Origin of the sequence: Pantoea sp. XY16 (genome assembly GCF_025153065.1) — a bacterium.
GTDB lineage: Bacteria > Pseudomonadota > Gammaproteobacteria > Enterobacterales > Enterobacteriaceae > Pantoea > Pantoea alfalfae.
Window position 1 is genome coordinate 1 of the sequence record NZ_JANZNP010000018.1, and the last position, 57,671, is coordinate 57,671.

48 protein-coding genes and 2 pseudogenes (1 of these 50 running past the window's edge) are annotated in these 57,671 nt (G+C 50.8%); 20 read left to right on the plus strand and 30 right to left on the minus strand.

The features are described from left to right. Positions 1–398: 398 nt before the first annotated feature. From N1689_RS20655 to N1689_RS20665, 3 genes are all read right to left on the minus strand, one after another. Entirely contained in the window at positions 399–1,646 is a 1,248-nt protein-coding gene (locus N1689_RS20655) for a HEPN/Toprim-associated domain-containing protein (protein ID WP_260060058.1), read from the minus strand. A 69-nt stretch (positions 1,647–1,715) separates the two neighbouring features. Beyond that, on the minus strand, positions 1,716–2,762 hold the full coding sequence (locus N1689_RS20660; protein WP_260060059.1) for a hsdR: 1,047 nt from the start codon (positions 2,760–2,762) through the stop codon (positions 1,716–1,718). A gap of 17 nt (positions 2,763–2,779) precedes the next feature. Next, positions 2,780–3,532 (minus strand): site-specific integrase, encoded by a 753-nt coding sequence (locus tag N1689_RS20665; protein ID WP_260060060.1) that lies wholly within the window; start codon positions 3,530–3,532, stop codon positions 2,780–2,782. A 1,274-nt stretch (positions 3,533–4,806) separates the two neighbouring features. On the opposite strand from N1689_RS20665, the gene N1689_RS20670 reads away from it, so the two are divergent. The 5 genes from N1689_RS20670 (at position 4,807) to N1689_RS20690 (ending at position 10,419) form a co-directional block, all read left to right on the plus strand. Continuing rightward, on the plus strand, positions 4,807–5,127 hold the full coding sequence (locus N1689_RS20670) for a hypothetical protein (RefSeq protein ID WP_260060061.1): 321 nt from the start codon (positions 4,807–4,809) through the stop codon (positions 5,125–5,127). A 229-nt stretch (positions 5,128–5,356) separates the two neighbouring features. Next, positions 5,357–5,635 (plus strand): chromosome segregation protein ParM, encoded by a 279-nt coding sequence (locus N1689_RS20675; RefSeq protein WP_260060062.1) that lies wholly within the window; start codon positions 5,357–5,359, stop codon positions 5,633–5,635. Positions 5,636–5,663: 28 nt separating this feature from the next. Then, the gene (locus tag N1689_RS20680) at positions 5,664–6,539 is read left to right on the plus strand and encodes a DUF2971 domain-containing protein (RefSeq protein WP_260060063.1); all 876 of its coding nucleotides are present in this window, start codon (positions 5,664–5,666) and stop codon (positions 6,537–6,539) included. 48 nt (positions 6,540–6,587) lie between these two features. After that, complete coding sequence (locus N1689_RS20685; RefSeq protein WP_260060064.1) at positions 6,588–7,916, plus strand: hypothetical protein; 1,329 nt, start codon at positions 6,588–6,590, stop codon at positions 7,914–7,916. Between the two features lie 478 nt (positions 7,917–8,394). After that, a complete protein-coding gene (locus N1689_RS20690) occupies positions 8,395–10,419 on the plus strand; it encodes an acyltransferase family protein (RefSeq protein WP_260060065.1) in 2,025 nt (674 codons plus the stop codon). A 31-nt stretch (positions 10,420–10,450) separates the two neighbouring features. Here N1689_RS20690 and N1689_RS20695 read toward each other — a convergent pair whose 3' ends face one another. The 3 genes from N1689_RS20695 to umuD form a co-directional block, all read right to left on the minus strand. After that, a complete protein-coding gene (locus N1689_RS20695; RefSeq protein WP_260060066.1) occupies positions 10,451–11,392 on the minus strand; it encodes a hypothetical protein in 942 nt (313 codons plus the stop codon). 64 nt (positions 11,393–11,456) lie between these two features. After that, positions 11,457–12,494, minus strand: a complete 1,038-nt coding sequence (gene umuC, locus N1689_RS20700) for a translesion error-prone DNA polymerase V subunit UmuC (protein ID WP_260060138.1) — start codon at positions 12,492–12,494, stop codon at positions 11,457–11,459. A gap of 37 nt (positions 12,495–12,531) precedes the next feature. Continuing rightward, positions 12,532–13,476: a translesion error-prone DNA polymerase V autoproteolytic subunit gene (gene umuD / locus N1689_RS20705; RefSeq protein ID WP_115064871.1), complete on the minus strand. Its 945-nt coding sequence runs from the start codon at positions 13,474–13,476 to the stop codon at positions 12,532–12,534. Between the two features lie 348 nt (positions 13,477–13,824). Here umuD and N1689_RS20710 point away from each other — a divergent pair, with 348 nt between their 5' ends. Both N1689_RS20710 and arsH read left to right on the plus strand, forming a co-directional pair. Beyond that, the gene (locus N1689_RS20710) at positions 13,825–14,160 is read left to right on the plus strand and encodes a helix-turn-helix transcriptional regulator (protein WP_039389876.1); all 336 of its coding nucleotides are present in this window, start codon (positions 13,825–13,827) and stop codon (positions 14,158–14,160) included. Beyond that, positions 14,157–14,879: an arsenical resistance protein ArsH gene (gene arsH / locus N1689_RS20715; protein WP_039389874.1), complete on the plus strand. Its 723-nt coding sequence runs from the start codon at positions 14,157–14,159 to the stop codon at positions 14,877–14,879. Before N1689_RS20710 ends, arsH begins: the two co-directional genes overlap by 4 nt. Before the next feature lie 56 nt (positions 14,880–14,935). Here arsH and arsC read toward each other — a convergent pair whose 3' ends face one another. The 4 genes from arsC to cadR all read right to left on the minus strand — a co-directional run bounded on the left by arsC (position 14,936) and on the right by cadR (position 17,868). Then, complete coding sequence (arsC, locus tag N1689_RS20720; RefSeq protein WP_039389871.1) at positions 14,936–15,364, minus strand: glutaredoxin-dependent arsenate reductase; 429 nt, start codon at positions 15,362–15,364, stop codon at positions 14,936–14,938. A gap of 49 nt (positions 15,365–15,413) precedes the next feature. Then, positions 15,414–16,697, minus strand: coding sequence for an arsenic transporter (locus tag N1689_RS20725; RefSeq protein WP_006785992.1), 1,284 nt, complete (start codon positions 16,695–16,697; stop codon positions 15,414–15,416). A gap of 96 nt (positions 16,698–16,793) precedes the next feature. Beyond that, entirely contained in the window at positions 16,794–17,147 is a 354-nt protein-coding gene (locus N1689_RS20730) for a metalloregulator ArsR/SmtB family transcription factor (RefSeq protein ID WP_006785991.1), read from the minus strand. Positions 17,148–17,409: 262 nt separating this feature from the next. Beyond that, complete coding sequence (gene cadR, locus N1689_RS20735) at positions 17,410–17,868, minus strand: Cd(II)/Pb(II)-responsive transcriptional regulator (protein ID WP_039389869.1); 459 nt, start codon at positions 17,866–17,868, stop codon at positions 17,410–17,412. A 259-nt stretch (positions 17,869–18,127) separates the two neighbouring features. Here cadR and N1689_RS20740 point away from each other — a divergent pair, with 259 nt between their 5' ends. Beyond that, positions 18,128–20,539: a heavy metal translocating P-type ATPase gene (locus N1689_RS20740; RefSeq protein ID WP_039389867.1), complete on the plus strand. Its 2,412-nt coding sequence runs from the start codon at positions 18,128–18,130 to the stop codon at positions 20,537–20,539. A 199-nt stretch (positions 20,540–20,738) separates the two neighbouring features. Here the strand turns inward: N1689_RS20740 and silA are convergent, their stop codons facing one another. The 4 genes from silA to silC form a co-directional block, all read right to left on the minus strand. Beyond that, on the minus strand, positions 20,739–23,885 hold the full coding sequence (gene silA / locus N1689_RS20745) for a Cu(+)/Ag(+) efflux RND transporter permease subunit SilA (RefSeq protein WP_039389865.1): 3,147 nt from the start codon (positions 23,883–23,885) through the stop codon (positions 20,739–20,741). 10 nt (positions 23,886–23,895) lie between these two features. Next, complete coding sequence (locus N1689_RS20750; protein WP_039389862.1) at positions 23,896–25,188, minus strand: efflux RND transporter periplasmic adaptor subunit; 1,293 nt, start codon at positions 25,186–25,188, stop codon at positions 23,896–23,898. A 113-nt stretch (positions 25,189–25,301) separates the two neighbouring features. Then, positions 25,302–25,655, minus strand: coding sequence for a cation efflux system protein CusF (cusF, locus tag N1689_RS20755; protein ID WP_039389861.1), 354 nt, complete (start codon positions 25,653–25,655; stop codon positions 25,302–25,304). Positions 25,656–25,683: 28 nt separating this feature from the next. Next, positions 25,684–27,069, minus strand: coding sequence for a Cu(+)/Ag(+) efflux RND transporter outer membrane channel SilC (gene silC / locus N1689_RS20760; protein WP_260060069.1), 1,386 nt, complete (start codon positions 27,067–27,069; stop codon positions 25,684–25,686). A gap of 194 nt (positions 27,070–27,263) precedes the next feature. Here silC and N1689_RS20765 point away from each other — a divergent pair, with 194 nt between their 5' ends. The 3 genes from N1689_RS20765 (at position 27,264) to N1689_RS20775 (ending at position 30,085) form a co-directional block, all read left to right on the plus strand. After that, positions 27,264–27,947: a copper/silver response regulator transcription factor gene (locus N1689_RS20765; RefSeq protein ID WP_039389857.1), complete on the plus strand. Its 684-nt coding sequence runs from the start codon at positions 27,264–27,266 to the stop codon at positions 27,945–27,947. Then, positions 27,937–29,391, plus strand: coding sequence for a Cu(+)/Ag(+) sensor histidine kinase (locus N1689_RS20770; RefSeq protein ID WP_260060070.1), 1,455 nt, complete (start codon positions 27,937–27,939; stop codon positions 29,389–29,391). Before N1689_RS20765 ends, N1689_RS20770 begins: the two co-directional genes overlap by 11 nt. Before the next feature lie 271 nt (positions 29,392–29,662). Next, positions 29,663–30,085 (plus strand): hypothetical protein, encoded by a 423-nt coding sequence (locus N1689_RS20775; protein ID WP_039389853.1) that lies wholly within the window; start codon positions 29,663–29,665, stop codon positions 30,083–30,085. A gap of 853 nt (positions 30,086–30,938) precedes the next feature. On the opposite strand, the gene N1689_RS20780 is transcribed toward N1689_RS20775, so the two are convergent. Then, positions 30,939–31,169 carry a hypothetical protein gene (locus N1689_RS20780; RefSeq protein ID WP_039389851.1) on the minus strand — a complete coding sequence of 77 codons (231 nt, stop codon included), beginning with the start codon at positions 31,167–31,169 and terminating at the stop codon, positions 30,939–30,941. A 297-nt stretch (positions 31,170–31,466) separates the two neighbouring features. Between N1689_RS20780 and N1689_RS20785 the strand changes: the two genes are divergently transcribed. From N1689_RS20785 to N1689_RS20815, 7 genes are all read left to right on the plus strand, one after another. After that, positions 31,467–33,308, plus strand: a complete 1,842-nt coding sequence (locus N1689_RS20785) for a copper resistance system multicopper oxidase (protein ID WP_115388348.1) — start codon at positions 31,467–31,469, stop codon at positions 33,306–33,308. A 103-nt stretch (positions 33,309–33,411) separates the two neighbouring features. Continuing rightward, positions 33,412–34,272: a copper resistance protein B gene (locus tag N1689_RS20790; RefSeq protein ID WP_405039016.1), complete on the plus strand. Its 861-nt coding sequence runs from the start codon at positions 33,412–33,414 to the stop codon at positions 34,270–34,272. Between the two features lie 31 nt (positions 34,273–34,303). Beyond that, complete coding sequence (gene copC / locus N1689_RS20795) at positions 34,304–34,684, plus strand: copper homeostasis periplasmic binding protein CopC (protein WP_039389843.1); 381 nt, start codon at positions 34,304–34,306, stop codon at positions 34,682–34,684. Between the two features lie 4 nt (positions 34,685–34,688). Beyond that, a complete protein-coding gene (gene copD / locus N1689_RS20800; protein ID WP_061716749.1) occupies positions 34,689–35,621 on the plus strand; it encodes a copper homeostasis membrane protein CopD in 933 nt (310 codons plus the stop codon). A 31-nt stretch (positions 35,622–35,652) separates the two neighbouring features. Continuing rightward, positions 35,653–36,333, plus strand: coding sequence for a heavy metal response regulator transcription factor (locus tag N1689_RS20805; protein WP_039389839.1), 681 nt, complete (start codon positions 35,653–35,655; stop codon positions 36,331–36,333). Next, on the plus strand, positions 36,330–37,739 hold the full coding sequence (locus N1689_RS20810; protein ID WP_039389837.1) for a heavy metal sensor histidine kinase: 1,410 nt from the start codon (positions 36,330–36,332) through the stop codon (positions 37,737–37,739). Before N1689_RS20805 ends, N1689_RS20810 begins: the two co-directional genes overlap by 4 nt. A gap of 128 nt (positions 37,740–37,867) precedes the next feature. Continuing rightward, entirely contained in the window at positions 37,868–38,218 is a 351-nt protein-coding gene (locus N1689_RS20815; RefSeq protein WP_039389835.1) for a DUF305 domain-containing protein, read from the plus strand. Between the two features lie 159 nt (positions 38,219–38,377). Here the strand turns inward: N1689_RS20815 and N1689_RS20820 are convergent, their stop codons facing one another. From N1689_RS20820 to N1689_RS20835, 4 genes and pseudogenes are all read right to left on the minus strand, one after another. Next, positions 38,378–40,483 (minus strand): tyrosine-type recombinase/integrase, encoded by a 2,106-nt coding sequence (locus N1689_RS20820; RefSeq protein WP_260060073.1) that lies wholly within the window; start codon positions 40,481–40,483, stop codon positions 38,378–38,380. Further along, the gene (locus N1689_RS20825; RefSeq protein ID WP_061717563.1) at positions 40,483–41,469 is read right to left on the minus strand and encodes a tyrosine-type recombinase/integrase; all 987 of its coding nucleotides are present in this window, start codon (positions 41,467–41,469) and stop codon (positions 40,483–40,485) included. Before N1689_RS20825 ends, N1689_RS20820 begins: the two co-directional genes overlap by 1 nt. 73 nt (positions 41,470–41,542) lie before the next feature. After that, positions 41,543–41,770: pseudogene (locus N1689_RS20830) on the minus strand (DNA polymerase V subunit UmuC); the annotation flags it as partial. A gap of 2 nt (positions 41,771–41,772) precedes the next feature. Further along, the gene (locus N1689_RS20835) at positions 41,773–42,150 is read right to left on the minus strand and encodes a S24 family peptidase (protein WP_260060074.1); all 378 of its coding nucleotides are present in this window, start codon (positions 42,148–42,150) and stop codon (positions 41,773–41,775) included. A 552-nt stretch (positions 42,151–42,702) separates the two neighbouring features. Here N1689_RS20835 and N1689_RS20840 point away from each other — a divergent pair. Then, on the plus strand, positions 42,703–44,994 hold the full coding sequence (locus N1689_RS20840; protein WP_260060076.1) for an AAA family ATPase: 2,292 nt from the start codon (positions 42,703–42,705) through the stop codon (positions 44,992–44,994). A 44-nt stretch (positions 44,995–45,038) separates the two neighbouring features. Here the strand turns inward: N1689_RS20840 and N1689_RS20845 are convergent, their stop codons facing one another. Both N1689_RS20845 and N1689_RS20850 read right to left on the minus strand, forming a co-directional pair. After that, positions 45,039–46,172: a DUF3800 domain-containing protein gene (locus N1689_RS20845; RefSeq protein ID WP_260060077.1), complete on the minus strand. Its 1,134-nt coding sequence runs from the start codon at positions 46,170–46,172 to the stop codon at positions 45,039–45,041. 65 nt (positions 46,173–46,237) lie between these two features. Next, positions 46,238–47,149, minus strand: coding sequence for a hypothetical protein (locus N1689_RS20850; protein ID WP_260060078.1), 912 nt, complete (start codon positions 47,147–47,149; stop codon positions 46,238–46,240). 442 nt (positions 47,150–47,591) lie between these two features. On the opposite strand from N1689_RS20850, the pseudogene N1689_RS20855 reads away from it, so the two are divergent. Further along, positions 47,592–48,261 (plus strand): annotated as a pseudogene (locus N1689_RS20855) (SOS response-associated peptidase family protein). Positions 48,262–49,390: 1,129 nt separating this feature from the next. Here the strand turns inward: N1689_RS20855 and repA (N1689_RS20860) are convergent. From repA (N1689_RS20860) to excA, 9 genes are all read right to left on the minus strand, one after another. After that, on the minus strand, positions 49,391–50,257 hold the full coding sequence (gene repA / locus N1689_RS20860; protein WP_260060080.1) for a plasmid replication initiator RepA: 867 nt from the start codon (positions 50,255–50,257) through the stop codon (positions 49,391–49,393). Then, a complete protein-coding gene (tap, locus tag N1689_RS22150) occupies positions 50,250–50,321 on the minus strand; it encodes a RepA leader peptide Tap (RefSeq protein WP_107320606.1) in 72 nt (23 codons plus the stop codon). The genes repA (N1689_RS20860) and tap overlap by 8 nt, the downstream gene beginning before the upstream one ends. A gap of 235 nt (positions 50,322–50,556) precedes the next feature. Beyond that, entirely contained in the window at positions 50,557–50,793 is a 237-nt protein-coding gene (gene repA, locus N1689_RS20865; protein WP_260060082.1) for a replication regulatory protein RepA, read from the minus strand. Between the two features lie 139 nt (positions 50,794–50,932). Next, positions 50,933–51,466, minus strand: coding sequence for a phospholipase D family protein (locus N1689_RS20870; protein WP_107320546.1), 534 nt, complete (start codon positions 51,464–51,466; stop codon positions 50,933–50,935). 79 nt (positions 51,467–51,545) lie between these two features. Continuing rightward, positions 51,546–52,193 (minus strand): hypothetical protein, encoded by a 648-nt coding sequence (locus N1689_RS20875; protein ID WP_260060086.1) that lies wholly within the window; start codon positions 52,191–52,193, stop codon positions 51,546–51,548. Between the two features lie 211 nt (positions 52,194–52,404). After that, positions 52,405–54,591, minus strand: coding sequence for an F-type conjugative transfer protein TrbC (gene trbC, locus N1689_RS20880; RefSeq protein WP_260060088.1), 2,187 nt, complete (start codon positions 54,589–54,591; stop codon positions 52,405–52,407). Next, positions 54,578–55,708, minus strand: a complete 1,131-nt coding sequence (locus tag N1689_RS20885) for a thioredoxin fold domain-containing protein (RefSeq protein WP_260060090.1) — start codon at positions 55,706–55,708, stop codon at positions 54,578–54,580. Before N1689_RS20885 ends, trbC begins: the two co-directional genes overlap by 14 nt. A gap of 14 nt (positions 55,709–55,722) precedes the next feature. After that, complete coding sequence (locus N1689_RS20890) at positions 55,723–56,937, minus strand: conjugal transfer protein (RefSeq protein WP_260060092.1); 1,215 nt, start codon at positions 56,935–56,937, stop codon at positions 55,723–55,725. 111 nt (positions 56,938–57,048) lie between these two features. Continuing rightward, positions 57,049–57,671 carry the 3' portion of a plasmid IncI1-type surface exclusion protein ExcA gene (gene excA / locus N1689_RS20895; protein WP_260060094.1) on the minus strand. 43 nt of this gene lie beyond the right edge of the window, so only the last 623 of its 666 coding nucleotides appear in the window; its start codon lies beyond the right edge, outside the window; it ends in the stop codon at positions 57,049–57,051.

The window sequence follows — 57,671 nt, forward strand, 5'->3', positions numbered from 1 at the left end:
ACAAGAGCAAAAAATGATGGCTGGAGGGGTTGTAATTCTTGCGAAATTTCTTAGCCCACGCCTTGTAAGGCCTGGCATCATGTCAACCGGATCACACTTTTTTTTCTTATTATGATCGGGTGCGTGTTTCTTATTCCGAAATAGAGCCTTAAGAGTCATGAACGCGTTATGAGCGATGAATTTTTTAGGGCGATGTGTTTTTTTACATTTCTAGATTTAAATCTTTCATCTGTCGCTACAGTGAATAGAAGCGCAATACCAAGCATTGTGGTTAAAGCTAAGTTAGCATTTGAATCAGACGCTGTAGGTTTTCTACACCGATACCTGGTTTTGACTCCTGCCAGTTCCCTCAAAATTTCGCATGCGAAATAATTTCGTATCCTTAAGCCAGCATCTGATTAATCAATACAGCTCTCTGCAATTAGTCCGTCAAGAATCTGTGCATCTACATTTTGCATAAACTGGAGAACCACATTAGCCAGCGCCTGTACTGATTCATAGTCGATAGATAGCGCCTCTCCTTTAGTATTGCGACCGTTACGATGCACAATGTCGTGACGGATTTGTACTGCAGGACCAATAATCCTGAGTGATTTTTCCGGAAACTTAGTCATAAGCGTGCTATAGAAAAGGCTTTTTGCCGTGCCAATGTTGTGAAGTGAAAGTGTATTAAGGGCTTTCATTATCTCGTCGTCGATTTCCGAAAGTGCTTTGTATAAATTATTAAGTGAGAAGCTTTGCTCTTTAAAAGGCTTATAGCTGGCCACGAATAACTCTTTAACAGCTGGCCTGTCAAAAATCTCACGCTTCAGAATGTCACCCAAGTATGCCTCCATGGACGTGATGATGTTGGAATAACACATCCTTTGCAGGGAAAGGTTTTCAATCTGCGTGGCTGAAAGGCGCATAGTTTCCTCAAGGGAGAGTCGGCTGAATCTGTGCGGCTCCGTTTCCTGACGCTGTATTTCTTCCAGATCGCGAAAGTCATCCTCCCAGCCACTTTGAATCAATGGCACAATGTTGAGCTCGCACGCCACATCATCAGAACAACACGCTAGCAGGGCCACCTGAAAGTAACTGCTGTCATTGCAGGGAAAATTAAACAGATCAGTGTGCGAGTATTCAGTATACAGGGGGATATCACTTAGCATGGCATTCACGAGAGGGGCTGCGCTGGTTTCGCACCAGTAAGGCATCCCGGAAAAATCGCTAAATCGGCTCATGGTTTTGCTCAGAGATACCGCTTCCGGCAAAGCATCAAGCCAGTCCTGCAGTGAGGTGTCCTTCACTGCATCAAGGAACTGGCGGTAAGCATCACCCCTGACGGATAAACTGCCTGACTCTACATGACTACGTTCACCTTCACAGCTCAAAACCCACTCTGCTGCTTCAATAACAGCAGGAAGGTGCTCATTAAAATGTTGCTCACACGCTGCCAGGTCAAAACCCGCTAGCGTCATACGCCGCCTGATAGAAGCGCCAGAGGCCCGGAAACCAATGAAGGCCTCGTCGGTCAACCTGCCGCATTCATCTCTTTCACAATTTTCTCTGACTCGGTCGCTTCGTTTAAAGAACCAGTTACTATGGTGGTTCTGATAGTCTTCAACGATCAGTCCGTCGATTTCAACACCCACCCATGTAGACATAGAGCTTCCTTTTATAATCTGGCTTGAACAGGGCTTCTGCCGGCAGTCTGCTTGAGATATCGCCTCGACTTACCGATAGTCGCAGTGGATGCATCCATGCTCTTTACTGTTGTCCGGAATCCATGAGCTTAAAAAGTTGCACCGTTCGCAGGCTTCGAGCTCTTCATACACCGACAGGCAGGAGGTGCATAAAAATTTATCCCCGTACTCACACACTGTGTCTAAACTGCTGCATCGTTGGCACCCCGACGGAAAGGGATAGCGCGTACCATTCGCAGGAGGGGTATGGAGTAAATTATACCGGCTCCTTGTGAGGCCGCAGTTCCCGCACTTGAAGTCGAGGTCGATGACGGCGGCTTTCATCTGGTGTGGTGCTTTGCAGCCCGGGCAGCATATTTCAGCGATGGGATTTTTCGCGTGGCAGACCATGCAGTCGTGCAGGATAAGGTGCAAGCCGGGTGCAGGAACCGTATGCGCCAGGGACTGCTGATTGCAGACCGGACACTGGCTGACAGTGACGCCGGTCTGCCTGAACGTCTTCAGCGCGTCCTGCACGGGCGGGTATCTGAATCTCGCCTCGGCGTAAAACGAGTTGCCCCGCAGCATAGCCGTTTCATTAACGCCTAAGCGTAATCTCACCCACTCCCCAAACAAGGGCGCCCAGTCGTCGCGCAGCAGACGGTTCAGTGCAAACCAGGCATCCGCCTGTTCGGCCTGAATCTGTCGCAACTCCTCACCGGATTCTGCATTGTGGTAGAAATGCACCACGCGGTTACGGTGCCGGCGTACCTTATCAAAGATAGCCATAGTGGTCTTATCCAGTGGCTTTTCCAGCACGTCGCCAAGCCGGGCGCAGGCGTCGTCGTAGGTGACCGACTGGAAATCCCCCTCCAGATACTTGCGGCGCTCCAGCTTTTTCCCGCTACAGACGAGAGTCCAGTGCTCATGAACCAGCGGAACCTTAAGCAGAATTTCTACCGCCGTCCAGAAGCTGACGATGGAGAACATTACGTGTCCATCCTCAAGCTCCTCGCGCGCCCGGTTCAGAAAGTTCAACCCGTTGCTCAGCAGGGCTTTGGTATCAGACCCCAGCGGGGAATTGTTTAATTCGCTCATACATTCAGCCTCTTCCTTTATACGTTCGCCCGGAGCAGTTGCAGCGCATCGGCTGTATCCATCGAGAAATGCACCTGATGGCTGGCGGCCACGTCCAGCGCAAACACCTTCGTATAGACCTCGGTTGACTCAAACTTCTCATGCCCCAGCAGCGACTGCAGCACCTTCGGCGGCACGTGGTGATAGAGCATGTGCATCGCGAAACTGTGACGGAACGTATGGGGGGAGACCTCAATGCTTAACCGCACGCCGGCGCGGGCAGCTGCATCGATGGCGCGGTTTATCCAGTTCCGTACCGTGCGATCGGAGACGGTCCAGACCGGCAGGGCGCGGCGCTCGCCGGTATCAGCGTCGGTCTCAAATTCTTCCCGGACGCTGGCGAACAGCCGGCGCATCTCGTCAACGTAAGCCGGATCGGAAAGCGGCACAACACGGTTGGGGCTGGTTCCTCTTCTTGGACGTCCGCTGCCGGCACGCCGCTGCTTAGCCGTGCGGATCACCACGTGGGGAATAGCTTCATTCAGGCGAAAGTCACGCCGCCGCAGCGCCAGGACTTCATTGAGACGTCCGCCGGTGTTCCATAAGGTATTGACCAGCGCATGCTGGGTCCAGTCCGGTATATGGTGAAGCAGGCCGGTGATCTCAGGTGCCAGTAAGTAACGGGGCAGCTCGGTGTATGCGGCGGCCATGGACCGCAGCGCGAGCGCACGACCAAAATCGGGCTGTGCAGCTGGCAGCACGACCTGAGTATTAACGGATGGTAGCGACATAAACCCTCTAAAAAAAATGACAGCGCTACGCAAAATCTGGCGGGATTTACCCCTGCTGCTTTCTCAGAATTCACACAGCGACGTCTGCTCCTAATCTGCCCATTTTCCCCTGTCTGGCGGGCGCGGGCCACCGGAAAAATCCGCTGAGCGGTCCCGCATGATTTTCCGACTTCCGGATATATACCATAAAAAGGAACAAAACAGCAGGCGGGTGACGGGGAGGGCAGATCTCAAAAGGATCCGGTTATGCCTGGATAAGGGACTGCAGATGGTGATCGGACACCGTATGTTGTGGTCGCGACCCTGAATCGCCTCCTGACGCCGGGTTTCCGGTTATGACGGAAAACGGAAAGGGCTGACGCCCGGGCAGAGACGTGCCAGTAGGGAAGAGGGAAGGGAAGAGTGGTCGGGGGTCGGGAGCAGAAACCTGAAAAATGTACGTGCTGATCTGCTATCCGGAATCCTATAATGATGTTTATGGAATCACAAATAATCTGAATATTGATTAAGGCGACAGATAATGTCGTGGCGGATATGGGGACTGCACCTTTTTTACTGAACAGGTATATGAAGAAGTACTGCCCTGACGAAGATTTTCATCAGAAAGTTACCTTATTAAGGACAATAAAGTACCTTTAGGCATAAATAAAAAATCCACTCGGATACTTTTAAATTTGTGCGCGGATAGTTTAAAATTTGAGCACCTGAAAATTAATTTAGAAATTGCAACTATTTTCTAATAATTAATTGACTCGCACCCGGGAAATACATATACTCGATTCTATCAGAGTGGAATGCAAAACCTCACGAGGTTACGTAAAGCACTCCCCGTATTGAATAGCACTAAGGTTGAGAAAACGTGAATGAATGAATAAATGACGGAAAGCTAAGTGCTATGACTTAAGCCTGCCCTGCATCTATATCCCTCGCACGACCTCAGCCACCTTATCAGGTGGTTTTTTATTGCCTGTAAATAAGCATTCAGTCCGAACTCTGTAAAACCTGCCGTTTTTCTCCGCCTGCGCGATCAATGATCACTCAGGAGCCGGGGATCCCCTTGCCGGAATCTGGCATACGGAAAATGGCGTAAACATTAACGATGTACGGAATAAGCGGGGTGAAGTATGAGTGGATAGATAAAAGCAATACCGGTAAGTATCACGTCAACGGACAAATGGTCCTGAGACAGAAATAAATTTTTTAAGTGAGATGAAATATGAATATTTCTAACACGGCAGTACTAAAAACAACCAACCTAAATAAGAGAGGTTTCTATGGGTATAAATATCGAAGACACAAAACATGATAGTTTCAATGTACTAAGTACACTCTGGAACTACGCAGGACTTATCTATACAGCAGCAACTGAGAAGAAATGGTGGCGGCTTATTGCCTTAACTGTTTTGACTGCAGTAATGTTGGCTGTAGTAATCTTTGCGAAACCATTACTTATCACATTCTTTACCAAATGGTTTATCGGTACTTGGGGGTTACCACTAACCGTTAGTAAGGTGGCAGCGAGTTGTGCAGGGAAGTTAATCACTACACAACTTGGCAATGTATTGAAATACTGGGTTCTTAAAATCGATAAATAGTACGCAAATGGTTATTAGTACTTGTTCTCCGGCGGCAACCGGGAACAAGTACATATAGTAACCACACTGATTAGCGAAAGCAAGCCCGGTATAGTTACCCAGCGATATATTCATATAGTTGGGTAGCTGAAAAATAAGATACTTTACAGCACTATTCATGTGTAACATGAATAGTGTTTTGTCATGCATGCGTGCATAATTCATGTGACACATGAATAAGGAAGCTCCCATGCGTATCTCCGAACTGCAGAGAAAGGTGCTCCTAGTTCTCTCAGAGCTTGAAGCCCGGGGTCACGATTCCCCTCTGCCGGTCATGCAGCTACTGAAGCTGCTCAACTCCGCATCAAGCAAAGACATTTATGACACAAATCTGCGTACGTCACTGCATACGCTGCACCGTAACGGGTTGCTTCATAAATACCGTAACGCATCACTGAATCTGGCGTTTTCCCTGACTGAAACCGGCCGCCGGAGAGCCGCCGCGATCCGCTACGAACTGGTGTTATAAAACGCTGATAAATCATTTAAGGAAAACTGTGAACCTTTATCACTACACTGATTTGAATGCTGTTCATTCAATACTGGAAACGCATAAAATTCGGATGACAGACATCCGTTTTCTGAACGACAAAACTGAATATTTAAAGGGTCTCGAAATACTCCAGGAAGCCTCGCATGAGGTATTCCTGCAAACTTCAAAGTATAATGATGAGTTTGCGAATGTGACCGATGGATGGTTAGAAAAAGCTTTTAAAGAGCTATCCGATTTTGAAAACGCCAGTGAAATGTTTTATGTGGCATCCTTTAGCCGTTCATCTGACACCCTGAGTCAATGGCGAAGTTATGGTATGTTTGCCATCGAGTTTGATGGAGAAAAGCTGGCAAATAGAGTGAATACATGGGCTTTAAAAAGAACACAATCGACTAAAAAGACAGTAAACATTGAATTTATTGAATGCCACTATGTTTTACATTTACAAGATGCGATAGAAGAAGCGTTAGATCTAATACGGACTAAGGTTATTGATACAATATATGATTGGTGGCTGCCAAATTCCCCAATTGAACAAAACATGCATCTTTATCGTGACTTGAGAGAAATTATAAGTATGCTGGCCACGACATTTAAGCACTCATCTTTTAGTGAAGAAGAGGAAGTAAGACTAGTCATAAGCGACAATATCGTTTCTGGAAACATTAATTTCCGTACCAAAAATACTATTTTGATCCCCTATTATGAGTTAGACGTTTCAGCCGAAGCTATTTCTGGGGTGAAAATCGGCCCGGTAGAGAATCAAAAAATAACTGAACAATCTCTTTACATGTATAACTTACACAGAGCTGCTAAGTTAGGCGGTGATGCATACCTATTAAATATTGAAACGTCCGACATCCCATACAGAACGCTGTAAAAAGGTTAGTTGTCGGTAAAGTCCGTTTCTCAGGAGAAGGAGAACAATATGGCCATGAAGCTCATCAAAAAAAAGGCTCCACGCGGTGCTCTTAGACGGTGGTTATCTGACGATGAAGAGAACGCTATTAAGAACTTCTATGGCCGTAAACAGGTGCGCAGCGCACAGGAACGGGAACTGGCGGAGAACGTGATTCATGAAATGCGCGAGAAAGAACTCTGGCTGCATTGCAGCTGCGTGGGGGGAGATACGCCAGCACTAAACAATGCCAAACTGAGATATGAAACCCAAACGTTGTTTCTGTCCGGGTTTGGCCATAGCCACGATCTATCCTGTCCCATGCACAGGGTCTTTAAGGGTGACGAGGATACTACCGGTTCAGGAACCCGTAAAAACGCTGGGAGCAAGCGATTAAACTATCGTGATTTTTTACCAAAAGATGAGTCAGAGACGACTATTAAGGCGCCAGGCAGCGCAGGATTTACTGGTCAGGATAGAACCAGGCGAAAACGCCGGCCACGAGTTGCACGTTTACTTCTGACGCTGATTGAAGATGCCGGGCTGAATACTTTCAGCCCGATCAGCCCGCTGCCTAATCGGGCACCCAGAACATGGCTTGCCGCTCTCGCAGCCTCGGCAAATGCTCAAGAATTTGTGCGCGGGCGCAGGCTTTCGGAAATCGTACGGTTTCAGCCGACCATGGGCGAGCTTGCCCAGGAAAAATTAATGCTTGAACTGGAACGTACGGATGCCAACTGGCCGGCAGGAAAAGCCCGGGTGTTTTATCAGATATTTATGTCGGAGCTGGTCAGCCGTGAACATGTTACGTTCGCCTGGAAAGATGGGGAACGCAGGTTTTCTCCGGAGAAGGGTGTCAGTATCAATGGGGAATCACAGGAAGGCGTGAGGCCACCTTACTGGGTCATACTGGCCTTCAAACGCTCAGCTGAAGGTAGCGTGATATGCAGCGAAGGGTATGCGCACGCACTATTCAGACGTAACTGCCCTGTCCCGGTAGACAGTGACCTTGAGAGGCAGACGATGGAAGGTATTGCTGAAGTGGCCAGCTGGCTAAAAGGCGGAGCAGACGTACTCACCCTCATAAAACCCCTGTTTGATATTGAGGTAGAGATGGAGGGAGAGAAAGGCTTTGTGCTGCCGGATTTTATTATTCAGGCCAAATTGCCGGATGGCCGGGAACATGCCGTAGTGGTAGAGACGATGGGATATACCGATGATGAGTACTGCGAACGTAAAGCCGAACAGCATAAAGGGATGCGCACACTTGGAACCCTTCAGACGGATCCTCCGCGCTGGCCACATGAAGTCACTAAGCCTTTTACCAACCATTTGTATGGTGTAATCAAAAATCTATAAAGATTACCGGATGCTCTTCTGGCGGCTGTAACAGGCCGCAACTGCCTTATAACGAGATTTGCTTATCGGCAAAAGTGCATGCCCCATACGTACATAGTCCCGCAACATACAGTATGACAATCACTATCACACCTGACGAGAACCCATTAAATCACTATTTTTTATCCAGCCAAAATGGCTGGGAGAAATTACTATAAAAATATCTATTTCAGTTTTCATAGTTTCCCTATCTCATCATTAAACTCGCTGGCATTATCGCGCCCATAAATAAAGACTTCCGATATTACATCTGCATAGGCATTTATAATCACTCTGTTCTTTTTTTATCTTCCCCCCGCCAGACATCCACAAAGAAACAGCTAACTTATTTTTACTTGTTGCGTTTCATTTAACCAATCAAAAATAAAATCATTCGCTTTTATTCTTCCCTTACAAATAATATACTATACGCTTTCTTTTTCATTACATAGTGCGCTTCATGCCAAATAAAATCTTCACAGATAACTATCGTAAAGACATTGATGGACTCAGAGCATTAGCTGTCGTTCTTGTCATTCTTTTCCATGCCGGAATTAGTCAGATAGCTTCCGGATTTATAGGAGTCGATATTTTCTTTGCGATTTCTGGTTTTTTGATAACAGGAATTATCGTAAAACAACGAGAGAAGGGTACATTCAGCCTGGCGAACTTCTTCGTGCACCGACTCTGGCGCATACAGCCAGCTTTTATCGTCATGTCACTTGCGACGCTGATAGCAACATTCTGCTTGTATCTTCCTGATGATTTCCTGGCATTCCTGCACAGTAGTTACTATAACGCTTTACTGCTTTCAAATCAGTTCTTTGCACGTCAGAGTGCCGCGTATGCTTCGCCCGCTGCCGATCTGTTTCCTTTACTACACACCTGGTCTCTGGCAATAGAGTGGCAGTGGTATCTGTTTCTCCCGCTGGGGATTTTACTGACGGGTGCCACCTTACGGCTGAAGTCGATTCAAACGGTGATCACCAGCCCGGCGAATGTTCTTGCCGCGGTATGGTTTGTCCTGACGCCGCTGGCAGCCGCGCTGGCGCTGATTTTGGCCAGCAGAGAGGCAGATGCTGCTTATTATTCTCTACTGACACGTATATTCGAATTCATGGTGGGGGGAGCTGCATTTTTTCTGACGCGCTACGTTCGCTCAGTCCCTTCAGCTCTCTCTAACGGTGCAGGCATTTTATCGCTTGCGGTGTTGCTTTATATCGCTATTCACCCTGACGTCATCGGATTCTATCCAAATCTCTATGCATTGCTGGTCGTCACTGCTTCAGCTTTAATCATGTTTATCGGTACATACGGGAACAGCATTGCATCAAAGTTACTTAGACTGTCACCCGTCGCATTCACGGGCAGGATATCTTATTCGTTATATCTTTGGCACTGGCCCGTTCTGGCCATCGCGCGCTACCTAGGTTACGACCTGGCTGGCTACACGCTTCTTTTATGCATAGCACTGACGGTACTGCTGTCGCTGATTAGCTATTATCTCGTGGAACAGCCGTGCAGACGGTTACGGTGGTCTCTGAAATATACGATTCCCCTGCTTATCATCGTCCCGATAATTATCTTCAACGCTGCGTTCAAATATGCTGAAAACCGTAACGGCATGCCTGGACGATTCGGTAATGAATACGATCGAGTGGCTCACAATATCAGTACTGGATTAGCTCATGCCGGACACCGGCCAGACTGTCTGGATGGATCTCAGAATGCGGACAAATGCATGTTCGGGGATCTCAAAGGTCAGAAAACAGCCCTGCTGATCGGCGATTCTCACTCAAACCACTTCTGGGGGTTCTTCGATGTGCTCGCGCAGGACGCTCATATCCGCATGACTGCGTTAAGTACAGCGCTGTGTTTAGCACTGCCGGATACATACCTCTATGACTGGTGGTCATTCCGAAACCAGACATTTGATAAGTGTCATGAAAACACGGCTAAATATTATGCGCTGATCGCTAAAAATCATTATGACTACGTCGTTCTTGGCCAGGTCTGGGAATGGTACGTAAGTGGTCCTCATGTCATTAACCATCCAGGTGATGAGCGCTCTGATGCACTGACTAAAGAACGTTTCAACGTTGCCATACGGCAGGCATTGAAAGTGATAATCGCATCAGGATCACGACCGGTGATAATAAGAACCGTTGCTCCTATGCCCGTTAAGTATCAGTCATGTATCCGTCACCATGTCATCTTCAGGGAGCCTTATCGTCAGGATGAATGCGATAACCTGAACCCGCAGAGTCCTGAAAAAGATTGGACGCTGCCGCTGTTCGACCAGCTGCAGAAAGAGTTCCCAACACTGATTGTGATAGACCCTAAGAAAGTGCAGTGCGAAAACGGCTATTGCATTACCGCACTGAACGGTACCCCGATTTATCGTGACGTTGGCCACCTTAATGATTTTGCTTCCTATAATTTTGGTCAGGAATACTTGCGGAAATTTGGAAATCCTCTGAAATAAAAGAGGGCCTCTTAGAGGCCCTCTTTTTTGTCTATAAGTGCCAGTTAAGTTTAGCTTCTTCAGATGGAAACGATACAGTTAGTTCTTTAGGTGCAGCCCACTCAATCAAAGAATAATTGCCATAGCCTTTAATTGTAGGTATTTTAAATATATACATTCTTCTTTCGAAATCCAACTCAAGCGAGTCAGGATAAACTTGATATGTGTTATATATAGCAGACATCATCTGGTGAATTAAATCATCTTCGCAAGTGAATGCCATTGCACATTTAAGTGGCAACTTCCAACAATTATCGTCATGTTTAAATTCTACGATTGCCGAATTAGCATGATTAGGAATGAATTTTTTCTTCCCGGATATTTCGTCAATAAAACCAGCAGGTTTTATAAGATTAAAACCCCACCGATGATCAGTGGCATTTTTTTTAAAAAAATTATGATCTAAAAATGTTGAGGAATCACTTTCATCTACATCAAGCTTAAAATGCAATCCCGGCCATTCTTTTTCACAATCTTTAATAAGCTCACCTGGCAGAAAAATATCATGATGATTTCCGTAACGTATAACATAGAGAGAATCATCTTTTACTATTGCATATATTAGATCATCACCTATCCCACCACCTTTAGTTGCGCGTAAGTGGATGTGAAAGATATCGCAAGAAAAGAGAAGATAATCTGAATCATACCATTTTCTCGTTCTTTTGCTAACGTAACCATTAATATCCTCTCCTTTCTCAATGCGAGACTTGAGTAAATTCCACTTTGGATTTTCCGACAATTTCAGTTCAGTTTCTTTTGAAGCTAAAACATTTCTCTGTAAAGGCGGAATACGCCTATGTTTAAGGCAAATATAAACAAGAGGGAATAGGCGTTCAGAAACATCGAGTGAATTAACATAATCAACCCCGAACTCTTGTTCAAGCTTCCTCTGATACAACCTTGTATAGCAATTATAGTTAACTGAAATCATTCTAACTTTCCTTAAAAAAACAGCTGCTTTCTCCACCCAAATTATTTCCGCTTGTCTTTTAAATTTACTTTATTTTTGGAATATCTTTTAGTCTCGTTGTATACCGCGGCGACAACATTTCACGTTTCATCTGCCACAAACTATCGCGATCACCCTGACCGGCGAACCACACCTTTCCTTTTCCTGAGCGATTAATTCCGTCCAGTGCGGCCATTAGCGCATCAGCGTTCGCGCGCGGCTGCTGCTCGCTGAACATGTCGAACTGAGCCACGCCTGACTGGTAGAAATCACCCAGCATGACGCCAGCTTTAGCGTACCGGTAGCCTTCCCGCCAGATAGTACTGAGCCCGCGAAGCGCAGACTCAATAATATCCCGCGTATCATTGGTCGGATAGTCACAGATGCGGGAAGCGATGTTCGAATACTGCGGCTCGTCACCGTGACGACTGGTGGCGATGGAGACGCTTATATGGCGACAGCGCGAATTCTGCTCCCTGAGTTTTTCCGCCGCGCGCGTGGCATACAGCACCACGGCCTGCTGCATTTCCTCCAGCTGTGTAACGCGCTGGCCAAAAGAACGTGAGTTAACTATCTGCTGCTTAGGCGGAGGTGCGTCTTCAAGTGCCAGGCAGGATTCGCCGTTGAGTTCACGCGCGGTGCGCTCGACAATCACGTCAAAGTTCTTGCGTATCATACTGACGTTGCTGTCTGCGAGTTGCAGGGCCGTGGTGATTCCCAGCTGGTTCATGCGCAGGCTGATCCGCCGGCCAATCCCCCAGATATCACTGACGTCAGTCAGATGCAGAAGTTTACGTTGCCTGCTTTTGTCAGACAGATCCACAACACCGTTCGTCTGGGTCCATTTTTTTGCCGCATGGTTGGCCAGTTTGGCCAGCGTTTTAGTTGGCCCGAACCCCACGCCGATTATCAGCCCGGTTTCCTTCCGGATACGTTCGCGCATCTGCTGCCCGAACGTCTCAAGCGGGATAAGCCTGCCAATCCCGGTAACGTCCAGGAAAGACTCATCGATGGAATAGACTTCCTGTCCCGCGGCCATCTCGCCCAGTATGGCCATCATGCGCGCTGACATGTCGCCGTTTATGTGGAATACAGATTCAACAGCTTAATTAATAACCGTCTCAGAGCACACGTGCTTTAGGAATGTCTGACCAGCGCGTGGTCCAGGCAGGGCTAAGCATTTCACGCTTCATTTTCCATTCCATGCTAATCCCCTGTCCGGCAAACCACACATTTCCCAGTCCTGACTGGTTAATGCCGTCCAATACCTTCATCAGCTGTGCGCTGTTAGCCCGTGGCCGATTATCGTCAAACAGATTTAGCTGGCTTACGCCGTTCGGCGTGAAGTTATCAAGCATAATGCCGGCTTTCATGTACCGGCGCCCCTCAAGCCAGATACGATCGAGTGACCGCATCGCAGACTCAATGATGTCCCGCGTGTCCTGTGTTGGTAGTGTCAGCTTCTCACCGGTGCTGTTTCCGTAAAACATCTCACCGCTTGCATGTGGTGACGTCCGGATAAACACGCAGATGTTGCGAGAGTACTGACATTCCCCGCGCAGCTTTTCCGCTGCACGTGCAGCATACTGACACAGTGCCTGCTGCATGGCTGTTTTTGTAGTAATGCGCTCTCCGAAGCTGCGGCTACAGACTATCTGCTGTTTTGCCGGCGGAAGCTCTTCCGGATAGATGGCGGCGTAAGCAGGATTCATTGGCAGCAGTGCCACCCTCGGGATCAGCTGCAGGCGCTTAACTGTGAACTCACCGCCAACCTCGGCAATGACGATGTCGCCATGCGTGGGTGGCTCCGCGCGATCGACCACCATAACATCACCGTCATAAAGCCCCAGCTCCTGCATGCTGTTGCCACTGGCCCGTACGAAGAATGTGGACGCCCGTCTGCGAATACAGAGTTCATTCAGGTCCAGCTCTTTCTCTACATAATCCTGAGCAGGGGAGGGAAAGCCGGCTGAGCAGGGATCTGCGTACAGCGGTACCTTTACCTTTGGGGTAAAAATCGGCGGCCATAACAGTGTCAGACCCTGAGCGTAACAGACCGCTTTCATAACGCGGCGTCCCGGAGGTGCTGCCGTGTACGGATTAGAAAAAAAAATGTAAAGCACATAAAAATCCCCCTTTAAATTATACTGGTTATATGAACAGTATTATTGAGTCAGGAATTTCTGGCAAGAGGAAGCGAAACGGTTATGGCTAAAGCTGTTGTCAGAGCGCTGGAATTTTACCGAAATGCTGAGCTATGGCCGCTTTATATGCTCTGCCACTGCAGCCGGATTAGCAGGGTATAAAAGGCTTTCTTTTTGAGCGCAGCACTTTTATGGCGGGAAGAGGCTTGACCATTCAGTCCGCTTTAAATTATATTTCCATTATTCTGGAAATATAGATTTGGTGATGATGTGGACATACAAAATGCTGCGGCTGCTCTCAGGGAACTGGGACACGTGACGCGACTGGGAATTTACCGTGAACTGGTGAAAGCCGGGCCAGAAGGACTGCCCGTGGGTGACATCCAGAAAAGACTGGCTATTCCTGCCTCCACGCTCAGCCATCATCTTTCAGCGCTGATGTCCGCTGGACTCATAAGCCAGGAACGGCAGAGTCGTACCTTGTTCTGCAGACCTTGCTATGCGCAGCTTGAGCAGCTGATGGCTTTTCTCACTGAAGAGTGCTGCGCCGGTGGCAGTAGCTGCAGCCTGTCTGCCGAGATTTCCCATAAAGAGACTCCATTGTGAATAACGTGAATGATGCCCTGAACAATATCGATCTGACACTCCTGGATACGCCCCTTTCGGAAGAGAAATTAAAGGCCGAAGAGGTGGCGCATCCGCCCCGCATACTGATGCTCTACGGTTCGCTTCGGGAGCGCTCTTACAGCCGACTCACCACGGAAGAGGCCGCACGGCTGCTGACGGCCATGGGCGCGGAGGTGAAGTTATTCTATCCGTCCGGCCTGCCGCTGCCGGATGATGCACCTGAGACGCATCCGAAGGTCGCAGAGCTGCGCGAGCTGGTACTCTGGTCTGAAGGGATGGTCTGGTGCTCTCCTGAGCGTCACGGTGCCATGACCGGCATCATGAAGACGCAGATTGACTGGATACCGCTGACGTCCGGGGCGGTCCGGCCCTCGCAGGGGAAAACCCTTGCTGTCATGCAGGTCAGCGGAGGCTCACAGTCTTTCAACGCCGTAAACCAGATGCGTATTCTTGGGCGCTGGATGCGGATGATCACTATCCCGAACCAGTCATCCGTTGCAAAAGCCTGGGCCGAGTTTGATGAGGACGGCCGCATGAAGCCTTCTCCGTATTATGACCGCATAGTGGACGTCATGGAGGAACTGATGAAGTTCACCCTGCTGACGCGCGGTCGTAATGGTTATCTCACCGACCGCTACAGCGAAAGGAAGGAGAGTGCTGCGCAGCTCTCTGAGCGGGTAAACCAGCGCAGCATATAAAAAAGCCGGCATCTGCCGGCTTTTTCACATTTTTCCTGTCACAGCCAAGGGAAACATCAGTGGCTGACGCGATTCCCTTGCTCATCAATGACTGCTTCGCCGTCCTCTTTGGTAAACGCTCCCTTCTGCGGGTCCGGCAGTATGTCCAGAACCACTTCGGAGGGGCGGCAGAGCTTCGTTCCCAGCGGCGTCACCACCACCGGACGATTAATGAGGATCGGATGAGCCAGCATCGCATCGAGCAGTTCTTCATCGCTGAACCGGTCTTCAGCCAGGCCGAGCTGCTCGTAGGGATCGGTATTTTTACGCAGCAGGGCACGCACGCTAATGCCCATGTCCGTAATCAGCTTTTTCAGCTCGTCGCGCGACGGCGGTGTTTCCAGATACAGAATCACCGTGGGCTCGGTGCCGCTGTTGCGGATAAGCGCCAGGGTATTGCGGGACGTCCCGCAGGCCGGATTGTGATAAATGGTAATGTCAGTCATGAGCGTTACTCCATAAAGGCGCTGCACAGGCACAGCTCCGGGGTTAAGGTTAAACAGACAGGCGCAGGGCCAGCGCAGCCAGCGTCACAAACAGTACCGGCAGGGTCATCACGATGCCCACGCGGAAGTAGTAGCCCCAGCTGACGGTAATGTTTTTCTGTGCCAGGACGTGCAGCCACAGCAGGGTAGCGAGGCTACCGATAGGGGTGATTTTCGGACCGAGGTCGCAGCCGATGATGTTGGCGTAAATCATCGCCTCCTTCACCACGCCCTGAGCGGTGCTGCCGTCAATGGAGAGCGCGCCAACCAGCACGGTAGGCATGTTGTTCATGACTGATGAAAGCGCCGCCGTCAGAAAGCCGGTGCCGAGCGTTGCGCCCCAGACGCCATGCTCTGCAAACCGGTTCAGGGCGGCAGAAAGGTAATCAGTTAGCCCGGCATTGCGTAGTCCGTATACCACCAGGTACATGCCCAGCGAGAAGATAACGATCTGCCAGGGCGCACCTTTCAGTACCTTTCCGGTATCAATCACATTGCCTTTCCGGGCTACCAGCCAGAGAATAAACGCCGCCACCGCGGCCACAAGGCTGACCGGCACGCCGAGTGGTTCGAGGGCAAAGAAGCCGATCAGCAGCAGGATGAGAACAATCCAGCCGGTTTTAAAGGTACGCGCATCGCGAATGGCCTCACGCGGCGCCTTCAGCTTCGCCAGGTCGTAAGTGTCCGGGATGTCCCTGCGGAAAAACAGGTGCAGCATCACCAGCGTGGCGGCCACGGACGCGATATTCACCGGCACCATCACCGAGGCATACTCGCTGAAACCCAGTTTAAAGAAGTCTGCCGTGACGATGTTGACCAGGTTTGACACGATGAGCGGCAGGCTGGAGGTATCGGCGATAAACCCGGCCGCCATCACAAACGCCAGCGTGGCCCCGGGGCTGAAGCCCAGCGCCAGCAGCATGGCGATAACGATCGGCGTCAGAATTAGCGCGGCTCCGTCATTGGCAAACAGCGCCGCCACTGCCGCACCCAGCAGAACGATATACGTGAACAGCAGCCGGCCCCTGCCGCCTCCCCAGCGGGAAACGTGCAGCGCGGCCCATTCAAAAAAGCCGGACTCATCGAGCAGCAGGCTGATAATGATGACCGCAATAAACGTGGCCGTGGCGTTCCAGACAATCTGCCAGACCACCGGAATATCCCCGATTTGTACTACGCCGGTCAGCAACGCCAGCGCGGCGCCGATAACGGCACTCCAGCCAATACTGAGTCCTTTCGGCTGCCAGATAACCAGTACCAGCGTCAGAATAAAAATCGCACCCGCCAGAAACATACCCTCTCCTTCTTAATTATAACTGCCCGTTGAAGCGGGCTGCTAACTGTACCCTGTAAATATATGCGTTTAATCGAATGTGTTTAGATAAAATTTTTACATGCAGACAGCTTTGCCGTTGGTGGTTGCGTTATCACGCTCAGCCTGCTGACTGAGATGAAGAATTTCATCCCGCTGACACAGATATGCCTGCTCAATGACCGCTGCTGCCCACGCAGGCATGTGTGGCGATAACCGGTAATGGATCCACTTGCCGTCGCGCCTGTCGATAAGCAGTCCACTCTCTCTGAGCAGGGCCAGGTGCCGCGATATTTTTGGCTGTGTTTCTTTCAGGATAGATACAAGCTCGCAGACGCAAAGCTCCCCTTTTTCGCGCAACAACAGCACCAGGCTGAGCCGGGTTTCGTCAGAAAGATTCTTAAAAAGTTGCAGGGGCAGAAGTGACGGCATAATTTCTCCTTCGTGGCGGACAGCAACAAGTCTCGTCTGCTGCAGACGAAAGGTCAACTTTATATTTATAAATTCATATATGTTTTGACGTGCTTACAGGCTTTTCAGTACAGCTTAATGAGGGAATAGCGGTTAAACGATATCACACAGATTTTAACGGCAGCACACTTTCAGCTGCCTTAATGGTCGGGCATGACGAAGTAACATCACAAAAAAAGCCTGTTTCTTTAGTGAACCGTTCTACTTATGGCAGAAAGCAGCATCAGTAAGAGTGTCTTCCGGCCAGATGACCTGCAGTGATAACCGGCACGATATCCTCAGGCTCTTCTGCCTGCTCCAGTTCGCGCAGAATACCGCAGTCCCGTGTTGCCCGGTTGGCATTGCAGTGGCTGTGGAGCTCAAATAGTTGTTTTTCCAGCATATTCAGTTCACGAATACGGGCCTGAACGTGGTTCAGATGTTCATTTATCAGGGCATTAACCGTACCGCAGTCTGCGTCTGGCTGGCTGCGCGCCTGCAGCAACACCCGGATTTCTTCATGGGTCATATCGAGCGCCCGGCAGCGCCGGATAAACATAAGCCTTTCGAGATGTGCGCTATCGTAATGGCGGTAGTTATTAGTCTGGTCCCGCAATGCGGCCTGCAGAAGCCCCTCTCGCTCATAATAACGTACCGTCTCTACAGGACATCCCGCCTGGCGGGCCAGTTCACCAATTTTCATATCACACCTCTTCTGAGCTTGACCCTGTAGTTACATCAGGGTCTTTAATGCCAGTATACGTTATGAACGGGATAAAAAAATGAGTGACTGCTGCAGTAATAAAAAATGTGGATCAGCCGCAACCGGAGAGGAGGCGTCTGTTAAAAATACCGCCACTGCCCCGACTGAGGCTTCAGGGAAAATGCCACCAAAAACGACTCAGACCACACCGGCCTGTTGCAGCACCGGGAGCTGCTGCTCAACGGACGGACTGAGCCAGATGTCCGAACCGGTTGCAGAGCTTCCCCGCAACGATGACGTTCAGACGCGTCTGCGCATCATGCAGATGGACTGCCCGACGGAGGAGACGCTCCTCCGAAAAAAACTGGCAAAATTACCTGCCGTCAGCAATCTTGAATTCAATCTGATACAGAGGGTGCTTACCGTGACCCATACACCGCAGGCGCTGGAACCGGTTCTGCAGGCGGTGCGCTCGCTGGGTTTTGACCCGGAACCGATTGATAAAGCAATGCAGCCTGAAGGCAGCTGCTGCTCGCCTGCCCCTGTCACATTCGGTGAGCTGCAGACGCAGCAGGTGACCGCTGACGGGGTGCGTACCAGTATCAGGATCATGCAGATGGACTGCCCGGTTGAAGAGGGCATGATCCGTAAAAAGCTGGACGGCATGTCAGCCGTCAAGGAACTGGATTTCAATCTTATGCAGCGTGTACTGACGGTGGTTCACGCACCGGATACGCTGGAGCCGGTTCTGGCCGCCATTCGTTCTCTGGGCTTTGAACCTGAACTTCCTGACAGTAATGGCCGGCACGCGGTCACTGAGGAAAAGAAAAAACACTGGTGGCCGCTCGCGCTTGCCGGTGTGGCGGCAATCGCCGCCGAAGCCATGCACTGGGCGGGCATGCCGGAATGGCTGGAAGCGGCTCTTGCTCTGGCTGCCGTTGCGGCCTGTGGCCTGTCCACGTACAAAAAAGGCTGGATTGCTCTTCGCAACGGCAACCTGAATATCAACGCCCTGATGAGTATTGCCGTCACCGGGGCGCTGGCGCTCGGACAGTGGCCTGAAGCCGCCATGGTAATGGTGCTGTTCACGATTGCGGAACTGATTGAAGCGAAATCTCTTGATCGCGCCCGCAATGCCATCGGCTCTCTGATGAAGCTGACGCCTGAAACGGCCACGGTTCAGCAACCGGACGGCTCCTGGAAAGAAACTGAGGCCAGGTCTGTATCCCTTAACAGCGTGGTCAGGGTAAAACCGGGCGAGCGTATCGCTCTCGACGGCACGGTGGTCCGGGGCAGGACCGCCATTAATCAGGCACCTATTACCGGCGAAAGTCTGCCGGTGGATAAAGGGGAAGGTGACCCGGTCTTCGCCGGGACGGTCAACGGCTCCGGTGGCTTTGAGTACCGTGTAACGGCCGCTGCCGGAAATACCACGCTGGCGCGTATCATTCATGCCGTGGAGGAAGCGCAGGGGGCAAAAGCCCCTACGCAGCGCTTTGTTGATCGCTTTGCACAAATTTATACCCCTGTGGTGTTTGCTATTGCCGTCGCAGTTGCCGTTCTCCCACCGCTGATTGCAGGTGAAAGCTGGCAGGAGTGGATTTACAAGGCGCTGGTGATGCTGGTTATCGCCTGCCCCTGTGCGCTGGTCATTTCCACGCCAGTGACCATTGTCAGTGGCCTGACGGCAGCAGCCCGCCGGGGGATATTGATCAAGGGCGGCGTTTATCTTGAAGAAGGCCGAAAGCTGAAGTGGCTGGCGCTCGACAAGACCGGCACCCTGACGCACGGTAAGCCGGTACAGACGGATGTGATTATCTATACCGGGGTGGCAGAAGATGAGGGGCGCAGTCTGGCTGTGAGCCTGGCAGGTTACTCCGATCATCCGGTTTCGCAGGCTGTATCGGCGGCATCAGATGGCATTCAGCGTTATGAAGTGGAAAACTTTGAGGCTCTGCCAGGCCGCGGCGTGCGCGGCGTCATCAACGGTCAAACCTACAGTCTGGGCAATCTGAGGCTGGCTGAAGAAACGGTGCGCTGTCCGGAAGCGGTCAGGGCTGCACTAACGGAACTGGAGACTGGGGGTAAAACGGTCATCATGCTCTGTGACACTCATCAGGTGCTAGGGCTGTTTGCGGTGGCTGATACGGTGAAGGAAAGCAGCCGCGAGGCGATAAGTCAGTTGCATAGTCTGGGTGTTAAAACGCTCATGCTGACCGGAGACAATGCGCACACTGCGCAGGCCATTGCCGGTCAGGTTGGTATCGATGAGGCGCGGGGGGATCAACTGCCGGAAGATAAACTGCGTGCTGTAGAAACATTTACGGCGCAGGGCACGACCGGCATGGTGGGCGACGGCATCAATGATGCACCGGCGCTGGCCCGCGCCGATATCGGCTTTGCCATGGGTGCAATGGGCACGGATACCGCCATCGAGACTGCCGATGTGGCCCTCATGGATGATGATTTGCGTAAAATTCCGGCTTTTGTCCGACTCTCCCGGCAGACGTATAACATTCTGGTTCAGAATATCGTTATGGCTATTGGGATCAAGGCAGTGTTCCTGGCCCTGACCATTGCAGGTATGGGGACCATGTGGATGGCGGTATTCGCGGATGTGGGAGCAAGCCTGCTTGTTGTAGCAAACGGCCTGCGCCTGTTGCGTAATTAGCAGGGCTGCTGCCTATCGGATTAGGGCGGGCAGTGACAGGAGACGTAGTTGGCTTATATTGTCTGCGTTATGCTACCAAGGTCGGCTCTGAAAAAGAGAGGGACAGCATCACTGACACCGCTCTTTTCATAATGGCCATAGTGCAGTTTTGATACCTATCCTGATATAAAGGCCCTCTCTGACAGAGGGCCTTTTGATATCATAATATCCTTGCTTTATGCCTACGCAGCCAGATTAATTTGTAGGCAGCAGGAATAATGAACAGTGATAGAAGCGGAGCTGTGATCATCCCCCCAATCATGGGTGCTGCAATCCGACTCATGACTTCTGAGCCTGCTCCCGTTCCCCAGAGAATGGGTAGCAGACCCGCAATGATCACTGCCACGGTCATGGCTTTTGGCCGGACACGCAGAACTGCACCATGGTAGAGGGCTTCATCAAGACTTTCAGATGTGAATGTCTCGCGGTGGGACAATTCCGGGTGTGCTTCAATGGCATGACGCAGATACATCAGCATGACCACTCCAAATTCTGCCGCCACCCCAGCCAGGGCGATAAATCCGGTTCCGGTCGCCACAGACATGTGGAAGTCCTGCCAGTAGAGGAACCATATTCCTCCGACCAGGGCAAACGGAAGACTCATCAGGATCAGCAGGGCTTCATCAGCCCGGCGGAAGGCGAGGTATAACAGAATGAAAATGATCATCACCGTCATCGGTACCATCAGTTTCAGTTTCTTGTTGGCGTGCTCAAGTAACTCAAATTGACCGGAGAATGACACACTGGTACCCGGTCTAAGTTTCACTTTCTTGCTGATGGCCGTCTTAATATCGTTTACCACCGAAACCATATCCCTGCCGCGCGCATCAATATAAATCCAGCTGGCAGGTCGGGCATTTTCCGTTTTCAGCATGGTTGGTCCGGAAACGACCTTAACGTCAGTCACATCCCCCAGCGTGATTTGCTGCTTCATCGGTGTCAGGATCGGCATCTGTTTCAGCGCCTGCGGACTGTTCCGGTAATCCTGCGGGTAGCGGATATTAATCGGATACCGGGCCACGCCCTCAACCGTTTCCCCAACCGTCGCGCCGCCGATAGCTGAGGAGACGAACAGCTGGACATCACCCACCGTCATCCCGTAGCGGGAGGCTTTTTCACGGTTAATATCGATGTCAATGTAGCGCCCGCCCTCCAGTCGCTCAGCCAGAGCAGATACCACACCCGGCACGGTTTTGGCTACCGCCTCAATACTCTGCGCCGTTGCATCGATATCGGACAGAACAGTACCTGACACCTTGATACCTATCGGACTTTTGATCCCGGTAGAGAGCATATCAATACGGTTACGAATGGGGGGCACCCAGAGGTTAGCCAGTCCGGGTAAACGGACCGTTTGATCGAGTTCGTCAATAATCTTGTCAATCGTCATGCCGGGCCGCCACTGATCCTCTGGTTTGAGCTGGATTGTGGTTTCCATCATTTCGAGCGGCGCGGAATCCGTCGCGGTCTCGGCCTTCCCGGTCTTGCCAAAAACAGAAACTACTTCAGGTACGGTTTTGATGAGCTTATCCGTGGTCTGTAAGAGCGCAGCGGCCTCTGCCGGCGATACGCCCGGCAATGTTGAGGGCATATACAACAGGTCGCCCTCATTTATCTTCGGCAAAAACTCGCCGCCCACCTGACTCAGGGGCCAGATAACCGTGAAGATGGATAAGGTCGCAACCAGCAGGGTTGTTTTTGGCCAGTGAAGTACTCGCAGCAGCAAAGGATGATACGCTTTGATCAGCAGCCGGTTCAGGGGATTGCTGGTCTCGGCAGGAATTTTCCCCCGGATCCAGAATCCCATCAGAATCGGGATGACGATGATGGCCAGCGCGGCCGCGCCCGCCATGGAGTAGGTTTTCGTAAAGGCCAGCGGACCAAACAGACGACCTTCCTGTCCTTCAAGGGTAAAAATAGGAATAAAGGACAGGGTAATGATCAGCAGACTGATAAACAGCGCGGGTCCCACTTCAACGGAGGCATCGGTGATAACCTTCCAGCGCGTTGCGTTGTCAATCTGCTCATCCGGATGCTGATGATCCCACTCTTCCAGCCGTTTATGCGCATTTTCAATCATCACGATGGCGGCATCTACCATCGCCCCTACTGCAATGGCGATCCCTCCCAGCGACATTATATTGGCGTTCAGCCCCTGGAAATGCATGACAATAAAGGCGATACACAGACCAAGGGGCAGAGAAATGATCGCCACCAGGGCAGAACGAACATGCCACAGGAACAGGGCGCAGACGATGGCCACCACGATAAACTCTTCCAGGAGTTTGTAGCTGAGGTTGTCAATGGCCCGGTCAATTAACTGGCTGCGATCGTAGGTACTCACAATATCAACGCCCTCAGGCAAACTTGCCTTCAGGGTCTCCAGTTTATCTTTCACTGCCGTGATAACGTCGCGCGCATTTTTACCCGACCGCAGGATCACGACGCCGCCGGCGACTTCTCCCTGACCGTTAAGCTCTGCTATACCACGCCGCATTTCAGGCCCGGTCTGCACGCGGGCCACGTCCCGCAGATAAATCGGTACACCGTTTTCTCCGGTTTTCAGGACGATGTTATTGAAATCGTCTATGGACTGGAGGTAACCGCTGGCCCGGACCATGTACTCCGCTTCGGCGATTTCAACGGATGAGCCACCGGCTTCCTGATTAGATGACTCAAGGGCCTGTTTTACTTCAGGCAGGCTGATACTGTACTGGGTTAGTTTCTCCGGGTTAACCTGGATTTGGTACTGCTTGACCACACCGCCTACTGATGCCACTTCCGCGACGTTAGGGATAGTTTTCAGTTCAAATTTCAGGAACCAGTCCTGCAGGGAGCGCAGTTCGGAAAGGTCGTGTTTGCCGCTGTGATCAACCAGAGCATATTCAAATATCCAGCCTACACCTGTGGCATCAGGCCCGATTTCCGAGCTTACACCGGCAGGCAGTTTCCCCTGAACCTGATTTAGGTATTCCAGCACACGCGAGCGGGCCCAGTACAGATCGGTCCCGTCCTCAAAAATGACATAAACGTAGGAATCGCCAAACTGGGAAAAACCGCGCACGGTCTTGGCACCGGGTACCGACAGCATGGTGGTCGTGAGCGGATACGTAACCTGGTTTTCAACAATCTGCGGAGCCTGACCAGGATAGCTGGTTTTGATAATCACCTGTACATCGGACAGATCGGGTAGCGCATCCACAGGGGTGTTGATGATAGTCCAGGTGCCCCAGACACTGAGAAACAGAGCGGCCATCATAACGAGGAAACGGTTGGCAACCGATCGCCGTATAATCCATTCAATCATCGTCGTCTCCTCAATGACCGGAATGTGTATTTGCAGACGGAGCGGACATTGCCGGCATTGTGCCGTCCGTTGTTTCCGGATGACGCATACGTTCCAGTGCGCCCGTAATGTTGGCTTCGGAGTCAATCAGGAACATGCCGCTGACTACTACCGTATCACCTTCATTGAGACCGGTGCCGATACCGGACTGTTGCTGAGATTCGTGGAGAACATGGACCCTTTTTGGCACAAACCGACCTTCTGCATCGACAGTAATCACGCGCTGTTCTTTACCGGTGTCAATAACGGCCTGGGACGGGATCAGCAACATTTCCTGGCTCCGGGTATTCAGTTTCAGATAAGCATTCATGCCCGGTTTAAGGCGTTCGTCCTTGTTTAATACCTGCAGACGTACCTGAAGGGTCCGGGTGGTTTGATCGACGCTGGGAAGAATGTTCCATTTTTCCACATGGAACGATTTATCCGGATAGGCCGGTACTGAAATTTCAAATTGAGAGGTGTCTTTCAAGAGATAGGCGATGGATTCGGGTACTGCTGCACTGATCCAGACCGGATCCATCCCCTGAATCTGTGCCACCACTTTATCTTTTGAGATATTCATACCAGTGCGCAGGTCAAACGCCGTAATGACACCGTCTATCGGTGCCGTAATGGTAAACCGGGTCTGAATACTTCGGGTTGACCGCAGTCTCTGGATATCCTTTTCCGGCATTCCGGCCAGACGAAGTCGTTCAAGCACACCTTTAATTTGCGTTGGTGTTCCTCCGGTACCAGATAACAGGAGAAACTCACTTTGTGCTTCCACCCATTCCGGAATGGTGATATCGATAAGCGGTGTACCTTTCTTCACATGATCGCCAATCGTCAGGGGATACACTTTTTCGACGAAACCGTCAGAGCGCGCCTGCACAATGACAAACTGATATTCGTTGTAACTAACATTGGCCGGTATTGTCTGTGAATAATTCAGCATTCCGCGCATGACTTTTTGCGTTTTTAATCCCAGGTTCTGAACCTGAGTTGGATCAATACGGATCCCATCGCTGATTTTCTCGCCGCTTTCATCTGCATATTTTGGCACCAGGTCCATGTCCATAAAGGGAGATTTTCCGGGTTTATCAAATTTGGTATCCGGTTTCATCGGGTCATACCAGAAAAGTACCTTTCGCTCGGGTGCCTTTTGTTCCGTTTGTACTGTTTTTTTTCCTGGGTTTATATACTGCAAGGCAGTAACCGATATCAGCCCTCCTGCTATCAGGCTGCTGATAATTATTGCAGCATATTTTATCTTTAAAGAAGCCATACAATTTCTCGCTGAAAAATCAAAACACCTGACATATGCGCCTGATCATTAATTCACAGAAATATCTTTTTAAATGTTCAGGCACACTGGATGTATTCGCTCCGGGCTGACAGTCAGGATTGCGTGACGTTAATGCTTTTGAGTAAGGAGATATTTCCCTGCTGAATAAACGAGAAATCAACGTGGTTACCGGTTTTCAGCGCATTAATGGTGTCGTCTGCATTCATAAAGGTGAAGCGCATGGTCATTGCAGGCCAGCCCACCTCAGGGATAGCTTCGTGCGAAATGGTGATTTTTTTACTGTTCATATCAATGTCTTTAACGACACCGTTGCTATTAATAATTTGCTGTGACGAAGCATCACTGGCAGCATTCATATCGCCATGGTGATGTATTTCAGCATGAAGACCGGCAGAAAACATGACAGAGAAGGCGCCCAATAAAACGGCTTTAAGTGAATTACGCATTTTTTATTTCCTGATTAATTAAATAAATTTACTGTACCCAACCGCCACCCAGTGCGGTGAATAGATTGATTTCGTTAACCTGCCGGGAATATGTAAGATCGAGAATGGTTTGCTGTGTCGTGAACAGGGAGCGTTCTGCGTCCAGCACTTCAATGTAGCTGACAGCACCACTTGAATATAATCCTCTGGCACGCTGGAGGGTTATCTGAAGTGAATCGAGATAACGCTGCTGTGCCTCAAGTTGCTGGTTAAGGCTGTCCCGCAGCGCAAGCGTATAGGATACATCCTTAAAGGCGGACTGAATTTTTTGTTCGTAGTTAACCACCGACTGTTGCTGGCGAATTTCGGCCAATTTCAAATTGGCTTTGTTCCTGCCAGCATTAAAAACAGGAATTTCAATTTTGGGAATAAAATTCCACATTCCGCTTCCTGGCGTAAAGAGGCTGGACAGCTCCGTACTGCTTGCGGAAAGACTACTGGTCAGGGTAATAGATGGGAAAAACGCCGCTCGCGCTGCGCCAATATTGGCATCAGCTGCTTTGAGCTGGTATTCCGCTTCCATGATATCCGGGCGCTGCAGTAAAATTTGTGACGACAGGTTTGGTGGCAGTTTTACTGGTGCGATCTCACCACCTTTCATCGTTTTTTCTGACGGAAGTGCGCGGTAGGTTCCCACCAGCAGTCGCAGGGCATTGTTTGCCTGCGCCAGATCGCCTTCTCGTTTGGCTATCTCAGCGCGGGTACTTTCGATTTGTCCCCTGGCCTGTTCAAGCGCCAGAACGTTCGTACTCCCGGTCACCAGCTGTTGCTCAACGAAAGCATAAGACTGTTGATAATTTTTCAGCGTTTCCCGCGCAATACGGAGTTGTTCGTACGCCAGTTGCTGGCTGAAATAGCTCTGTGAAACGTTGGATACCAGCAGGATGTGTACGGCCCGACGGGCTTCTTCGCTGGCAAAATAGTTCTGGCGGTCAGCTTCACTCATGTTCTTAAGCTTGCCGAAAAAATCGAGTTCATAGCTGAGCTCCAGACCCGCGTCGTACTCCTGTGCGGTCGGCTTGTCATCTTTCAGACCAACGCGGTAGGTGATCCCGGATGAGGCATTCAACTGGGGATAACGGTCTGCATCCGTGACGTTGAACTGGGCCCGGGCCTCTTCAACCTTCAGGGCGGCCATTCTCAAATCACGGTTGTTTGTCAGGGCTTCATCGATCAGCCGGGTAACCTGGGGATCGACAAAAAAAATACGCCAGCCCGTATCCTGATAGCCATTTACCGCTGGCGTCAGGCTGTTGCGTGACAAAGAAAACTGCTGTGGTACTGGCGCTGCCGGCCGCTGATAGTCAGGTGCCAGCGAAACGCAGCCAGCCAGTATAAAAATCATGCTGATGCTTAATAGTTTTAATTTGAACATAACGCTTCTCTTCCAGGCAGGCCTGGTAAATGGTTCAAATGAAGTCCAGAGTATTGATAGGGGGATGTTACAGAATGCTCTCTGTTTGCCAGGTGACTGGATAATGACAATGCTGTCATTTTTAACGTAAGCCGTTGATTACATGCTTAGGCTAAATAGAATGAATGGCACGGGTAGTCAGCCAGGGGAGCAAGATGAAAATACTGATCGTTGAAGATGAAGTAAAAACTGGTGAGTACCTCAGTAAAGGGCTTACTGAAGCGGGATTTGTAGTTGATCACGCCGATAATGGTCTGACCGGATATCATCTCGCCATAACAGCCGAATATGATTTACTGATTCTGGATATCATGCTCCCGGATGTAAACGGCTGGGATATTATTCGTATGCTTCGTGCCGCAGGTAAAGGTATGCCTGTTTTGCTGCTTACGGCTCTCGGCACCATTGAGCACCGGGTTAAAGGACTTGAGCTGGGCGCGGACGATTACCTGATCAAACCATTTGCGTTTGCTGAGCTTCTTGCCCGAGTCAGGACACTTTTACGACGGGGTAACACAGTCATCACGGAAAGCCAGTTTAAGGTGGCTGATCTGATGGTAGACCTTGTTTCAAGAAAGGTTAGCCGCGCAGGGAAACGTATCTTGCTGACGAGTAAGGAGTTCTCTCTACTGGAATTCTTCATTCGTCATCAGGGAGAGGTGCTGCCCCGTTCGCTGATTGCATCGCAGGTCTGGGATATGAACTTTGACAGCGATACTAATGCTATAGACGTGGCAGTAAAACGCCTCAGGGCAAAGATAGACAACGATTATGAGCCTAAGCTGATCCAGACGGTCCGCGGCGTGGGATATATCCTGGAGGTTCCGGATGCGTTTTAATTTCTCAGGGCGCCCTTACTCTCTCGCACTGAGACTAACCTTCTTTATCAGCCTGTCCACCATAATTGCGTTTTTTGCTTTTACCTGGTTTATGCTGCATTCCGTTGAAAAACACTTTGCAGAGCAGGATGTGCGGGATCTGAAACAAATCAGTATCGCGATGAACAGAATACTGCAGACACCTGTAGCTCCGGACCAAAAAAAAATAAGTAAAATCAAAGAATCCATATCAGATTACCGCAACGTCGCTGTTCTTATTTTGACTGATGGGGGTGACGTGTTGTTCAGTTCACCACAAGGAGCGACGTTACGTTCTGTGGTCAATGCATCAAACTTTACAGCGCATAGTCGGGCCAGGGAAATATTCCTCTGGACAGTAAAAGAGCCAACTTTACTTATGCGCAACGGCTCTGACATGAAAATGGAGACTTACAGAATCGTTGCATCTTCAGGCAAAGCAACGCTTAACGGAAAACCACAGACGTATCAGATGATAATTGGGCTCTCGATTGACTTTCATCTTCATTACCTTGAAGCACTAAAAAAGAATTTAATTGCCATTGCCTTCGTAATCAGCCTGTTGATAATTTTCATTATCCGCATAGCGGTTCTCCAGGGGCATCTTCCTCTCCGCAACGTCAGCAAGGCCATTAAAAATATTACCTCGGAGAACCTGGACATGAGACTGGAACCGTCCAAAGTTCCCATCGAACTGGAGCAACTGGTAATATCGTTTAACCATATGATTGCAAAGATTGAGGATGTATTTACGCGACAGGCAAATTTCTCTGCTGATATCGCCCATGAAATCAGAACGCCCATAACCAACCTGGTTACACAGACTGAAATCGCGCTAAGTCAGCACAGGACGCAGAAAGAGCTGGAAGATGTGTTGTATTCCAGCCTGGAAGAGTATAACAGAATGACAAAAATGGTCAGCGACATGCTTTTTCTGGCACAGGCTGATAATAATCAATTGATCCCCGAGCGGATAATGTTTGATCTCCGCACAGAAGTGGTCAAAGTGTTTGATTTTTTCGAAGCCTGGGCAGAAGAACTCAATGTTTCTCTGCAATTAAACGGGTCGGGCTGCCTTATTAAAGGAGACCCACTTATGTACCGAAGGGCATTAAATAATCTTCTGTCTAACGCTCTGCGTTATACGCAGTCAGGGAAGACAGTTACTGTAACCATTGCGGGAAGTGAGAATAGTGTTCAGCTTATAGTTGAAAATCCAGGAAAACTGATACCTGCAGAACACCTGCCACGTTTGTTTGATCGGTTTTATCGCGTCGATCCATCGCGGCAAAGGAAGGGGGAAGGCAGTGGGATTGGTCTGGCGATTGTAAAGTCAATCGTGAACGCACATCACGGAAAAGTGTGGGTCGAATCAGATACAGTTTCGACACGATTCATATTGCTATTACCACGAATGGCTACATAGTTTCCCGAACGCCTCCAGTTTTTTCGATGAATAATAAATATATTACAGAGGTGTCATTAAGCTGTCACGCCTTCAACAGAATGCAGCTGGTAGAATCGTCCTCACTAAGCAGGCGGAACAGTCTTTATGGATCAATATCAGCAGAAATCGCAGGCACTGAGTTACGCATATTATCTTTTTTTAAGATGAAATCAGTCTGGCTTGTAAGTTCTTTAGTTGATGACATCTTTGACAGTCCGTTATTTATTCCATTATCAACGGGAAACTTATTATGAAAAGTTTAATCTTCGCTTCCTCTGTCGGACTTAGCTTAATTCCTTCAGCCTGGGCGGATGGAAATATCAACATTCATGAGCATGTTAATAATGCCCAGGCGGCAGCGCATCAGCAACAGTTTTCATCCGTTCCTGAATCTGTCAGGGGGGAAGTATTACAAATGAAGAGTATGGATCAGCATGAACAGGCCCTTAATGTTCATAATTCCATGAAAAATGGTGCTTCTGATGCCCATCAGAAAATGGCGAAGAACCATCAGAAAATGTCAGATGATATGGCCGGCATGAAATCAAGTACCGCGCCATCTTTTGCAGAAATGGATGAACATGAAAGGGCCGCCGTTGCCCACGAAAATATGAGTAACGGCCAGTCAGAAGCACACCAGTCAATGGCTGCAATACATCGCGGTATGAAGTAAAACTGACGGAAGCGGGTTGCTATATCAGTCCTTAATGTTTTTGCAGATGTAGATATTCTTACCTTAAAGATACGATCCCTTTATTCAAATTAGCCCCTATATGGGGCTTTTTTGCAACGCTTACAAAAAATAAACATCTTTTTTATAAGATTTAATTTTTATTTTCCTGCTGCAATTGAAGATGTTATCGCTTTGAACTAATGGCGAGGAGTTCTGTTGAAGCTGTTTAAATCAGCTTAGTTTTTTTACATGGCTGAGTGTGATGTTTCTCAATAAATAATTTGCTTAATGTCGCTTGTTTTTTGAGTGATGCCAAATCACATTAATCAATTCCTCTGGCAATTATTTTAAATATTCACGGCTGAAGCAAGAGCACACCTTTCTGAACGGTTTAGAGTTTTTCATTATGCATAATAGCGGCGTATACGACATGAAATGTAAAAAACTGACTTACAAAATCTATAGGCTCTGATGATATCCTGTAAGCGGTTGTATATTCATTTTGATGCTTTCTACCGTTTCAACATGAGGCCTTTCAGGCTTAACCTGAAGATAAATCGCAGATTGCAGTGCAGATTAGGGCGATTAGCTGGCAGACAAGACCTGAACCGGGTGAAAAAAGGGAAATACAGTTACACCTTACTGCACGTTGAGTAAACCGGGGGCTGCGGTAAAAAGAATGTTTAAAATATAAAAATGTAGCCCGCCACAGTCAGCGGGCCGGCTGAAATCAGCCTGAAAGAAGATTTACCGGAAAAACATTAATGATGAGGGTAATACACAACACATCCCGGATGCAGTGGCAAGGAAGAACAGAAAACTCCGGGCGAATTTTCTGTCCACATACTATCCGTTATTTCTCTTCCAGCATCATTTTACGGTGCATATCGATAATGCTCTGATGCGCAGCTGAGTTTGCATTATCCATGCTCTCATGCGCAAGAATGGCACGTTCATGCTCATTCATCGCAGAGACAGAAACACGGTTATCAGTGTTATCTAGTGCTGTTTCAGGATGCTGCTGTGCCCATGCGGACGAAGCGGAAATCAGGATCACAAGAGGGATAAGCTTTACTTTTTTCATGGTGGCAGTCCTTAACGTTGAATGTAAAATAAGAATAAACAATTACCGGCCGGGTTTACCTGTGGCCTTAGTGATGTTCATCGTACAGAAGAAAAAACGTTACGGCGAAAAATGACAGAAATGTAATTTATAAACAGTGCGTTCCAACATTACACAATTGTAATCACACAAAGTCTGTAGCTGTGGTAGCTTTCCGGTAACAAAAAATTTTTCATCCTGAACGGTAAGCACGGCTTGTGCTTCCGGAGCGGAGAGAGCCATTCTCCCGGGATAACAGAAAATTGCCGGAGTTCAGTCATGCAGCTTAAAAGTTCACGACGTAATTTCATTAAAGGGATCACTGCCGCTGGCATTGTGGGCGGACTGGGCCTGCGAACATTCGATGCATTCTCGGCGGTAAGCCTGATGCAGTCCCGCACACTTACCGGCACAGACTTTGATCTGTTTATTGGCGAGACGCCGCTAAATATCACCGGTAAAACCCGGTATGCAAAAACCATTAATGCCGGCCTGCCAGGCCCTCTGTTGCGCTGGAAAGAAGGCGATACCGTTACATTAAGAGTTAAAAATCGCCTTTCTGAACCGACATCAATTCACTGGCATGGCATTCTTCTGCCGGCGAATATGGATGGCGTACCGGGACTGAGTTTTCATGGTATTGAGCCGGACGATACCTATGTTTACTCCTTTAAGATAAAGCAGAACGGTACATACTGGTATCACAGCCATTCCGGCCTGCAGGAGCAGGAAGGTGTCTATGGCCCGATTATTATTGATGCAGCTGAACCAGAACCGTTTGTCTGGGACAGCGAACACATAGTCATGCTTACCGACTGGTCTGATGAAAAAGCATCAGACATTCTCGCCAAACTGAAAAAGCAGTCCGATTATTACAACTTTGCGAAACCTACCGTTTCTGACTTTTTCCGTGACGCCAGGGAAAAAGGTCTAGGCAGTACGTTGTCCGATCGGAAAATGTGGGCGGAAATGAAGATGAATCCGACGGATCTGGCTGACGTCAGTGGTGCCACATATACCTATCTCATGAACGGGCAGGGCCCTGGAAAAAACTGGACAGGGCTGTTCCGTAAAGGCGAGAAGGTACGCCTGCGTTTCATTAACGGTTCCGCCATGACCTACTTTGATGTGCGCATTCCGGGGTTGAAAATGACGGTCGTGGCGGCTGATGGCCAGTATGTCACGCCTGTTGCTGTTGACGAGTTCCGCATCGCTGTGGCCGAAACTTACGATGTAATCGTGGAGCCGGCTGAAGATGCCTACACTATTTTCGCGCAGTCTATGGACAGAAGCGGCTACGCTCGCGGCACGCTGGCTGTCCATGAAGGGCTTTATGCTCCGGTACCGGCTCCCGATCCTCGCCCCTGGCTGACTATGGACGATATGGGTATGGGCGGCATGGATCATGGCAGCATGGGCGATATGAATCACAGCCAGATGCAGAGCATGAATAACGACACCATGACGGGCATGGATGGTAATGCTATGCAGGCTATGGATGGCTCTGGTGTCTCCGGAGCAGCAGAAAGTATGCCGGAAATGGACCATAGCGCCATGGCCGGGATGGATCACGGCAGTATGAGTGGCATGGGGGACATGCAGAAACATCCTGCATCTGAAACAGACAATCCTCTGGTTGATATGCAGGCCATGATGCCGGCGCCTAAATTAAGTGACCCGGGCATTGGTCTGCGCAATAACGGCAGAAAAGTCCTTACGTATGCCGATCTGAAAAGCACATTTGACGATCCGGACGGGCGTGAGCCATCGCGTACCATCGAGCTACATCTCACCGGACATATGGAAAAATTCGCCTGGTCATTCAACGGCATTAAATTCTCCGATTCAGAACCGGTTACGTTGCGATATGGCGAACGCGTGCGTGTGGTGCTGGTTAACGACACGATGATGACGCACCCCATTCACCTGCATGGTATGTGGAGCGATCTGGAGGATGAGGACGGTAATTTCCTGGTACGCAAACACACTATCGATATGCCTCCGGGTACCCGCCGAAGCTATCGGGTGACTGCCGATGCACTCGGGCGGTGGGCTTATCACTGTCATCTTCTTTTCCATATGGAAACCGGCATGTTTCGTGAAGTCCGGGTTACAGAGTGAGGTAGCGATAATGTCAGTTTCAGGATGGAATGATATGACAAAGTATTTTTCACGTTCCGCTGCAGGTTTGCTGGCCTGCACTGCGTTTGCCGGAGCGATAGTGATGCCCGCGTTTGCAGCACCTACGGGACCATCTGACAATTTACAACAGCATGATATGTCAGGCATGGACCATTCTGCTATGCAGGGAATGACGCTTGGGACATCCGGTATGGAGGGTATGGAATCCATGCAGCCCGCGGCGCCAGCAGAAAGCCGTACACCCATTCCGCCGGTTACGGAGGCGGACCGTAAGGCAGCATTCCCGGACGTACATGGGCATAAGGTTCATGACAACAGCATAAATTACTTTGTGCTTGCCGATCAGCTTGAATGGCAAAAAAACAACGATCCGGGTGGCTTCAGCTGGGATGTAAGCGGCTGGGCTGGCGGGGATATCAATCGACTCTGGTTACGTAGCGAAGGTGAAACCACCCGAGGTAAAGCCGAATCCGCAGAAGTTCAGGCTTTATGGGGACATGCTCTGACACCCTGGTGGGACGTGGTTGCCGGTGCCCGGCAGGATTTCAGGCCCGGAAAACCGCAAACCTGGCTGGCTGCTGGTTTTCAGGGCATGGCGTTGTACAACTTTGAAAGTGAGCTGACTGCGTTTGCCGGCGAGCAGGGACGGACAGCGCTCAGGCTGGAAGCCGAATACGATGTGCTGCTGACCAATCGCCTGATCCTGCAACCTTCCTTTGAGGCGAATATTTACGGGAAAGATGATGAGGCACGGGAAACCGGTAAAGGCCTTTCCAGTACCGAACTTGCTCTTCGCCTTCGCTATGAAGTGAAAAGAGAATTTGCACCTTACGTGGGGGTTTCGTGGAGCCAGCTCTATGGCAATACTGCTGATATGGCTGCCCGTGAAGGTGAAAAAGATAATGAAGTGCGCTTCCTCCTCGGGGCTCGCATGTGGTTCTGATGCAGTTAATTCAAACAAAACAGGTATTATTATGAAACATTCATCTGCCAAATATTTCTTCGCTTTAATTGCTTCTGGCGCGGCTTTTGCTGCACAGGCTCATCCGGAACTGGCGTCTGCTGTCCCTGCTGATAAGTCTCAGATAACGGCACCGTCTAAACTGGAACTGCATTTCACCGAAAATCTGGTAACGAAATTTTCCGGTGCCCGTCTTGTAATGACCGCCATGCCGGGCATGTCTTCTCATGCGCCAATGCCGGTTGCGGCTAAAGTCTCAGCGGGCAGCGATCCGAAAACGATGATTATCACACCGGCAAAAACTCTGCCTGCAGGAACCTATAAAGTGGAATGGCGGGCGGTATCTTCTGATACTCACCCCCGGACCGGCAACTACAGTTTCAGCGTGAAGTAATACCATGAACGATCAGACTTTTATTATCATCCGTTTTTTTCTTTACCTTGATCTTATGCTTCTTTTTGGCCTGCCTTTATTCGAAATTTATGGGGTAAAGGGAGTATTGAAGAAATCGGTATCGTTGTTCAGCGTCTGGTCGTTCTTTTTTACGCTCATCTCTGCTGGCATGGTTTTGTCCCTTGCAAATATGCTGCTTGTCGCTCAGGCCATGAGTGGCGTCAGTGATCCCGGCGAACTGACTCTCCATATTATGGAGATGGTTGTCGGGGAAACTGCAGTGGGCATGAGCTGGGTTATCCGCTTCGCTGCACTGGTCATGGCGTTTATCGGGCTTGGCCTGCGGCTCAGGCATGTCGGGCTGTCACGTTATGTGCTTACCCTGTCCGGCGGTATAGCACTTGCTACACTGGCATGGGGCGGGCATGCGGCAATGAATGACGGCATCAGCTACTATCTTCATCTTCTGAGCGATATCATTCATCTGACAGCGGCCGGGGCCTGGATCGGTGCACTGGCGGCTTTTACTCTGCTCTTATGCATCAAAAAGGCTGAAAAGGCTGTCTATGCCAGCCAGCTGGCCGCAGCGTTGTCGGGTTTTGCCCGTGCCGGCACGATCATTGTGCTGAGCATTGTCATCACCGCCGTGGTTAACTTCGTATTTATCGTTGAAAAGCCTCTGAGTACCCTGCCGGGCAGTGACTATGGTCTGCTGCTGCTGGTAAAAACTGTTCTGTTTTTTCTGATGCTGCTGCTGGCCGCCGCCAATCGCTTCCGGCTTACACCGCGACTGGAAACGGCCCTGCTTCAGGGCCAATATAAGATGGGTATTTACCTGATGCGTAAAAGCATTATCACGGAATTTACTGTTTCGGTACTGATACTGGCAACCGTCGCCTGGCTGGGCACGCTATCGCCGGGTACCGGTATGGAATAACGACTAACCGTAGCCTGCAGGAAAGCTGCCCATGACCACTATGCTGATCGTTGAGGATGAACTGAAAACCGGTACCTACCTGAAACAGGGGCTTCTGGAAGCGGGATATGATGTAACCCTTGTAAACGACGGGCGTCAGGGACTGGAGCATATCCTGCGACAGCATTATGATCTCATTATTCTGGATGTAATGCTGCCTTCAATGGACGGCTGGGATATTCTTCAGCAGATGCGTATGGCCCGGCACGAAGAGCCCGTGCTGTTTCTGACTGCCCGGGATAACGTCAGTGAAAAGATTAAAGGTCTCGATCTTGGCGCGGATGACTATCTGCTCAAACCCTTTGATTTTGCCGAGCTCCTGGCGCGTATCCGCACCCTGCTCAGACGCAACCGTACGCAAACGTCCGGTACGCACCGCATTGCTGATTTGGTTATGGATGTCACCCGCCGGAGTGTGAGCCGTTCCGGCAAAAAGATACATTTGTCTGCTAAAGAATTTGTGCTGCTTGAGCTACTGTTACAGCGGACCGGAGAGGTGCTGCCAAGGAGCCTGCTTTCATCTCTGGTCTGGAATATCAATTTTGAAAGCGATACCAATGTGATTGATGTGGCCGTCAGACGACTTCGCAGTAAGGTGGATGATGACTTTACACCAAAGCTTATTCACACGGTACGGGGTATCGGATATGTGCTGGAGATACGGGAAGAGTGAAGCGTAACTGGTCCCTGACATCACGACTGAGCATAATCTTTGCCGGCGTGATGATGTCCGTCTGGCTTCTTTCGAGTGTGCTGCTTGTAGCCGCCCTCAGCAGTTATTTTCGTCATCAGGATGCCACATTGCTGACCGGAAAGCTTGAACTTGCCACAGAGCTTCTTGAGGGCGAGGTGCACGCCGGAAAGCTCGACAGCGCATCGCTTGCACGAAAGCTTTCGGATGCCATGGTTGGTCACAGCGGACTTTATCTTTCCGTTAAAACAACTGATAACCAGATGCTGGCCGACTATTCATCACCCGGTTTTTTGGTGCCTTATGAGCGCTTTAGCGGCGAAGCTACCCGTCCGGGTATTATGCAGACGGTAGAGGAAGATAGCTGGCGTTATAACGTTATGGTCAGAAAAATTAATGCGAAGAGCGCAGGAAAACTAAACGATGTACTGATTACGGCCGCCTATGATACCAGCCTTCATGATGAGTTTATCGGTCAGCTTAAAAAATGGCTGGTCTGGTTTAATGTCGCCCTGATATTTATCTCCGTTTTTCTGGGATGGCTCGTCACCCGGATGGGACTCAGGCCTCTGAATGAAATAAACCGGCTTGCCTCAGCAATTACGATTAACAGCCTGAGCAAACGTCTCCCTGGCCATAATCTGCCAGCCGAACTAAAGGTAACAGTAGCTGAATTTAACAGCATGCTTGAACGGCTGGAAGATTCATTCTGTCGTCTGTCTGAGTTCTCTTCGGATATCGCGCATGAACTGCGTACCCCTGTCAGTAATCTGATGATGCAGACTCAGGTTGCGCTGTCCCGTGAACGTGATGCCGAAAGTTACCGTGAGGTACTTTTTTCAAATCTGGAAGAGCTGAGCCGGCTCGCCAGAATGAGCAGTGATATGCTTTTCCTGGCTAAATCTGAAAACGGGCTGATGCCTCTGGAGAAACAGGACGTTTCGTTAAACGCAGAGCTGGAAGAGCTCCTCGATTTTTTTGAACCGCTTGCCGGTGACAGCGGCAAAACGCTTTCTCTGCAGGGGGAGGCAGTTGTCAGAGGCGATCGCCTGATGCTGCGTCGTGCAATGAGTAATCTGATAACTAACGCCATAAAATATTCATTACCGGGATCAGCTATTAATGTGCTGGCTGAACACCACGCCGGCAGGGTTTTTATACATATCTCTAACCCCACAGAAAATATCAACCGGGATAGTCTGAACCGGCTTTTTGACCGCTTTTACCGGGGCGACGCTTCCCGTCAGCATAATACGGACGGTGCCGGGCTGGGGCTGTCCATCACCCGTTCTGTTTTACTGGCTCATGAGGGCGATCTGCAGGTTTCCATGAACGATAATGTAATTACGTTCACGGCCATGATGCCGGCTCCCCGGGAGGTGTTTTAACGTTTTACCGGCAGGTCGGCAATTTTCATGGCCTTGTACTGCCTTAGTATCAGTAATAGGTTTCCCGGCACATTAAAGGATATCGGGAAAATCTGAAGTCTGAATCCAATACATGAAGGAGTGACGTTATGAAAAAAACGCAATTTGTTTTTGCTTCACTGATTTTTGCCCTGCCGGCTGCCGTTATAGCCCAGCAGCCGGACTCAAAGATGTCCCAGGATATGAATATGTCCCCGGCTTCAAAAGAGTACATGTCTGGCATGCAAAAGATGCACAGCGGCATGATGAATGCCATGAAGGAGCAGGATGCTGACAGAGCGTTTGCCAGGGGCATGATTGAGCACCACAAAGGGGCTATTGCCATGGCCGAAACGGAACTGAAATACGGGAAAGATCCGGAAATGAAGAAGATGGCAGAGGACATTATCAAAGCGCAAAAAGGTGAAATTGAGCATATGGAAACGTGGCTGAAAAAATAATCATCTTCCGCTTTGGGGTCTGTTAACGTAAAGCAGGTTTCTGGCGGAGGACCTCTGGGAATCTTTAATGAGAAAGTAATATAACCTGTCTGAACCTTCGCCCCGGGTCCAGCATTCATTTTTCAGGCAAAATGCTTCTCCGGGGCGAAACAGGGTGCCTTACTGTTTTTTCAATGCATAATCCAGTTTTTCCATATCGTTAACGACAATTTCTTGCTCGTCAGCTGTCAGCGGAACTTCCTCCAGATAACGCTTCACTGAAGCCTTACTTTCCAGCAGCAGGCCTCTGGCGCTTTCTTTAGGTAGGTTAAAATCGCACCCGATACAGGCCATACGGTGAGGGCAGCTGCTCCAGAATGGGTTCGTACAGAAAGAATCCCCTAAATCGTAATAGGTTGCCGGTCCGGTCAGGCTGACAGCCTCCGGATCATGATCGATTAGCACGCTCATCATATGCGCCACCCGGTCCGCCTTCACAAAAGACGCAGCCAGCTGGGTAGGACGTATACGAATATAATGCATGGTGGACTGAGGCGTAGAATGACCTGACCACTGCATCAGCTCATACAAAGTCATGCCCTGTGGAACACTGGCCAGGGCTGTAACTGCTGAAGCGCGCCCCCGATGGCTGGTAATTGGCCCCCGGCTGTCTTGCGCAGGCACACCCGCTCTGGCACAGAGAACCGGGATGACAGTCCGGTTTATGACATCCCTGCCGACAGGTTTGCCCCGAAACTGAAACAGGAAGCGGACTTTTTCACCGGTACGCTCATCCGTAAGAGCTGCCTGTTCCTGTGGACGTTCGCTGAGCCAGATATCAACGTACTTTTTCACGACGGCAGAGATAGGTTTTACAAAGGTTTTAGACGTTTTTCCTGCCGATACGCTGAGGTAGCAAAGCGTTCCTGCCGGAATGATGTTGCCATCCTCCCGCCTGATATCATCCGCCTGCAGAGTGATGCAGCCAGCAGTAAGACGCATTAACTCGTTCTGGCGCAGCCCGGCATGTGTCCAGATAACGGCCATCGCCTGCAACATGGACAGAGGATAGTGAATGTCACTCAGGAGATCTTCATGGCGCAGATTGAGGCTTGCCCAGATCAGCTTCAGCCAGACCGGATCATCAATGACGCGGGGATTTACACTCTGACGGAACAGTGGAGTGCCAGGCGTAGAGAGATGTCGTGCCGGACTGAATTTCAGTCGCCCCCAGCCCCAGTTTTCATAATCGATCATGAAACGGCGAACCGCATAAACAAATCCACTACGGGAATTCGGCAGCAAGGGCTCACCTATCCGGGCAGATTGCCGGGCACCTCCTTCGGTGCCCAGTGACAGCTCGCCCACCTTCATTCGTCCAACTGCCGCAATAAAGCTGGCACAGGTTTCCATTGTCCAGTCGGCCGGTTCGTGAATATCCGGATATTCACGGGCAAGCCACAGCCCACAGCGGAGAATAAAACTGTACTGGTTCTCCCGCGATCGGGGGCGAAGCACTGACGTATGCCTCCATTTCCGGCACCACCTGACCCAGTCTGCCGCGATACCTTGCGTGGGTTTTTCATGCCATTCTTTATAATTCCGCATACGCACAGAATTTTTTATGATGCCCATTGCGGCAAGTGCGTGTGAAACCCTGTCAGCTGTTTTTGCTATTCCCCGGTCGTGATAATTCTGCGCCCGCCACAGCAGATCGATCGTAAAGCTTTCAAGTTGAGGATTTTTATTCATCAGCATCAGTACGCCGAGTATGGCTGACAGAGCATTTTTCTGGTTCTGACTTTTATACCCAAGCGAAACCAGAACTTCAGTCAGACGGCTGAGCTCCTGACTGAAAATGTTCTGTCCAAAAATGGCTCGGGCATACAGCGACGGCGCGCCCTGATGCGGCAAACTGAACGGAGAAGAAAATGGGCCAAGATGAAAGGCAAAAGCGGCAAGCAGCGGCCTGCCTGATTCATGCTGCTGTAACAGATAAATCCATTTTTCCTGCGGCCACTGCCAGCAGGGTTTCCCTGTCCGGTGTGTTTCTGCCAGAACGGAAAGAATTATGATTCTGATCAGCCTGTCACTGGTTCCACTGCGAGTGGCAATATCCTGCAAAGGCATCAGTAACAATGACAAAGAATCCGGCTGTTCGAGAGCGGCTGATCTGCGATGGCCTGTACTTAGCGCTGCCCGTTCTTCAGCAGTGAGCACATCATTCAGCTGATAATCTGTACGTTCAAAGGGGCTATAAGTACACATGATTATTTCTTCTTTCATCAGCGAGTCTCCGTCTGAAAAATAAGGCCGGCAACTTTTCGATCAATTTCAGCTACTGCAGCGGCCATCCGACCAGCCAAATCAGAACCTGAAAGATGGATGTAAATCTGGGTAGTACGCGGATCGCGGTGTCCTGCGTATGCGGCTAGTTCATGGAGTTTCCATCCAAAGCGTGCCAGGTGCGTCAGACGAAGATGGCGGAAGGTATGTGTGGTGATTTGTGGAAGGCCGGCATCAAGTGCCCATTTCCGGACAGTTTTACTCCAGTTCCAGAAAGACAGGGGGGCACCGTGGTTACGATCAGAAGCCGAGCGAAACAATGCACCTTCTCGGTAACCCGCGAGCCGTAACTGCCGGAAATGATTTGTCAGCACCGGTGTTACGGCGGAACTGTAGCAGACTATCCTTTCCCGCCTGTTTTTCGTCGTTTCGGCGCGAACACGAATCAGACGATGAGCAGGATCAATATCTTCAAGCATGAGGGAGGCTACTTCTGCGCGACGAAGCGCACCGTAATACGCCAGGGCTAGCATCAGTCTGTCACGCAGGGAGGCGGCAGAGACATGCATCAGGAATCTTAGCCATTGCTCATCATCAGGAATAACGGGCAGACGTGTGATACGGGGAACCAGACCGCGTCCCGTATAAGCGCTCCCCGGCAAACCCGAACGGGGTAACGGGTTGAGACTGCAGATATCCTGATAAACCAGAAAGTCATACCAGAGACGGATCGCAGAAAGGCGCAGCTGGAGCGTGGCGCTGGCCGCGGGAAAAGGCATGCCGGGTAGCTGAGGGCTGATGTAGGCGGCCAGGTCTTCAAACCGGGCCTTTTCAGGTTCAATGCTGTTCTGGCTGCAGAACGCAAAATAATGGCTGAGGGCACTGCGGTAGGCGGAGAGTGTGGCCTGAGCCCTGCCCAGGTCGGACAGCAGTTTCAGCCAGCGCTCCGCCAGTACCAGAACGTCCTGATTTGGTGGAATCATCATTGTGTTTACCTCTGACAGCAGCATTGCTATTCAAAGTTTACCCAGTCAATGTTGCATTCCACTTAACTTACTACAGCTCGTAATTTGAACTGAATACATGCACGCCGTTCTGCCTGAAAAATCGCTCATTCTGAAACAGCGGTGCCGCCATTTTTATCCCTAGCCGCTTTGCTTCGGCCGATCGCGCAATTACGCAGCCGTCATTATTCGAAACGACAACAATTGGTTTGCCGCGCAGATCGGGCCTGAATACGGTTTCACATGAGGCATAAAAGTTGTTGGCATCGGCCAGCGCAAACATTCCTATTCTCCTGCCGGTCCGTTGAATCCCACCCCGGCTACATCGGTGAGGGCATAGGCGACTACTCCCCATACGGGAAGCATCAGGCTCACATCAAGCAGCGTTACAGTCTCGTCAGCATCCAGCGCCTGTAGGGCGGGAACCGGATTAAGCAGCAGGCGCCTTAATGTCAGCTCCCCGTCAAGCTCAGCCACGATAAGCTGACCGTGTGCGGGTATCAGCGCGCGATCGATGGCCAGCACTGAGCCTTTGACAATTCCAGCGCCGACGCAGTCGCTTTCGCTGCGCATCAGATAGCTAGAGTAAGGGGAAAGATGTACCAGATCGCCCAAGTTCAGGCGCGTTTCAGCGTAGTTTTGGGCGGGACTCTGAAAGGCCATTGAAAAGCTCCGTTCTGACTAGCGTTATATAACCCCTGATGTGAGTATACGTTGCTACAGGCGGCAATGCTCAGATGTGAAAGCCAATGTCCGCTATGAACGATCTGCGAACATAGCTAACAGCATTCAGTGAGAATCAACGGGGAGCAGGTCAAAAGCTGGCAATATCTCCAGGTATATGCACAATCATTCATCCGCAGTAATATAGCTAACATCAGTGAATAATATAATTGTTCCGATTTCTGGTGAAAATGATTACGGGCCTGAACATCAGACTCTGATGTGGGGACGCCATTCTCTTTGTAAGACTCTAAACAAAAGCGTTAGACCTGAGCATACAACCAGTAACATAAGCGAATCGGTTCTTGAAGTTGCTAACACAATTTCAGCGCACGTTGAGTCTTTGCCAAAAGCAGGTTTAAAAGTAATTAGCGTGTATGTAAGAATCCTGCATTTGCTCTGAGCAGTAGAACCAAACGCTGACAAACAAGAATGTTATTTAGTCCACTCTTTTAGTCAGAACAGCTTAATACGATTTAAAAGGATATTTGCGTGTTAGAAAGAATAGAGAAAATAACCGGCATCGGTCTATTTGCCGATACGAGACCTGCTGCTTTTCAATTCCGTAGGCTGTCTATGATATATGCAGATAACGGACGGGGTAAATCAACACTGGCGGCGCTGCTCAAATCCTGCGGCGATAATCAGCCGCATCTGCTGCTCAACCGCCGAACGATTGGATTAAGCACGCCTCAGAACGTAGAACTCCGGTTTTCGCATGGAAACAGGTCTACCTTTACTGCCGGGCAATGGAGCGCGCAGTATCATGGCACGCATGTCTACGATCTTAATTTTGTTGAAAGCAGCGTTTATTCAGGCGGAGAGATTAACGCGACGCACAGGAAGCAACTGCTGAGTTTTGCACTGGGCGAGAACGCCGTCGGCGCGATGAAGGCTTTCAATGACGCTAAGGATTTAGCTGCAGAGAAAGCAAGAAGGCTTAAAGTCGCTGAGGAAAAGCTGACCCCGTACCGTGACAAAGCAACGCCTGCAGCTTACATGCGCATGAAAAAGATTGCCGGAGCGGCTGAAGAAATTGTCATCATTGAACAGCAGCTTCGTCAGGCGGATAGCATGGCCTCAATTCATACTCGTAAAGGCTATAATTCCTTTGCCTGCTTCAGGCCCGATTTAGCTGGCCTGCTGGCTATTATGAACGCAACTCATCAAGAGCTAAGCTCACAGGCAGAAGACGCCGTCAGAGCCCATGTAAATAATATTGAGTCGGCGGCTTTCAAAAGCTGGGCGCACAGCGGGCTAAACTTCATTAAAAATGAAACCTGCCCTTTCTGTGCGCAAAGTCTGAACGGAATCGACCTCATTGGCTACTACCGCGAGTGCTTTGATGAGGCATTCAGCAGACTTAATGCCCAGGTTGCTACCTTGGATGACCTGAAAGGGCGAGTCATGGGCACGCTGAACTTACCACTGCTTCAGAGTCACATAGAACAGGCAGACGCGATAACAGCTCTCTGGGCTGGTGAACTCGAATTAAAGGTAGAGTTGCCCAATATGGAGCAGATTAAAGCAAGTTATGAAGAGCTTGACACACAACTCACCAAGCTTATTGCACAGAAAAAAACCTCCCCGCTTACGGCCCCGGATAGAATGTCGGTTGATCGCTGCACTGCACTGCTGGACGCAATTAACGATCCACTGAACAGATATAATGTCAGCGTAACCAACGCTAACGTGCGTATTGCAGAATTTCGTGAACAGCTGGGTCAGCTTCCCGTTGTGCAACTGCGTACCCGGCTGAAAGAGCTCAACGAAAGACAAAAGCGGTTTTCACCTGAGGTTGTCGCTCTGGTCGAATCCTATGAGCAGGCTAAGGCGGCAGAAAAGCTGGCAGTAGATGATAAGGAAGCACGACGGGAGGCTCTAAACTCCATCATGCGCAATACGCTCGGGCAATATGAGCATACTATTAATAAGTTGCTGAGAGATTTTGGCGCGCGATTCAGTATCCGGGAAATCAGCTATAACTACAGCGGCGGCGGCGGCGAGCCCAAATCAGAATATGCCATCGAGCTGCGCGGTGAAAAACTGGCCCTGAGCGGCGAGGCATCCTCCTTCAAAACGTCCCTCAGCGAAGGCGACAAACGCACGCTTGCCTTTGCCTTTTTCATTGCGGTGGTAGTAAGCGATCCCGAGCTGCAGAATAAAATCGTGGTGATTGACGACCCCATGTGCAGCCTGGATAAACACCGCCGCACCCAGACCCTGAGTGTGCTCAAAAAAGTTTATGATGGCAGCCGGCAGCTTATCGTCATGGCACACGATATGTACTTTCTGAAATCTCTGCTCGAAGAATTTGAAAAGAAAAAGGAATTGCAGAACGTTGCCTGCATGCGCATTGTGCATGCTCAGGGAGACCACAGTCATTTTGCAACGCTGGACGTGGATCGCGAATGTGAGTCCGCTTATTACAGCAATCACAGGCTGGTCAGTGGCTACCTGGCTGGAGAGAATTATGTCGCACGCGAAGTAGCAACCGCTATCAGGCCACTACTGGAAGGTTATCTGCACCGGCGTTATCCTGGACATGTAGCACCGGGACTGCTTTTTGGGGAGATTGTAAGAAAAATTGCCGGGGCAGGCTCTGACAGCCCACTCTGCCACGCGGCCACACTGGTTGAAGAACTAAATGAAATCAATACTTATGCCGGCAAGTTTCACCACGACACGAACGCAGCCGCCGGAGCTGAAAATGTCGAACCCGGGGAGCTGCTCGCCTACTCACGCCGTGCGCTGAGTGTCATTTATGGCGGCCACATGGCATAGCTCACCGCTGGAGATCCCCTGGTTATAGAAGTAACCGGTATTTATCACGGGCGTCTTAATCCCGTAATGCGGTGCTTAAGACGCCTGACTTCATCCGGCGCGAAGACCTCGCGGGCTCTGGCCAGCTCCTCCGCCGATGGCTCGGGCAGTGTTTTCATCAATTCCTGAAACTGGGTACTAATCGAGTCTAGCGACAAGCTTGACGTCAATGCGGTATTTCGATTGGTGTAAACGAGGCGCTGCAGAGGCTTTGTCAGCTCTTTATCTTCCATAAGCCGCTTGTAAACCCACAGGTATACATCAACCAGCTCCAGTCCTGCACTACGGGTACCAGATTGAAACACGAGCGGCCGTTCCGGCATGTTAGTCATATCCATAACCGGCAGACCGGGGCCAATAGCGAAGGGCTGTTCGCGGATCTGCCGGTAGAACTCACTCAGCTCGCGCTGCGTAGTATTAAACTGGGACTGCTGGTCAACGATGATTTCTGCCCGCCGGTTGGGTCCTCCCAGGCGTGTGCAGATGCCGTGCAAGACCGACTGAAATCCAATCATGTTAGGCATGATCCGCAGCCTGTCTTTGTTGGTTTTGCAGTTATACCCCAGCAGTGAAAAATTGTTTGCCGCCCAGTTGAGAGCATCGGTGATCAGTTCACGCGCTCGCGCGTCGTGCAGCCGGGCACACCGCTGCAGCAGCGTATTACAGACCTCACAGAGCAGCAGCTCTGAACGTGTATCATGCGCTTCGAGTCTGGCACGCCACGCTTTCTCGGCCATTTCCTCATCAAATAAGTTTGCCAGACTCAGCAGCAGAGGGTAGCGCAAGGGAGTCCAATAAGCCGTCCAACTCACCGCCGGGTTCATACCTTGGTCAAACACCTGGTCAAAAAACGAGATGATGGCATGATCTCTCTTCACAACCTGGTAGATGTCAAAGCGTATACGGTGCTTTTTCTGCAGGACCAGCAGGGTATCGACAACGTCTCCCAACCGGTGCATGCCCAACTGAGCGGCATGAAGGCGTGGCACACGCAGCTCTTTTCTCAGTGCGGCTAGCTTTTTCTCGGCTTCTTTGTCGAGATTATCCGGAGAGGATAATACGCCATAGGACAGAACGGGCTGCGTCTGGTCAAATAAGTTCGGGCCGGTATGACCCGTTTCATCGACATAAAAGTACATTTTAACTTCCTATGTTGGCCCGGTAATTCCGGGACTTTAGTTAGAGGTGGGTTTTGGGAACTCCATCAGCTATCCCCTAAAATCATTTCTCGGTAAGTTTGAGTCAGATAGCGTGCAGCATCAGCCCATCGGCGACATATTATGTGATTGTCGTCAAGGTCGAGAACGGTGAGAACACTTTCAAAGTTTACCGTCCCGCCGATACCATTCTTTTGGATAATATTCTTGAAATCAGTCAGCGACTCAAAGAATTTTTTTCCAGCAGGTAAACATTTATAAATTTTAACTAATCTTTGATTAGTTAAATAACTTTTGTCGTTATGTCGGAAAGCAAAATCGACATCACGATATAATAACCAAAGCGCAAAGAAGGGATCGTAGACAGAGTCTTTTATATAACCAAGATTAAAATCCCAGCTCTCAAGCCGTATAATATCTTCAACAGAAAGAAGTGATGGTATAAAAAATCTTAAGTTTTCTAGCTGAGTGTTATGAAAACTCATCTCGTCCTGTGGAGGATTAATATCAAAGACCTCAGGGAAAAGACGTTTTAAAACGTCTTCAGGTAGAAATTTGACGCTGTGAATGTCATCCCAGTAGATCATATAAATTCTGAACGTTGAACCATCTGGCCGCGTATGTGAAAGATAATTCCGATACCTCTTGTTCTCAATACTTGTATGTTTAGCGGCTGTCGTCAGAAGAAAAAATGCCTCAATACCATAGGGGTATTTATCAGTTTCTTTTAATTCTCTTTCTAACTCTCTGAAAGTGAAAGCCTTAGTGAATTTACACTGTGCAATAATATCCGCATCTTTTCCTTTAGAAACAATATCGAGACCGTATTGTACCTGACCAGGTCCACCATAACGATAAAACTGACGATTTTGATTAAGATAGTCTTTAGCCATAACAGGCATCAGATACACGCAGAGCTCTTCCCATTCGTCATCAGACCTGACCTTAATATTCTTCACTTCAGCAGCCCCCATAAACAAATATGCACGTCCATTACATTAGGTCCTTGATAGCATCACGACAGTAGTTCAGTGGTTTTACATCATCCATTATCATTCCGACCAATCTCCTTAGAATTATCTTCATGGTTTACTACGAAATCAGTCTATTCATCAAATTTTGGCTCTTTCTAATAGAGCGGATCCATCCCACGTGGAAACAGCAGGGCCAGATTTTGGTAAAAATGCAAAAGTTATCCGAAGTATTAGCACTATTCCCTTGGTTGAGGCCTTTTAGCTTCGCTAGAGATAACGGAAAGGTTAAGACGCTATTTGTACGCCATGCCTAAGGCGGCCAAAACTACGTTGACCTTTGCATGTTCCTAGCTTGGTACGGATATAAGTGCCATGTTGAATCTTCCTGACGTCAGTATACCCCGCTATCCTACAGCAGGAGGTGTATATGTGTGGACGATTTGCGCAGTACAACAGCCGTGATGAGTATTAGTATCACTCGGACTTAAACCGGACGAAATCACCTACGACCCAGAGCCCATTGGACGCTTCAACGTGGCACCAGGCACAAAGGTTCTTCTCCTCGGCGAGCGCGAGGAGGTGCTGCACCTCGATCCCTTGTTCTGAGGCAACAGTCCGGAGTGGTGGGATAAGTAGCCGCTCATTAATGCACGCGGCGAAACGGCGGCGAGCGGCCGCATGTTTAAGCCGCAGTAGAACCACGGGCGCGCCATCGTTCCGACCGACGGCGAGTTAGAATGGCAGAAATATATCGGTAAAAAGCAGCCGTTCTTTATTTACCATAGAAAAAACAGCCCCTGTTCTTTGCCGCCATCGGGAAGCAGCCTTATGGACAAAACCACGCTAAGAAAGGGTTTATCATTGTGACATCATCAAGCAATCATGGCATGGTTGACATCCACGATCGCAGGCCGTTAGTGACCACTGCTGACGCCGTCTGTGAATGGTTAAGTACCAATACTACACCGTAACAGGCAGAAGAAATCGCCCGTTATGCTGCAGTTCCAGGGAAGGATTTTACCTGGTATCCGGTGAGCACAAAAGTGGGCAACATCCATAATCAGGGCAAAGATCTCATTAGGCCCGCAGGCGACTGAGCTTCTTCGAGATTTTACCTCTCTCATCCCGGGATGTCTGGTTCCCCACGAAAGATCTCTACAACTCAGAAACGCGTACTATCCAACCCTACATTTTCCAGCCTTAAAACTACTTCGCCCGTCAGGCGGTAAGTTTCAAGGAGCTTACCGTATCTCATCAGTAACCTGCATAGCATTTCCCTCCAGAACAGTACGGACGGGTAAGCAGCGCTTAGCCTATCCACTATATACCGCGTCAGCGGTATGGAGGCGCCAGAAATCGTTAAGGACAGCTCCTATGCCATAGGGCGCCGTTAGCCCGGCAGAGCCGGTTACAGGGTGAATGGTGGCAATCCCCCACCTCTCCCTGCCAGACGCCTTTCAAGCAGCGGCCTATTAGGCGCGAATTAGTTTGATGGTCGAAGACGAAAGATAGAGACCGCGGGCCTTACAATTACAGCAATGCTTTTGGTAGTTACATCATCCATTCTAAAAGCGACTCCATCCCGGCCTTCGGCCGGGGCGGCAGCGCTTTTCAGGGTGGGCACCACTCGATGCTGAAATAAGCACTGCGATTATGACTTCAGCTGATTGTTTGTTGTAACTACGGATAATGCCCGGCGCTTGCGACGGGAGCTATTTCTGACGCGAAGCGTCCTATCCGAACCGGCGTGGACGTTAGTCCGCAGCAAGGGCGGACATTGCTCATCTGTCCACAGGACGGATGCTGAATAGGTTTTATCTTTAAAGGTAAGTAAGAACTGTTGTTTAAAAGAAAGGAGATCGGGTTTTTAAAAGGATCATCGCGGTTTGTAAAAAAGACGGATAGCGGTTAACTCACAGTCCGGTCAGAAGATAAATAACATACCCTCTCGCAGTTAATGTGGATAAGTCAGGGCTACAGATTGCGGGCCTGCACGCAGGTGAATTTTGTGCGTCCGGTCTCGTTTCTGGATTACCGGTAAGAGACTGTTGTGATTAATGTTTGTGCAAATTGCTTTATGCAGGCGTGATCGGGCCTCCGGCGCGAACCGGATAACGTGAAGGGGGGCGGAAAGGCGTAGGTGCCGGCTTCTGAAGCCGGATTACGTGCAGGGGTCATCCGGCGCGGGTGCGCCAGCAGTTTAAGAAGGAAGGCGTCAGAGACGCATCAGGTTGTGACCAGCAGGTCGTCACCGAGTCGCGTGTAGTGTCCGCGTGAAAGCTTCATGCGCTCCGTGACACGGCGCTCTATCTCCGTGCGGACTGCATCGAGGCTGCCAAAAAAGTCGCCATTACGGATTTCTTTCTGCAGCTGCAGTCGTACCAGCTGCTCGATGTCCTTACGGGTGCGCGGTGCGTCTTTGCGTGCACGGTGGCGCTTCATGCCGTGCTCACGCCGTGACTTCTGATACTCACGGAAGCGCTCACGGACAAATGACCAGGCGGCGCCGATGAGCTCACCGGCGTCGGCGCGCGGTAAGCCCTTCTTTTCGCGCTGACGGTTTTCCCACTCTATGCGGCTGCGGCGTGCGGCCGCAACGGCTTCCTCGGAGACGTCCAGCACCTGCCACATCAGCGGAGTAAAGGTGATGTCCGTAGGGATATTGCAGCCAATTTCTTTATCGTATTCGGTGTTGTACGTGATGAGTTTCAGCTGTTCAAGCGTATGACATGCGCCCGTAAAGCGAGTGATCGAGAGGCGTTTCTTCTCGGTGGCAAGTCCGCAGCGGATACTCATCGTAGTGAGTGAGGCGCCTACGCGATTGGCCAGCGGATTGAAATAATGGCATAGAGCCTGCAGTGAGGCTTCCAGTGCACGCATGCGCAGTTCCGGAGGTCGGCGCTTACGCTCCCCCCGGGCTATAGACATGGCAACCAGCGACTGGAACTCCATGCGCTGGGTGAAGCCTGCCGCTTTCTCGCGGATTTTTTCGCAGAACGGCAGGGTTTTCTTTCCGTTCTCTGGAATAAATTCCGGATTAGGATTCTTTACCTGCCGGTAAAATGAGGTGTTTTCAGTAAGTTGCTTATTCACGCCTTCCTGCGCTTATGTTGCACAGAAGGAGTAAGCACCGAGGGTATTGCAGTTTTTCGGGCATGAAACTATACTCCCCGCATAGAGCAACAGCTTCTATGCAGATTCAGTGAGCCCCGTTAGTCTTCTCCGTGTCGCCAAACTCAGGAAGATTATCGGGGTTTTCTTTTTTCTGGCCTTAACTAATCAGTCAGCACCAGACTTCTGCCACCTTTCGGCGTGGCAAACCAGGAACTTAATTGCGAGCTAATGTATCACCACAGGTTTGCACAATCAATTTCCGTGAATAGTCACCTTCATTAATCGCTACTTTTGCTGCCTTCAATTAATCGTTCAATCGCTTCAGCCTGCGTCAACCCGGACTCTCTGCAGATTTCATCAAGCTTTTGCTTGGTGCTGTTATGAATAAACACGTTCAATGGAGAATGTGTTTCGCGCTTACGCGCAACTGAACGCATTTTACGCTCTCTGGGGCTCAGAGGCGCTGGGCGGGAAGGTTTTACCTCAGATTGAGTAGGACTTTCAGTCTGCGGCATACGTGCCTCCAGCATTTCTAAAACGAATTGGCTGAGAATACTACATATCCCCTAAATCAGCGACTTAACTTTAAAACGGCGGGAAGGCTGCGTTGGCGCGCAGCCAGTCGGGAACGGTGATGAATCGTGAGGGCGTGGATCAGTATGAAGAGTGCCAGTCTGTTCCCCCTTCCCAGCGTGACTGCCAGTGCGCCAGATAAGTTTGCGCCAGTGCCGGAACTTCCCGCACGACCAGCGCATTCTCGGAATTTGATTCAGCTGCGCTGCGGGAATAGTTAAATGAGCCAAGCTCCACGTTCTGTCCGTCGGTGATGATCACTTTGTCGTGCATAATCTTGTACTGACCATTGGTGCGCAGAGGAATGCCGGCGTTAACTACCACGTTCATTGCCGCCTGGCTGGCTTTGCTGCGGTTGCCTTTTTCGTCAACAACAACCCTGACGTCCACGCCGCGGCGCTTTGCCGCAACGAGAGATTTCACCACTTCAGGGGAGGTAAAGCTGTAGCCCATCAGGCGGATGCTTTCACGGGCATCGTCCAATGTACGCAGGACCAACTGCTGCGCACTGCCTTCGGGCGAAAATCCGGCGTCAACGGAGGGTGCAGCAACGGCCGCGCCGGTGGAAAAGGTCAGCCATAATGCGGTGGCCACGATTCGCGGGTTCAATTTCATTTCGGTTCCTTGGTTATTAATCCGGATTGACATCCAGATGTGAAAGCCATGATTTAGTGAGTTATGAGGGGTGAAGCTGTCAGTTGGTCAGCCATGCGCTGACGCTGAGGTGAGTGGGGTTTTCTGACGTTTCGCCTATAAGCACATCGCCGTATCCGCCATCAATTGAGACTGCATAACTGGCGACGTGTCTCGCTATATTCATTGCCGGCAGTATTGCCACCTGCCTGCCGGTGCTGAGCTCAGTAATCCTGAAGTGGCCATTTCCAGTAACCTTCTCCGGGACATAAACACATGCATCGATGGAGTCGCTGCGATGTGGTACGAGTTGATACCTGATACCCTCAAAGCAGATGCTGCCGGTGCAAATTTCGTCATCTTCTTCATCCTGCTGCTGCCAGGCACCTGACTCATAGTCCACGGCCCAGGTCCATTCACTCGCATCAATCTGCATGGCCAACTGCTCAACGCTGGCTGCCAACATGCCGTAGCTGATCTGCAGTGCCGGACGGATGCTGTATCCTGCACGGACAAATTCAATGCCGATGAATGCTATTTCATTACGTTCACTGTCTGTAAGATGGCCACGCACTCTCTGAGCCGCCGAAATGACCATCAGGCGCCCCTCCATGTCAGACAGCGCATGAATGTGTCGCCAGCCTCTTATGCGCCTAGCATTTTCATTTAATGCCCGACTTATATCGCCGGAACCGAGTTCAGTTGCCATTTTCTGTGCCTTACAGGATGGTGCGGCATGGGATAAACGCGCGCAGGAGTATTGGGACAAACCCGAACATGAGGTTGTTCTGAGAGGGGAAAAAAGAGGGCCCCTAAGGGGCCCTTCTAAAATATGCCGACTGACATATTTTGTGGGTCGGTTCAGTAAGTACCTTAGCGACTATGTTTTCTGGCATCAGCATGCCCGATTATCTGGCTCCCTATGATGCCCCCCTCACAGGTGCCAGAGTCACGTAGTTCTGTGCGGCTTTTTCAATCGCCTCACGACCCGCGCCCATTAGGCGAGGTTCACGCAGGCGCACCTTATAGCCTCTTCCACGTATAGGCAGGCTTTCATTGACCATCCGCCAGAGTACAGCAGAACGGACCGCCGCTGCAGGCGTACGCTTCCAGCTGTACTCACATTCAAGATCAAACTCACAGACTGCAGCCAGCGCCGGGTCGGTTAGTATAAGATGACCGGTATGCTGCGCGCCTGGTGGCGCGTCCAGTACCTGTAGGATGCGCTGCACCCGCTCGGCACGCACGTAACTGCGACGCCAGCGGTACGGCAGGGCTGCCAGCAGCCTGGCTTCAGAAGGTGGACTGACCTCCATAAAACGGTTGATGCGCACAGCCTCATTCGTGAATTTGTCATTGTCAGAGATATAGAGCGAGCTGCCGCGGACCACCTGGCCCCTGAAAAGAGTAACGTTTTCTCCCTCCTGCAGCGCCTGCACCTCTTCCACATCGACCTTTTTCTTTTCGCTCACCTGCAAGCGCGGATCATCCCTCAAACCGCTACCGAGGATGCTGCCCTGCTGCACAATGGCACTCATGTGCGCACGGTATTCCGTGCCGGCCATCAGCTGCAGGATTTCCAGAGTGTCCTTTGGATCCATAATTTTGCCGGTAATTCGCACACCCATGTTGGCGATCAGCGTCCATACTGCGTCGCCCGCCGCCGTTTTCAGGCGCTGCACCTCTTGCCCGGCCAGCAACAGGCAGTAGCCCAGCGAGCGGATTTGAGTAGCCAGCTCACCCACTTTTTCACTGTAGCCGGCGCCCACCTCGTCGATAATCCAGAGCAGCGGAAAGCGGTCCTTAAATTTCCGCACTTTCATATTGTCTTGTGGCCGCCCTTCGATCTTCTCACCGAGATCCTGACTTAAAATCATGGCCAGCTGAGACTGATAAAGACGGCCCAGAGTACTGCTCTCCGTAGCGGAAAGCTCCAGCGCCGGTACCAGCACAATCAGGATACGATCGTTATGCACCACGTCCCGGAGGTCGATGTCACCCGCGTCGCGAGCAAACACGTGACCATAGGTGTCGTTGAACAGGCTTAGCATGCGAGTGTACTGCTGCATCAGGTAGCCGTGCTGGCGGTTCGCCTCGGGATCCCATTCTGATGGCGTGGCCACTTTATCCAGGTCAAAGCCGGCAAGCGTACTGAGGTAGTTTTCGAGCGCCACACGGATTTCCTCGTGCCACTGTTCCTCAACCGCCTGAACGTAGAGCCCGGCAATTTTTCGCAGCGGCAGGTGTGCCTGTATCGTGCGCTGCGACATCACCGTGCCTTCACGTCGACTCTTGTAGACCAGCGCTGTCACCAGTGCCTGGTTCATGGAGCGCGCCTTCTCCTGCCAGTCGCCGCCGCTGCTGCCGGTTTTAGGCAGCATGGAGTCCATCAGGTTGATGGTGTAGGTTTCCTGTGCAATACCGAACACACTGGTGGTATTGGTCTGCGGTCGCCCCTTCGCGTCTTCAAGTAGCTCCTGCGCACGCGAGCGCCCGCCGGTAATGAAGTTCATCAAGCGCAGGTCGTCTTCACGCCCGAAACGGCGGGCCATAGACATCATGGCGAGCGCCACATCGTTTTGTGCCTTGTGATCAGAAAAAATAACGCCCTTGCCCCAGCACAGTGCGTTGAATACCCAGCCCAACAGCGTCTCCGTTTTACCGGCCCCGGTGGTGCCGAACATCAGCACGTGACGCGTAAGGTCGTCCATGGAAAGCCACAGTTCGCGCCCGGCGTCCCTGCCTCGCAGATAGCCAGCGTACAGTATGCCCGCCGCACGGCTCGTATGAATGCGCACTGTGGCCACAGGCAGAAAGCCCAGCACCTTCGCCGGCACCTTACGATCGGTCGACGGGTCGTCACGGTTCATGTCGGTTGGCATGCGCATTGGCATCTTCCAGCGGCCGGCGGGCACCACGACTAGCGACCAGAACATCAGCACCGGTAGGCTCAGCACCAGCGTGGCCGGCCAGATAAAGCCCGCTCCAACGGCGGCCAACATTCCCCAGGCCAGCGTCCCGGTCTCACTCAGCACATCGATAAGCCATGAGCGGCCTGCGTGCCGGTGGACGCGAGTGCTGTCGAGCACTGAGTTACTGTCCGTCATGGCTGCCTCCGTTCAAAAACTCAGTGAGCGCCGCCGGTGAGCTGAGCACGCTCTGCGGCACGTAACGCCCGTCGTCGGAAATCGTCCACGGGGTGCCCGGCAGTCGGTAGGCGTGATACGCAACCTCATTGACGCCAATAGCGCCGCGGGCAAGTTCAACGACATTTTCTGCAGGCACGGATGCCGCAGGCGCCTTGCCTGGAACACTGACGCCTGCATCGGCGGAGAAAAGCCGTTTCCACGCATCGGCCCGCTGAACTTCAGGGAGTGCCATTACCGGCGTCAGCACCTGAAGTGACGATACCCCACCGCGGATGGTGACGGGGAAAATTACCACGTTGACGACGTCTGAAGCCGCTTCAAGATGGCGCTCCATGCGCTGACACTCCGGGCAATTTGGGTCAGAAAACACATACACCGTACGTGCGTGACCAGCCGAAAGGGGGACGGTAAACAGCCCGCGTGACGCAGCGTTTCTGAGCTTAGACGGCAGCTCAGCTCGCACATTCAGCGGCAGGTCCCAGCCGTCAGCTGGCGCAGCGGCTACTGATTGTTGAGTTTGCTGTTGCGGCGCACCATGGTCGATGTGTTCACCCTTGTCTTGAAGCTGCATCATGGACGGGGCCGCGGGTTCAGCAGGCGTATTGCGGGCAGGCCCCACTTTTGAGAGGAATTCCTGTCGCGAGTCCACTGTAGTAAGCATTGGGGTGTCATGAGCTGAAAGGAATTTGAAGCCGGTGATCGGTATTGCAAGCAAAAATCCTGCTGCAATCAAGGCTGCCGCGACATAACTGTACTTCCGCTGCCGCAGGCTGCGCAGGCGCTTACTCTCTACAGTGGTCATCAGGTCATTAATACAACGTAGAAGTAATGCTGCATCCTCACCTCGGTAAAGAGGTGTCAGCGCGTCGTGCGCGTTCTGTGCGTAGAGCCCGTCACTGTGCACCACAAACCACGGCATCTGACGGAGAGAACAAAAGAACAGCATACTAATGCCATTCCCTGTCAGCGATCCCGACTCCGGGCCCCATTTTTCTTCTGTCTGATAACGTTGGACACTCAGCAAGTCTCCGATAATTTTGGCCACAAACGGGCCTTCTCTGCGAGATAAGTTCATATTGAGATCCTTGTTCAGCGCGCAACGGCGCTTTCAGAAAATTCGTCTTCGCCCGAGCCGGGAAGATAAAGTGCGTCAGGGAACGGAACGTCGCGCTGCGGTTTCGCGCGCTTAGCCCGCACGTCGCGTGGGTAAACGAGAGCCAGCGTCTCGAGCTCAAGCTGCAGCCCGTCTACGGCCTCGCCAGTCATCAGCGGCGGACGCGGAAGCTTCAGACGCGCCGCCATCTGCTCCGCGCGCGCCTGCGCAACAATGCCCGCGCCTTCTACGAATACTTTTGCGGTGTCGGCAGTATGTAGCCCGTACCACAGCGTGCGATCACAGCCCTTAAGCCAGCGAAACCGGGCAGGCGGCAGGCGGAGGTCCCGGCCATAGAGTCCGGCCAGCGCGGACCGTACCGTACCGTGCGTCTCCAGCCACTCCCTCACGCCGGGGTTTGCGAGCACGCGCACCACGTGCTTTTCAGCAACCTGCCAGTCGGGCACGCTCCGGAACTCAGGGGGCCGGAACAGACGGCGGGTCATACACGAACGGTTCAGATCATCCAGCAGCGTGGTGGCAGCCTTACGGTCACCTGCAAACACTTGCAGGCCAAAGACGGCCAGTAGCGCACGTTCGTGCGGCTGCCACTGATCGGGCATGGTCATCGCCGGGCCAGTCTGCGCATCGAATAAGGCTGTTGCCGCGTCGCGGTCGAGCACCCGGCGCTTAATCAGCCCGTGCTGCTCCGCAAACTCCTCGGGCTTTAGTGCCCAGGCATTCTCCGGCGTAGTGTCGTTCATCAGGCCATCACCGCGGTGCCCGGACAGAACAGGAATAACTGAAGGGGCAAAGGTGGCCATCACCCGGGGTAGCGAGTGAATGTCGATCGCGCGCCGGCTGCGAAAGCCCAGCGCAGGGTGACGCGCCAGCGCCCAGCTGGTCACGGCAACAAACGGCACCATGGGAATAAACAGGATGCCTGCTGTATGGTTCATGACGTCACGCCATTCGCTGATACCTACTGACTCCGCCCCGTTACCGGTTGCGGCCAGCAGATTAATGCGTTCTGCGGCGTAACGATGAATGTGCGGGAAGTCAGCAAAGCGCCACATCCAGTAAAGGAACCAGCAGCTCCATCGAACAAAGTCTGCAAAAAAGAGCCAGCAAAGCAGGAGCACCACACAACAGGTGACCATCACCATAGCCGGCTCATTACTGCCGGTGGCGTTCGGGTTATAGGCTTGCATATGAAAGATTCCGGAAGAGGAGACAGGCTCAGACGACCCGCCAGACTGCAGATAAGAAAACACCGGCGCGGGGCCGGTGTCAGAGGAAAAACGTCAGGATGTCAGGATGAATCAGATAACCTGCGGGACCACCACGTTGTGTTCAAACTCAACAAAGCGGCTTTGAATGCCTACATGCAGTGGCCAGGGCTCTTTAGGAAACGATTCAACGTAGCTTTTATGGCTCATCGCACCCAGCGTACTGAACAGCTCTTTGGCCACGAGTGGATGAGCGTTGATGCTCAGCACAGGTACCTCAGGATTCTTCGTATTAATGCGCAGCGTATTGCCTTCCAGCTCGCGCTCAGTCCAGTCATCCATAGTGAGACCGATTACATCAACGAGACCTTTTTTCACCAGATGGATGTACAGAATATTGCCGGATTTTATATCGACACCCAAATACTGACCACGACCTGCATCCATCACCTGATGCTGCCTGAGCGGGCTGAAACGCTCGTTACTCGTGAGCAACTTAACCATTTTTTCAAGCTGGCGACGGCGGGACACTTTCCCATAGCGACGAAAAGCTAAGGGAACGATAAGAGCAATCCAGACTAAAATAAAAAAGCCAGCCATAGCGGGATCATCATGACCGCCCGGTTGTTTACCTAAATAGATCATCAGGCTCGCTGCCGTGAAAAAAAACAGACACGGTAGTGCCATAAAATAATAGATAAACCTCACAATAACCC

Excerpts from the sequence above, each read along its gene's own strand:
- N1689_RS20815 (WP_039389835.1), top strand. The coding sequence starts at position 37,868 with ATGAAAAAAACGCAATTTGTTTTTGCTTCACTGATTTTTGCCCTGCCG.
- N1689_RS20740 (WP_039389867.1), top strand. The coding sequence starts at position 18,128 with ATGTCCGAACCGGTTGCAGAGCTTCCCCGCAACGATGACGTTCAGACG.
- N1689_RS20780 (WP_039389851.1), bottom strand. The coding sequence starts at position 31,169 with ATGAAAAAAGTAAAGCTTATCCCTCTTGTGATCCTGATTTCCGCTTCG.
- arsC (WP_039389871.1), bottom strand. The coding sequence starts at position 15,364 with ATGACTGACATTACCATTTATCACAATCCGGCCTGCGGGACGTCCCGC.
- N1689_RS20825 (WP_061717563.1), bottom strand. The coding sequence starts at position 41,469 with ATGATGATTCCACCAAATCAGGACGTTCTGGTACTGGCGGAGCGCTGG.
- N1689_RS20790 (WP_405039016.1), top strand. The coding sequence starts at position 33,412 with ATGCCCGCGTTTGCAGCACCTACGGGACCATCTGACAATTTACAACAG.
- N1689_RS20685 (WP_260060064.1), top strand. The coding sequence starts at position 6,588 with ATGGCCATGAAGCTCATCAAAAAAAAGGCTCCACGCGGTGCTCTTAGA.
- N1689_RS20835 (WP_260060074.1), bottom strand. The coding sequence starts at position 42,150 with ATGGCCTTTCAGAGTCCCGCCCAAAACTACGCTGAAACGCGCCTGAAC.
- N1689_RS20870 (WP_107320546.1), bottom strand. The coding sequence starts at position 51,466 with ATGAAATTGAACCCGCGAATCGTGGCCACCGCATTATGGCTGACCTTT.
- N1689_RS20845 (WP_260060077.1), bottom strand. The coding sequence starts at position 46,172 with ATGTACTTTTATGTCGATGAAACGGGTCATACCGGCCCGAACTTATTT.
- N1689_RS20890 (WP_260060092.1), bottom strand. The coding sequence starts at position 56,937 with ATGCAAGCCTATAACCCGAACGCCACCGGCAGTAATGAGCCGGCTATG.
- N1689_RS20660 (WP_260060059.1), bottom strand. The coding sequence starts at position 2,762 with ATGAGCGAATTAAACAATTCCCCGCTGGGGTCTGATACCAAAGCCCTG.
- N1689_RS20695 (WP_260060066.1), bottom strand. The coding sequence starts at position 11,392 with ATGATTTCAGTTAACTATAATTGCTATACAAGGTTGTATCAGAGGAAG.
- trbC (WP_260060088.1), bottom strand. The coding sequence starts at position 54,591 with ATGACGGACAGTAACTCAGTGCTCGACAGCACTCGCGTCCACCGGCAC.
- N1689_RS20670 (WP_260060061.1), top strand. The coding sequence starts at position 4,807 with ATGGGTATAAATATCGAAGACACAAAACATGATAGTTTCAATGTACTA.
- repA (WP_260060082.1), bottom strand. The coding sequence starts at position 50,793 with ATGCCGCAGACTGAAAGTCCTACTCAATCTGAGGTAAAACCTTCCCGC.
- N1689_RS20770 (WP_260060070.1), top strand. The coding sequence starts at position 27,937 with ATGCGTTTTAATTTCTCAGGGCGCCCTTACTCTCTCGCACTGAGACTA.
- N1689_RS20765 (WP_039389857.1), top strand. The coding sequence starts at position 27,264 with ATGAAAATACTGATCGTTGAAGATGAAGTAAAAACTGGTGAGTACCTC.
- copD (WP_061716749.1), top strand. The coding sequence starts at position 34,689 with ATGAACGATCAGACTTTTATTATCATCCGTTTTTTTCTTTACCTTGAT.
- N1689_RS20655 (WP_260060058.1), bottom strand. The coding sequence starts at position 1,646 with ATGTCTACATGGGTGGGTGTTGAAATCGACGGACTGATCGTTGAAGAC.
- N1689_RS20785 (WP_115388348.1), top strand. The coding sequence starts at position 31,467 with ATGCAGCTTAAAAGTTCACGACGTAATTTCATTAAAGGGATCACTGCC.
- N1689_RS20665 (WP_260060060.1), bottom strand. The coding sequence starts at position 3,532 with ATGTCGCTACCATCCGTTAATACTCAGGTCGTGCTGCCAGCTGCACAG.
- N1689_RS20875 (WP_260060086.1), bottom strand. The coding sequence starts at position 52,193 with ATGGCAACTGAACTCGGTTCCGGCGATATAAGTCGGGCATTAAATGAA.
- silA (WP_039389865.1), bottom strand. The coding sequence starts at position 23,885 with ATGATTGAATGGATTATACGGCGATCGGTTGCCAACCGTTTCCTCGTT.
- copC (WP_039389843.1), top strand. The coding sequence starts at position 34,304 with ATGAAACATTCATCTGCCAAATATTTCTTCGCTTTAATTGCTTCTGGC.
- N1689_RS20730 (WP_006785991.1), bottom strand. The coding sequence starts at position 17,147 with ATGCCGTCACTTCTGCCCCTGCAACTTTTTAAGAATCTTTCTGACGAA.
- N1689_RS20805 (WP_039389839.1), top strand. The coding sequence starts at position 35,653 with ATGACCACTATGCTGATCGTTGAGGATGAACTGAAAACCGGTACCTAC.
- N1689_RS20820 (WP_260060073.1), bottom strand. The coding sequence starts at position 40,483 with ATGAAAGAAGAAATAATCATGTGTACTTATAGCCCCTTTGAACGTACA.
- N1689_RS20675 (WP_260060062.1), top strand. The coding sequence starts at position 5,357 with ATGCGTATCTCCGAACTGCAGAGAAAGGTGCTCCTAGTTCTCTCAGAG.
- N1689_RS20750 (WP_039389862.1), bottom strand. The coding sequence starts at position 25,188 with ATGGCTTCTTTAAAGATAAAATATGCTGCAATAATTATCAGCAGCCTG.
- N1689_RS20775 (WP_039389853.1), top strand. The coding sequence starts at position 29,663 with ATGAAAAGTTTAATCTTCGCTTCCTCTGTCGGACTTAGCTTAATTCCT.
- N1689_RS20725 (WP_006785992.1), bottom strand. The coding sequence starts at position 16,697 with ATGTTTCTGGCGGGTGCGATTTTTATTCTGACGCTGGTACTGGTTATC.
- cusF (WP_039389861.1), bottom strand. The coding sequence starts at position 25,655 with ATGCGTAATTCACTTAAAGCCGTTTTATTGGGCGCCTTCTCTGTCATG.
- silC (WP_260060069.1), bottom strand. The coding sequence starts at position 27,069 with ATGTTCAAATTAAAACTATTAAGCATCAGCATGATTTTTATACTGGCT.
- N1689_RS20885 (WP_260060090.1), bottom strand. The coding sequence starts at position 55,708 with ATGAACTTATCTCGCAGAGAAGGCCCGTTTGTGGCCAAAATTATCGGA.
- N1689_RS20690 (WP_260060065.1), top strand. The coding sequence starts at position 8,395 with ATGCCAAATAAAATCTTCACAGATAACTATCGTAAAGACATTGATGGA.
- umuD (WP_115064871.1), bottom strand. The coding sequence starts at position 13,476 with ATGAAAGCGGTCTGTTACGCTCAGGGTCTGACACTGTTATGGCCGCCG.
- cadR (WP_039389869.1), bottom strand. The coding sequence starts at position 17,868 with ATGAAAATTGGTGAACTGGCCCGCCAGGCGGGATGTCCTGTAGAGACG.